The sequence below is a fragment of the Streptomyces sp. bgisy130 genome, assembly GCF_057708345.1.
The window spans coordinates 1-45106 of the sequence record NZ_JBYISA010000049.1 but is presented as its reverse complement, the minus strand read 5'-3'; the positions used below and the strand labels follow the sequence as shown (position 1 = coordinate 45106).

General features: G+C 72.5%; 36 protein-coding genes and 1 pseudogene. 22 read left to right on the top strand and 15 right to left on the bottom strand.

Annotation, left to right across the window (positions count from 1 at the left end; all coding sequences use genetic code 11):
* The 4 genes and pseudogenes from AC3EUV_RS34715 to AC3EUV_RS34700 form a co-directional block, all read left to right on the top strand.
* A pseudogene (locus AC3EUV_RS34715) lies at nt 1-574 on the top strand (glycosyl hydrolase family 28-related protein); the annotation flags it as partial.
* A gap of 202 nt (nt 575-776) precedes the next feature.
* The gene (locus AC3EUV_RS34710; RefSeq protein WP_435604642.1) at nt 777-1838 is read left to right on the top strand and encodes an HpcH/HpaI aldolase/citrate lyase family protein; all 1062 of its coding nucleotides are present in this window, start codon (nt 777-779) and stop codon (nt 1836-1838) included.
* A gap of 5 nt (nt 1839-1843) precedes the next feature.
* The gene (locus AC3EUV_RS34705; protein ID WP_432146264.1) at nt 1844-2716 is read left to right on the top strand and encodes an HpcH/HpaI aldolase/citrate lyase family protein; all 873 of its coding nucleotides are present in this window, start codon (nt 1844-1846) and stop codon (nt 2714-2716) included.
* 200 nt (nt 2717-2916) lie between these two features.
* Nucleotides 2917-3285 carry a hypothetical protein gene (locus AC3EUV_RS34700; RefSeq protein ID WP_432146265.1) on the top strand — a complete coding sequence of 123 codons (369 nt, stop codon included), beginning with the start codon at nt 2917-2919 and terminating at the stop codon, nt 3283-3285.
* A 144-nt stretch (nt 3286-3429) separates the two neighbouring features.
* Here AC3EUV_RS34700 and AC3EUV_RS34695 read toward each other — a convergent pair whose 3' ends face one another.
* Together AC3EUV_RS34695 and AC3EUV_RS34690 are read right to left on the bottom strand one after the other, a co-directional pair.
* Nucleotides 3430-3831 (bottom strand): hypothetical protein, encoded by a 402-nt coding sequence (locus AC3EUV_RS34695; protein ID WP_432146301.1) that lies wholly within the window; start codon nt 3829-3831, stop codon nt 3430-3432.
* A 157-nt stretch (nt 3832-3988) separates the two neighbouring features.
* Entirely contained in the window at nt 3989-5272 is a 1284-nt protein-coding gene (locus AC3EUV_RS34690; protein WP_432146266.1) for a PAS domain-containing protein, read from the bottom strand.
* Between the two features lie 341 nt (nt 5273-5613).
* Here AC3EUV_RS34690 and AC3EUV_RS34685 point away from each other — a divergent pair, with 341 nt between their 5' ends.
* From AC3EUV_RS34685 to AC3EUV_RS34670, 4 genes are read left to right on the top strand one after another with little or no spacing between them, the layout of a single operon-like run.
* On the top strand, nt 5614-6990 hold the full coding sequence (locus AC3EUV_RS34685; protein ID WP_435604641.1) for an ATP-grasp domain-containing protein: 1377 nt from the start codon (nt 5614-5616) through the stop codon (nt 6988-6990).
* The gene (locus tag AC3EUV_RS34680; protein ID WP_435604640.1) at nt 6987-9002 is read left to right on the top strand and encodes a PEP/pyruvate-binding domain-containing protein; all 2016 of its coding nucleotides are present in this window, start codon (nt 6987-6989) and stop codon (nt 9000-9002) included. The genes AC3EUV_RS34685 and AC3EUV_RS34680 overlap by 4 nt, the downstream gene beginning before the upstream one ends.
* Nucleotides 8999-10324 carry an MFS transporter gene (locus AC3EUV_RS34675; protein ID WP_432146269.1) on the top strand — a complete coding sequence of 442 codons (1326 nt, stop codon included), beginning with the start codon at nt 8999-9001 and terminating at the stop codon, nt 10322-10324. Before AC3EUV_RS34680 ends, AC3EUV_RS34675 begins: the two co-directional genes overlap by 4 nt.
* Before the next feature lie 22 nt (nt 10325-10346).
* Nucleotides 10347-11168, top strand: a complete 822-nt coding sequence (locus tag AC3EUV_RS34670) for a class I SAM-dependent methyltransferase (RefSeq protein ID WP_432146270.1) — start codon at nt 10347-10349, stop codon at nt 11166-11168.
* A 74-nt stretch (nt 11169-11242) separates the two neighbouring features.
* Here AC3EUV_RS34670 and AC3EUV_RS34665 read toward each other — a convergent pair whose 3' ends face one another.
* Nucleotides 11243-12412 (bottom strand): agmatine deiminase family protein, encoded by a 1170-nt coding sequence (locus AC3EUV_RS34665; protein ID WP_435604639.1) that lies wholly within the window; start codon nt 12410-12412, stop codon nt 11243-11245.
* Between the two features lie 93 nt (nt 12413-12505).
* Here AC3EUV_RS34665 and AC3EUV_RS34660 point away from each other — a divergent pair, with 93 nt between their 5' ends.
* The 8 genes from AC3EUV_RS34660 (at nt 12506) to AC3EUV_RS34625 (ending at nt 26941) form a co-directional block, all read left to right on the top strand.
* A complete protein-coding gene (locus AC3EUV_RS34660) occupies nt 12506-13081 on the top strand; it encodes a TetR/AcrR family transcriptional regulator (RefSeq protein WP_432146272.1) in 576 nt (191 codons plus the stop codon).
* 385 nt (nt 13082-13466) lie between these two features.
* Complete coding sequence (locus tag AC3EUV_RS34655; RefSeq protein ID WP_432146273.1) at nt 13467-14774, top strand: MFS transporter; 1308 nt, start codon at nt 13467-13469, stop codon at nt 14772-14774.
* A gap of 114 nt (nt 14775-14888) precedes the next feature.
* Nucleotides 14889-16184: a condensation domain-containing protein gene (locus tag AC3EUV_RS34650; RefSeq protein WP_435604638.1), complete on the top strand. Its 1296-nt coding sequence runs from the start codon at nt 14889-14891 to the stop codon at nt 16182-16184.
* 175 nt (nt 16185-16359) lie between these two features.
* Nucleotides 16360-19560 carry a non-ribosomal peptide synthetase gene (locus AC3EUV_RS34645; RefSeq protein ID WP_435604637.1) on the top strand — a complete coding sequence of 1067 codons (3201 nt, stop codon included), beginning with the start codon at nt 16360-16362 and terminating at the stop codon, nt 19558-19560.
* Nucleotides 19557-21479 (top strand): non-ribosomal peptide synthetase, encoded by a 1923-nt coding sequence (locus AC3EUV_RS34640; protein WP_432146276.1) that lies wholly within the window; start codon nt 19557-19559, stop codon nt 21477-21479. The genes AC3EUV_RS34645 and AC3EUV_RS34640 overlap by 4 nt, the downstream gene beginning before the upstream one ends.
* 1 nt (nt 21480) lies before the next feature.
* On the top strand, nt 21481-23394 hold the full coding sequence (locus AC3EUV_RS34635; protein WP_435604636.1) for an amino acid adenylation domain-containing protein: 1914 nt from the start codon (nt 21481-21483) through the stop codon (nt 23392-23394).
* Nucleotides 23384-26236 carry a condensation domain-containing protein gene (locus AC3EUV_RS34630; RefSeq protein ID WP_435604635.1) on the top strand — a complete coding sequence of 951 codons (2853 nt, stop codon included), beginning with the start codon at nt 23384-23386 and terminating at the stop codon, nt 26234-26236. The genes AC3EUV_RS34635 and AC3EUV_RS34630 overlap by 11 nt, the downstream gene beginning before the upstream one ends.
* A gap of 195 nt (nt 26237-26431) precedes the next feature.
* Entirely contained in the window at nt 26432-26941 is a 510-nt protein-coding gene (locus AC3EUV_RS34625) for a mycothiol transferase (RefSeq protein ID WP_432146279.1), read from the top strand.
* Nucleotides 26942-26969: 28 nt separating this feature from the next.
* On the opposite strand, the gene AC3EUV_RS34620 is transcribed toward AC3EUV_RS34625, so the two are convergent.
* On the bottom strand, nt 26970-27473 hold the full coding sequence (locus AC3EUV_RS34620) for a metallophosphoesterase family protein (RefSeq protein ID WP_432146280.1): 504 nt from the start codon (nt 27471-27473) through the stop codon (nt 26970-26972).
* Between the two features lie 42 nt (nt 27474-27515).
* Nucleotides 27516-27896 carry an SDR family NAD(P)-dependent oxidoreductase gene (locus AC3EUV_RS34615; RefSeq protein ID WP_432146281.1) on the bottom strand — a complete coding sequence of 127 codons (381 nt, stop codon included), beginning with the start codon at nt 27894-27896 and terminating at the stop codon, nt 27516-27518.
* Nucleotides 27897-28083: 187 nt separating this feature from the next.
* On the opposite strand from AC3EUV_RS34615, the gene AC3EUV_RS34610 reads away from it, so the two are divergent.
* Together AC3EUV_RS34610 and AC3EUV_RS34605 are read left to right on the top strand one after the other, a co-directional pair.
* A complete protein-coding gene (locus AC3EUV_RS34610) occupies nt 28084-28587 on the top strand; it encodes a C40 family peptidase (RefSeq protein ID WP_432146282.1) in 504 nt (167 codons plus the stop codon).
* Between the two features lie 92 nt (nt 28588-28679).
* Nucleotides 28680-29075 carry a thiol-disulfide oxidoreductase DCC family protein gene (locus AC3EUV_RS34605; protein ID WP_432146283.1) on the top strand — a complete coding sequence of 132 codons (396 nt, stop codon included), beginning with the start codon at nt 28680-28682 and terminating at the stop codon, nt 29073-29075.
* Nucleotides 29076-29085: 10 nt separating this feature from the next.
* On the opposite strand, the gene AC3EUV_RS34600 is transcribed toward AC3EUV_RS34605, so the two are convergent.
* A complete protein-coding gene (locus AC3EUV_RS34600) occupies nt 29086-29817 on the bottom strand; it encodes a L,D-transpeptidase family protein (protein ID WP_432146284.1) in 732 nt (243 codons plus the stop codon).
* Between the two features lie 122 nt (nt 29818-29939).
* The gene (locus AC3EUV_RS34595) at nt 29940-30368 is read right to left on the bottom strand and encodes a hypothetical protein (RefSeq protein ID WP_432146285.1); all 429 of its coding nucleotides are present in this window, start codon (nt 30366-30368) and stop codon (nt 29940-29942) included.
* Between the two features lie 300 nt (nt 30369-30668).
* On the opposite strand from AC3EUV_RS34595, the gene AC3EUV_RS34590 reads away from it, so the two are divergent.
* A complete protein-coding gene (locus AC3EUV_RS34590; protein WP_432146286.1) occupies nt 30669-31148 on the top strand; it encodes an EF-hand domain-containing protein in 480 nt (159 codons plus the stop codon).
* Between the two features lie 55 nt (nt 31149-31203).
* Here the strand turns inward: AC3EUV_RS34590 and AC3EUV_RS34585 are convergent, their stop codons facing one another.
* A complete protein-coding gene (locus AC3EUV_RS34585) occupies nt 31204-32820 on the bottom strand; it encodes an FAD-dependent monooxygenase (protein ID WP_432146287.1) in 1617 nt (538 codons plus the stop codon).
* Nucleotides 32821-33331: 511 nt separating this feature from the next.
* Between AC3EUV_RS34585 and AC3EUV_RS34580 the strand changes: the two genes are divergently transcribed.
* Complete coding sequence (locus tag AC3EUV_RS34580; protein ID WP_432146288.1) at nt 33332-34021, top strand: transglycosylase family protein; 690 nt, start codon at nt 33332-33334, stop codon at nt 34019-34021.
* A 264-nt stretch (nt 34022-34285) separates the two neighbouring features.
* On the opposite strand, the gene AC3EUV_RS34575 is transcribed toward AC3EUV_RS34580, so the two are convergent.
* Nucleotides 34286-34720 carry a CBS domain-containing protein gene (locus AC3EUV_RS34575; protein WP_423664908.1) on the bottom strand — a complete coding sequence of 145 codons (435 nt, stop codon included), beginning with the start codon at nt 34718-34720 and terminating at the stop codon, nt 34286-34288.
* Between the two features lie 168 nt (nt 34721-34888).
* Between AC3EUV_RS34575 and AC3EUV_RS34570 the strand changes: the two genes are divergently transcribed.
* On the top strand, nt 34889-36919 hold the full coding sequence (locus AC3EUV_RS34570; protein WP_435604634.1) for a M3 family metallopeptidase: 2031 nt from the start codon (nt 34889-34891) through the stop codon (nt 36917-36919).
* Between the two features lie 83 nt (nt 36920-37002).
* On the opposite strand, the gene AC3EUV_RS34565 is transcribed toward AC3EUV_RS34570, so the two are convergent.
* From AC3EUV_RS34565 to AC3EUV_RS34550, 4 genes are all read right to left on the bottom strand, one after another.
* Nucleotides 37003-37620, bottom strand: a complete 618-nt coding sequence (locus tag AC3EUV_RS34565; RefSeq protein ID WP_435604633.1) for a maleylpyruvate isomerase family mycothiol-dependent enzyme — start codon at nt 37618-37620, stop codon at nt 37003-37005.
* A 132-nt stretch (nt 37621-37752) separates the two neighbouring features.
* The gene (locus AC3EUV_RS34560) at nt 37753-39213 is read right to left on the bottom strand and encodes an SDR family NAD(P)-dependent oxidoreductase (RefSeq protein WP_435604632.1); all 1461 of its coding nucleotides are present in this window, start codon (nt 39211-39213) and stop codon (nt 37753-37755) included.
* A 206-nt stretch (nt 39214-39419) separates the two neighbouring features.
* Nucleotides 39420-42131 (bottom strand): MFS transporter, encoded by a 2712-nt coding sequence (locus tag AC3EUV_RS34555; protein WP_435604631.1) that lies wholly within the window; start codon nt 42129-42131, stop codon nt 39420-39422.
* A complete protein-coding gene (locus AC3EUV_RS34550) occupies nt 42128-42679 on the bottom strand; it encodes a MarR family winged helix-turn-helix transcriptional regulator (RefSeq protein WP_432146293.1) in 552 nt (183 codons plus the stop codon). The genes AC3EUV_RS34555 and AC3EUV_RS34550 overlap by 4 nt, the downstream gene beginning before the upstream one ends.
* A gap of 244 nt (nt 42680-42923) precedes the next feature.
* On the opposite strand from AC3EUV_RS34550, the gene AC3EUV_RS34545 reads away from it, so the two are divergent.
* Nucleotides 42924-43316 carry a PPOX class F420-dependent oxidoreductase gene (locus tag AC3EUV_RS34545; RefSeq protein ID WP_432146294.1) on the top strand — a complete coding sequence of 131 codons (393 nt, stop codon included), beginning with the start codon at nt 42924-42926 and terminating at the stop codon, nt 43314-43316.
* Between the two features lie 25 nt (nt 43317-43341).
* Here the strand turns inward: AC3EUV_RS34545 and AC3EUV_RS34540 are convergent, their stop codons facing one another.
* On the bottom strand, nt 43342-44025 hold the full coding sequence (locus tag AC3EUV_RS34540) for a TetR/AcrR family transcriptional regulator (RefSeq protein WP_432146295.1): 684 nt from the start codon (nt 44023-44025) through the stop codon (nt 43342-43344).
* Between the two features lie 32 nt (nt 44026-44057).
* Entirely contained in the window at nt 44058-44924 is an 867-nt protein-coding gene (locus AC3EUV_RS34535) for a 3-hydroxybutyryl-CoA dehydrogenase (RefSeq protein WP_432146296.1), read from the bottom strand.
* Nucleotides 44925-45106: the final 182 nt, after the last annotated feature.

Sequence of the window (45106 nt, the reverse complement as noted above, 5' to 3'; positions counted from 1 at the left end):
GGTGAGCCACCGCCAGCAGGACCAGTTCCTCAACTACTGGTTCAACGACATGAAGGTCGAGTACGCCTGGGGCAACTTCCTGGAGTTCCCCTACGGCGGTTCCATCACCTGCCGCGGCGGTTCCTACATCGTCACCGGCCGCCGCCCCGAGGACTCCGGCGACTACGGGCACACCAGCACCTTCTTCCGCTTCCCGCGCGGTCCGCACCACGACTCCGTGCAGCGCTTCCACGCCGAGGACATCCGCTTCGAGGTGCGCGACCCGGACACCGTCGTGATCGACTGCGCCTGGGACAGCGGCACGGTGCACTTCAACGACTGCGACGACACCGCGCAGGCCTTCAAGTCCTTCGCCGAGGAGAGCAGCCCCCATCGCTACCGCATCGGCTCCCAGGGCCCGCTCGTGCGGTACGACTCCTGCCAGCTGTCCGGGCAGCACTCCTACGAGCAGGACGGAGACGGGGCCGGACCCAAGGCCCGCTATGACATGTGCCGGCTGCGCAATCACTCCCCGCAGGACTTCATCAAGGGTGCGGGCGACCGGGTGAAGTTCCTCGACTGTCTGGGGGCCTGAACGGGCCGCGGAGGGCGGGAATCCGGGGGTCCGGAAACGCCGCTGACGCCCTGTGTGCCCGCTGCCACCCCCTCGCCGACGGTGACCAACGGCACACATACTGGTCAGTAATGTTGCCGCTGGTCGGGCCTAGAGTGAGGGCCGCAAGGGCGCCGCCGGGCACCGGCGGCGGCCCGCCCTCCGAGCCGACCAGGGAGACTGCATGCGTTCTCCGAAGGACTTCTTCCGCCCGCTGGCAGTCGGGGCGCCCACACCGGTACGCGAGGTACCGTTCCGGCCGTCCCGGATGATCCACTTCTTCGACCCGGGCAACGAGAAGATGGCCGCCAAGGTGCCGGCCATCGCGCCCACCGTGGACGTACTGCTCGGCAATCTGGAGGACGCGGTCGCCGCCGACCGCAAGGAAGCCGCCCGGTCGGGTCTGGTGAAGATCGCCAAGGCCACGGACTTCGGCGACACCCAGCTGTGGACCCGGGTCAACAGCCTGGACTCGCCGTGGGCGCTGGACGATCTGCTGACGCTGGTCACCGAGATCGGCGACAAGCTGGACGTCATCATGGTGCCCAAGGTCGAGGGCGCCGAGGACATCCACTACGTCGACCGGCTGCTCGCCCAGCTGGAGGCGAAGGCACGGATCCAGCGGCCGATCCTGGTGCACGCCATCCTGGAGACCGCCACCGGCGTCGCCAACGTGGAGGAGATCGCCGGAGCCAGCCCCCGGATGCAGGGCATCTCGCTCGGCCCCGCCGACCTCGCCGCCAGCCGCCGGATGAAGACCACCCGGGTCGGCGGCGGACACCCCGGCTACCTGGTGCGGGAGGATCCGCACGACACGGACGCCGACGCGCCGCGGGCCACCTTCCAGCAGGACCTGTGGCACTACACCCTGGCGCGGATGGTCGACGCCTGTGCGGCGCACGGCATCCTGCCGTACTACGGGCCGTTCGGTGACATCAAGGACGTCACCGCCTGCGAGGACCAGTTCCGCAACGCCTTCCTGCTGGGCTGCGTCGGCGCCTGGAGCCTGCACCCGGTGCAGATCGCCATCGCCAAGAAGGTCTTCTCCCCCGCACCCGCCGATGTCGCCTGGGCCCGCCGGGTCATCGAGGCGATGGGCGACGGCACCGGCGCGGTGATGATCGACGGCAAGATGCAGGACGACGCCACGTACAAGCAGTGCCAGGTGGTCGCCGAACTCGCCGATGCCCTCGCCGCCCGCGACCCCGAGCTGCGCGACGCCTACGCCGCGGCCGAAAAGGAGTAAGACCCGTGTCCGACGCGATCCTGCGACCGCGCCGCTCCGTGCTCTACATGCCCGGTGCCAATGAACGCGCCCTGGAAAAGGCCAAGTCCCTGCCCGCCGACGCGCTGATCCTCGACCTGGAGGACGCCGTCGCCCCCGATGCGAAGGCGGACGCCCGCAAGCGGGTCGCGGCCGCCGCGGCCTCGGGGGAATACGGCTACCGGGAGGTGACGATCCGGGTCAACGGGCCCGGCACCGCCTGGCACGCCGACGACCTCCGGGCCGCCGCCGAGGCCGGTCCGGACGCGGTGGTGGTGCCCAAGGTGGACTCCGCCGACACCGTGCGGGAGGTCGAGCGGGCGCTCGAAGCCGCCGGCGCTCCGGACCGGACGGCCATCTGGGCCATGGTCGAGACCCCGCGCGCGATGCTGAACGCCCGTGCCGTCGCCGCCGCCAGCGAACGCCTCACCGTGCTGGTGATGGGCACCAACGACCTGGCGAAGGAGTTGCACGCCGAGCATGTTCCCGGCCGGGCCCCGCTGCTGACCGGACTGTCCCTGGCGCTGCTGGCCGCGCGTGACACCGGCAAGGCGATCCTGGACGGCGTCTACAACGACGTGAAGAACGCCGAGGGGTTCGAGGCCGAGTGCGTGCAGGGCCGGCAGTTCGGGTTCGACGGAAAGACGCTCATCCATCCCTCGCAGGTCGAACCGTGCAACCGGGCCTTCGCCCCGTCCGCCGACCAGATCGCCCACGCGCGGAAGGTCATTGACGCCTTCGACGAGGCGACCCGCGAGAGGCGCGGTGTGGTCACCGTCGACGGCCGGATGATCGAGAACCTGCATGTCGAGGACGCCCGCCGGATTCTCGCCCTCGCAGAGGCGATCGCCGGACGGTAGGGCGGGTCCGCGAGGTCCTGCCTGGCTCGCGCCCTTCCCGCGCCCGCGGGAAGGGCGGCGCGGTTTTCAGGGCCGTCACGGTGAATCCCATAATCGGACAGGGTGAACAATCGGGACCGGCCGTTGCTCAGGCTTGGTGGTGCGGGGCATCCGGGATAGCAAGATCCCCGGGGTTCCCACCATGAGTGCAGGAGCACAGAGTGAAGAAATCGGCACGCGTCAATGTCGTGATGGCAGGAGCCTGCGGTCTGCTCCTGGCCGCGGGTACGGTCTCGCCCAGCCTGGCGTGGGCCGCGCCGGCCGGCGGCGACGGGGTCTCGAACAGCGACACCGTCGCCCGCTTCGACGCCAGATTCCGCTGCGCGCACCGGGCCAGATTCTGTATCAACGGCCCGGTGCTCAGCGGCAATTTCAGGAGATCGCAGAACGTCCATGTCTCCGGCACCGTCAGCAACAGCGGCAGCCCGACCAACACCAACGCGAACACCAACGACGACACGGGCGGCACGACCGGCACGGCGACCAAGTCCGGCAACAACGAGCAGCATATCCACCACCACCGCGAGTGAGACGGTGGGTGCGCGGTGAGCCGCTCCGGTCCCGGGCGTTCCGGTGCCGGAGCGGCTTCGGGCGAGCACGCTCTCCGGGCGGCGGTGCCGGACGGCCGGGTGCCGGTGCGACGCGGTGCCGGTGGTCTCTCGGCCCGGCGCGGATCAGTGGTGGAAGAGGCCCAGTCCGAGGACGCGCTGGACGTTGTTGCCGCTGCCCGACGAAGCACCCGTGACGGAGTTGGCAGCGTTGGTGGTTCCGTTGGTGTTGGAGAGGTTGCCGCTGTTGTTCGGGTTCCCGTGGTTGATGAAGTTGCCGCTGTTCAGGCTGTTGCCGCTGTGCACCGGCCCGTTCACACAGGCGTGAGGAGACGCCAACACCGGTGACCTGAAGTGGATCTGGCCCAGGCGGTTGTTGCAGACCACCCCGTTGACCGTGCCGTTCAGGGTGCCCACATCGGCGTCCGCCACCGTGGAGAGCAGCGAGTCCGGAAGCGTCACCGCCTGGGCCGCCCCGCCGCCGAACAGCACCAGCCCGCACGCCCCGACGACCGTTCCCGCCTGCACAATTCTTCTCACGACGCTCCTCGCCTCTTCATCCGTCCGATGCCAGACGTATCGTGCTGCCGCGGCCGGCCCGCACCGGCGTTCAACCCGCGGGGAGGAAACCCCTGGCGGCCACAATCAGCCGGGTGGCCCATACTCCCGAGGTGACGGCGGGGCGTCAGGTGACGCTGTGCGGATGGCAGGCCGTCGCCGAGCGGGGCGGCCAGGACTGGGGGGCGAGGATGCCCAGGACATAGGCACGGGCCACGAGGGCGGGTCGGGTCGGGGCGTCCAGGAGGTCGCGCAGCCGGCTGAGGTGGTAGTCCACGGTCTGCCGGGAGAGGTGCAGGGACGTGGCGATCTCCGCGTTGCTGTGGCCGGCGGCCAGCAGGGACAGGATGCGTACCTGACTTGCCGTCAGTGGTGGATGGGGATCGTGTGCGAGCCCCTGGTGGGTGACGATCGCCCAGACACTGGTGGCGCGGTCCGCGCTCCGGCCCACCGTGGTCAGATGCAGCCGGGCGCGGCGCTGCTGACCGCGGGCGTCCGTGAGCACCACGGTCGTCTGGATGCGCCGGCTGCGCCGGGCTATGAGATCGAGCCAGCTGCGGTGCAGCCCCGGTAATTCCGGCGTCGGGCCGAGCACGGTGTGCGCACGGCGGCCGACCAGGTCGGAGAGCCGGGTCCGCAGCAGTTCGGCGGCCGCGGCGCTGGCCTGCTGGATGCGTCCGCCCGCGGAGATCAGGGCGCACGGCAGTCCGCTGTGATCGCGCAGCGCATGCAGGCTCTCCTCGGCCTCCCGGCGCTGGCGCAGGGCGCGGGTGTAGTCGCTGATGTCGATGTAGATGCCCGCCACACACCGCCGGCTGCCTTCCCGGACAGGGAAGCGATGGCCGACCGCCTGGCCGCCGGTGCCGTCGAAGCGGTGGTAGGTGAGGGTGTGCCGGACCGGTTTGCCGCGTTCGAGCACCTCCCGGTCCAGGCTCAGGACCCGGTCGGCGTCGGCCGGGCCGTCGACGTCGGTGACGTCCTTGCCGATGATGTGCTCCGGTGTGGTGCCGTACAGGTGGGCGTAGGCGTGGTTCGCCCAGAGGTAGCGCCCGTTCCCGTCCCGGATGAAGGCCGCGGCGGGGGCGAGGTCCGCGAAGGCGTCGTAGCGGCGGGGGCCGGCCGTTTGGGGGCCGACTTCCACCGCCAGTCCACGGGAGCGGCCCTGCCGGGGGACGCCGAGCGGCCAGTTCACATCGAAGACCCGGCCGTCGAACTGGGCCTGCCAATGGCTGATTTCGGGTGTCTCGGCCGGCCCGGCGAGTTCCTTGCGGACGGTGTCGAGGAACCGCTGGGCGGTCACCGTGTCGTCGAAGGCGCCTCCGCCGCTGTCGATCACGCGTAGCTCACGGTCGGCCTCCCACCAGGACACCGGAAGGTGTTCGAGCAGCGACTTCAGACTGGTCTCGTCCACGACGGGCCCCTTAGTGGTGGTGAGATCAACGGGTTTCGGACGGCGCGCCATCGCCATGCGTATCCCCCGGCGTGGGCAGGCATGCCCGGTTCTCGGCCGATCTGGCGATATCCGCGCGTTCACATCTGCTGCGCTGCGGAGATGCCATACGGCATCACGGAACCTTCACGACGGCATGACGGTATCCACAACTCTGGCATTTGCCTGAGCGGTTGCGGCCCGAAGAGGGGAACGGTGGGCCGCACGGCTGCTTCGCTAGAGGGAACGGCGTTCGGATCCGGGGGGCCGGGCGCTGCCAGCCGTTCCGATGGTTCCCACGTATGAAAAGGAGTCGGATTCCAGTGAGCAAGGTGCTGTTCGTGTATGCCAAGGGTGGTCCGCCCTTGGGGTACGCCCTGTCACGGGTCGCCGCACGGTCGGCAGTGCACCTGCTGGCGCTCAGCGCGCTCCCTCCCACCGTGGCCGCGTCCGCGGACCGGCTGTGTGCTTCGGTGCTGTGCCCCGCCGAGTCCGAACGGCGCGACCTGGTGTCCCTGATCGTCTCCCGGGCCCAGGCGGTGGGCGCGGACGCGGTCGTCACGTTCTCCGAGTACGCCGTCGTCGCGGTCGCGGAGGCCTGCGAGAAGCTGGGCCTGGCCGGCGCGGGCAGCTGCTGTGCCCTGGCCCGCGACAAGCGGATGATGCGGCGCACCTGGCAGGAACAGGGCATCTCCCAGCCCCGGTTCCGGCCGGTCGCCACCGCACAGGATCTGCACGACGCGGCCGCCGCGCTCCGCTTCCCCCTGCTGTTGAAGGCCGCCTGGAGCGCCGGCTCCACCGCCCACCGGACTCTGCGCTCCGCCGAGGACGTACCGGCGGCCTGGGAACGGGCCCGGGAAGTGATGGCCGAATCCGCCCAACTGGGTTACGCCGAGCTGCATGTGGCCGACGCCGGGGCCGACTTCCTCGTCGAGGAGATCGTGCCGGGCACCGCCACCGGGTGGTTCGACCAGGAGGGCTGGGGCGACTACGTCAGTGTCGAAGGCGTCGTCGTGAACGGCGACTTCCGTCCGGTCTGCCTCAGCGGGCGGATGCCGACGGTGGAGCCGTTCACCGAACGTGCCGGGATCACCCCGGCCGCGCTGCCGCACGACGCCCAGCGGCGCATCGTGGCCCTGGCGCGCGAGGCCGTCGATGCGCTGGGGTTGCAGAACTGCGGTACGCACACCGAGATCAAGCTCGGCGCGGACGGGCAGATGTGGGTGATCGAGACCGCCGCCCGGTTCGGCGGGGCGATGACCGTCCCGCAGATCGAGGAGGTCTTCGGCCTGGACCTGATCGGCATGCTCACCGACCATCTGCTGGGGCGGCCGGTCTCCTGGCCCGCCGAGGTGCGCACCCCGCAGGAGGCGCACGGCGCGGCCGGTTCCCTGGTCGTGCTGGCCGTCGACGGCGCCGGTGCGGCCTGGCCGGACCAGCGGGTCTGGGACTTCCCGACGGTGCGGGACGCGGTGCCGCTGAGCGCCGGCAGTCATCTGTCCGTGGTCGCCGAGAACTCGCTCCCGGACGGGGCGCCGGTGCCGGTGTACGACCCGGCCGCGGGCGCCAACACCATGGCGGCGCTGTGCCTGTTGTCCGCCACCGACCCGGAGACCGTGATCCATGACTTCCGGAACCTGGTGGACGCCCTGCCCCAGGTGCTCCCCACGGCCGGCCCCACCACGGAGGTGCACGCATGACCACCACCGCCGTTCTGCCCGCCGGCGCCCCCGGCCCGGTCACCGACCGCACCGTCATCGGTGAGAACCTCTCCCTGCCGCTGTTCCGCACGCTCTCGGGTGTGCTGGCCGGTCACCCGTACCTCAAGGTCGTGGTGGACCGGATCGAGGACACCTGGCATCTGCTCGACACCGCCGTCCACCCCTTCCACGTCAACTACATCGCCACCCGCGTCCTGGGCATGGAACTGACGGAGCTGGACTCCTGCCTGGACGCCTTCAACGCCTCGGTCTACATGGACCCCGAGCGCCGCTTCCTGCTGGGTGTGCTCTCGCTGCACACCGATGAGGACACCGAGGGCCGGGAGCGGCCCTTCCTCGTGCTGGAGACCACCGAGGCCGACACCATGAACGGCCGGCTGCTGGAGGAGTTCTACACCTTCGTCCGGCACCGGGTCGACGGCCGGCTGCCGCTGCTGCTGAAGCCGGCGAACCACGGGCAGGAGCACGAACTCGCCGCGATCAGCGACGTACGGGTGCCGCGGATCCTCGGCCATCAGCTGTTCGGCAACCGCACCCGCACCCCGCTCAACCCGGGGGAGGCCGTCGGCCGGCTCCGCTACTTCCGGACCCTTGAGGAGTACGCGGCCGCGGCCGACGGGCTCGACTGGTCCGACATCGTGGCCATGCCGTGTCTGCCGGACGATGTGCCGCGGGTGGCCGGCTTCCTCAACACCTCGCCGGGCACCCCGCTCTCGCACACCAATGTCCTGGCCTCCGGCTGGGGCATCCCCAACGCGATCGTCCGTGACCTGGAGCGGATGGTCGACGCGGACGTCCTCGACGGTGCCTGGGTCCGCTACCGGGTCCAGGACGACGAGATCACCCTCGTCCCGCTGGCCCACGCCCCGACGCTGGAGGCCCCGGCCTGGCACCAGCAGCGGATCCGGATGGAGCCCCCGCTGCTGGAGGACGTACCGGCGCTGTGGCTGCACCGGCTGCGCCGCGCCGACCGGGACCGGTACGGGACCAAGGCCGCCAACCTCGGCGAGCTCCATCACGTCCTCGACAGCCGTACCGCCGACCTCACCGCCTTCTACGGACAGCCCAGGCCGCCGCGCGCCGACCTCTACGGCCACCTCGCGGCCCGCCTCGGCGCCAAGGACGCGACGCCCGGGGAACTGCGTGCCGCGGCGGCCGACTTCGTGGGCGGGGTCATCGCGGCGCCCCACGGGGTCGCCCTGCCCTTCGCCCTTCAGCACCGCTTCCTGACGTCCTCGCCGGCCGTGCAGCAGGGCCTGGGCAAGCTCAAGATGGCGCTCGAACTCGACGCCGTCGACGTGCTGGACGCGCTCTGTTTGCATTTGCAGCAGCTCATCCGGAACACCCCGCTGCCCGAGGACGTGAGCCGCCAGATCACCCAGGCGCTGCCCGGCGGCCCGGCCACCGGCCGGCGTCTGGTGGTGCGGTCCTCCTCCAACGCCGAGGACCTGCCCGGGTTCTCCGCGGCCGGGGTCTACGAGTCGATCACCACGGTCCACGGCGCGGACGAACTCCTGGACGCGGTACGCCAGGTGTGGGCCTCCCTGCTGTCGCCGCGCAGTGTCCGGCTGCGCCACCAGGCGGGCATCTCCCTCGACGACACGTACATGGGCGTGATCATCCAGGAGTATGTGCCCGCTGACCTCGGCGGTGTGCTGGTCACCTGCAATCCGACCCGGCGCGAGGACTTCCGCAACGTCTACCTCAACTGCTCCCCCGGCTCACCCGAGACGGTCGTCGACGGCACGACGCTGCCGCTCCAGTACCTGTACAACACGGTGGAGGGCGGCGGCCGTACCGTCGCGCTCGGTTCGTCCGGCCAGGATCTGCCCGTGGACACCCGGGACAAGCTGGCGCGGCTGGCGCTGACCGGGCGGCTGCTCCAGTCCCACTTCAGCGACACCGACGTGGACCATCCGCTCGACATCGAGTGGCTGATGACCGATCAGGGGGACTTCCGCCTGGTCCAGATCCGCCCCTACTCGCTGTGATCCGCCGGTTCACCGGCCCGCTGCGCACCCGCCGGTCCCGGCCCGCGGGTGCGCCCCTGCCACCGCGGGCCCGACGGATCATCCGGCTGAACAACGGCTTCCAGCTGCTGTTCAACCTGTTGTGGTGGATGCCGGTCTTCTACGCCTACCAGCGGGAGGCGGGGCTCTCCGACGGGGAGATCTTCGGCATCCAGAGCATCTACTACGTCGCGTTCTGCCTCTTCGAGATCCCGACCGGGATGGTGGCCGACCGTATCGGTGCCCGCAACTGTCTGCGGGCCGGTGCCGTCGTGATGACCGCGGCGAACCTGGCGCCGGTCTTCGCGCCCAGCTACACCGGCTTCCTGGTGCACTTCCTGGCCATCGCCGCGGGCCGCTCGCTGACCTCCGGCGCCGCCAGCGCCTATCTCTACGACGGCCTGGCGGCCGAGGGGGCGGGCGAGCACTATCTGAAGGCCGAGGGCCAGGCGCGGGCGCTGGGGCTGGCGGCGAAGGTGCTGTGCTGGCCGCTGGTCGGTCCGCTGATGGCCGTCGCGCACCCCACGCCGTATGTGCTGAGCGCCGCGAGCGCAGCGGGTTCGCTCGTCTGTGCCGTGGTGCTGCCGCGGCAGGCGACGGCCCGGGACGGCGGCCCCGGCAAGGGGACGTCGCGCGACGGACCGGTGTTCCTGCGCGATGCCGTCTCCGCGCTGCGCTGGGTGTGGGCCACCCCCTGGCTCGCGCTGCTCATGGTGCAGGGCGTCGCGGTCTTCACGCTCTCCCGTATCTGTCAGGTCAACCTCTTCCAGCCGGTGCTGCTGGACCACGGCATCCCGGAGAGTTCGCACGGCGGGGTGCTGGCCGCGATGACCGTCGCGGAGGCGGTGGCCTCGGCCCGTCCGCAGTGGCTCGGCAGACGGCTGTCACCGGTGGCCTGGGTGTCGCTGCTCAGTCTGGCGATGGCGGGCACGCTGGCGGGCAGCACGCTGGGCGGGCCGTGGACCGTGGTGGCCCTGCTGTGCGTGTTCGCCGCGGTCACCGGCTTCGCCTATCCGCTCCAGCGCAAGCTGGTGAACGACGCCATCCCGGCGGGGGCGCCCCGGGCCACCCTGCTGTCCGTCGAGAGCATCGTGGACCGGGGTGTGTGTGCGCTGGCGGCGGTGGCCGCGGGGGCCTATCTCTCGGCGGGCCGGCTGGACGCGCTGCTGTGGCACAGCGCGCTGGCCACCGGTGTGGTGATGGTGGTCCTCCAACTGGTCCTGCGGCGTGCCCCGGGCCGCCGCAAGGTCGCTCCGGTGGCCGAGCCGGAGACGGAGCTGGTCACCACAGCAGGAAACCCCTGAGCGGCACCGTCATACTGGGGACGTGCGGGGTACCGGAGCCGGGCGCTACGGCGAAGGGCTGTTCCGTCCGGAAGAGACCGGCGAGGCCGCCCGTATCGACCTGGGCGCGCTCGCCTATGACGAGGTGAGCACGGCCCGGCTGGCGGCGCTGGGCGCCGGGCCCGGGTGGTCCTGTCTGGACGTGGGCGCGGGTACCGGCACCGTCGCGCGATGGCTGCTGGAGTCGGCGGGTGTCACGGCGGTCCTCGCGGTCGACCGTGACACCCGGTCCCTGGACGCCGACCGGACTCCGGGGCTGTCGGCACTGACCGCCGACATCACCGCGCCGGACTTCGACCCCGGCCGGTTCCAGCTGGTCCACGCACGGTTCGTGCTGATGCATCTGCGCTCCTGGCGCCGCATGATCACCAAGCTGGCCTCGCTGGTCGCGCCCGGTGGTGTGCTGGTGCTCAGCGACGCCGTGGACCTGACGACCGCCGGGGCGCCGGCCACCCCGTACACCACGGTCATGCGGGCGATGTGGCACGGGCTCCGGCAGTCCATCGGCACGGACATCTCCTGGGTGCCCGACTATCCGTACCTGTTGCGGGAGGAGGGCCTCGGCCGGGTGGCCGCCGAGATCCATGTCCCCCCGCTGGTGCCCGGCAGCCCGCTCAGCCGTTTCTGGGCCGACACCTGGGACCGGGCGCGGGACGCCCTGCTGGCGACCGGGCAGGTGGACGCGGCCGGGATCGAGCGGGCCGGACGCGAGCTGTCGTCGGACGACGGCGCCGGCCTCTCCCCCGGGATGCTCACCGCGTGGGGCTGGCGGACCGAGGAGGCCGTCCGGGAGGGGCACCTCTGAGGAGGTCGTCCGCGAGGGGCACTTCTGACGTGCCGCCGGCCGGACGGTCCGGTCCGTCGGCCGGCGGGGCGCGGTCAGCGGTGCTGCGCCGGGTCCGGTGACTGCCCTTCCGCCGTGGGGAGTTGCTGGGTGGAGCAGTGGATTCCGCCCCCGCCCTCGCCGATGTTGTCGACCGGCACCTGAACCACCTTCCGTCCCGGATACTGCTCGCGCAGGACGGCCGCCGCCCGGCTGTCCGCCTTCCGGTCACCGAAGCGGGGCATGACGACCGCGCCGTTGGCCACGTAGTAGTTGACGTAGCAGGCCAGGAAATCCTTCCCGCGCCGCCCGAAGTCCGCCGGCTCGGGCAGTTCGACGACCTCGATCCGCTTCCCGCGGGCGTCGACGGCCCGGTCCAGGACGCCGCGGGCCTGTTCGTAGGCGCCGGTGAAGGGGGTGCGGGGCGCGCCCTTCGCGGGGGTGCTGAGGACCACGACGCCGGGCGCGGAGAACCGTGCCAGCGCGTCGATGTGATAGTCCGTGATGTCCCTGCCCTTGACGCCCTTCACCCAGATCACCTTCGTGGCGCCGAACAGGTCCTTGAGCTTCCGCTCCAGCTCCGCGCGGGTCTTGCCGGGGTTGCGGTTGTCGTTGACGAGGGAGCTCTCGGCCACCATCAGGGTGCCCCGGCCGTCGCCCTCCACGGCCCCTCCCTCACTGACGAGCGGGGCCTTGATCCGCGGGATCCGCCCGTCGGCCAGCACCGCGCGGGCGACCCGGCGGTCATGTCCGTGCTCCTGCTTGCCGCCCCAGCCGTTGAAGTTGAGGTCGACACCGGCGACGCCGTCGGGGCCGAGCACGAAGACCGGTCCGGTGTCCCGCATCCAGAGGTCGTCCACCGGCGTCGGGATGACCTCCACCCCGGACCCGCAAGCCCGCTGCGCGGCCTTCGCGTCCCGGTCCCCGGCCAGCAGCAGCACCGGCTCGAACTCGGCGACGGTCCGGGCGAGTCGGGCGATGTCGGCGCGCACTCCGCCGACGTCCGGCCCCCAGATCCGCCGGCTGGGCCAGGACAGGTAGGTCGCCTCGTGCGGATGCGCCTCGTCGGGCAGCCGCCATCCGCCGCCCGGCCGCGCCGCCGCGGGGACGGCGTCGGTCCCGTGCGGTGCGGCCCCGTCGCGGTCCGGTGTGCCGCAGCCGCTCAGGGCTCCCCCGAGGGCGGTGGCGACCGCCGCTTGCAGTGTCTGACGTCGGGATATTTCCACGGTCAACTCCCTGACTGAAAATTTGGTCAGGACGATGGTAGGGCATGATCGGATCCGAGCCACCTTGATTTCTTCGGACAGCGGGAGCATTCGATGCCGGACAGGCCCACCCAGATCCTCGAAGCCGCCGCCCGGCTGATCGCCCGGCGGGGCGTCCGCGGGCTGCGTGTCGAGGAGGTTTCCGCGGAGGCCGCCGTCTCGACCGCACTGATCTACTACCACTTCAAGGACCGCGCCGGACTGCTGCGCCGCACCCTGGAGTTCATCAGCCGGCGCGCGGTCCGCTACACGGACGCCGCGCTGGAGACCTCCGACGATCCCCGGGTACAGCTCACCGAGATGCTGCTGCTGGAGCTCCAGGACAGCCCCCAGGTCAGGGAGAACAGCGCGGCCTGGGGCGAGTTGCGTGCCACCGCCGTCTTCGACCCGGACCTGCGGGAGCTGCTGGCCGACGCGACCCGGGAGTGGGTGAACGATCTCGCCGGGCTGCTGCGCCGCGCCCAGGAGGCCGGTCCGGACGGGGCCAGGACCGACCCGTATGCGGCGGCCGAGCGGCTCACCGCGCTCGTCGAGGGCCTGAGCGAACGCTGGCTGAGCGGCACCACCTCGCTCCAGCGGGCCCATGAGCTGCTCCGCGGCGCCGTCGAGACGGAACTCCGGCCGGTCTGACCGATCTTGCACCCCGGCTGCCCCCGCCCCACGGCGGGGGCAGCCGTGTGTTTGAACCGGTGAAAGGCCCCGCCACCACACGGTTACGGCGCCGGCGCGGCCGCCATAGCGGATGAACTCAGCGCTTCGGTGAATAAGCGGACATCAACGACTGTTTTCGGTCGGAGTCCGGCACGTGACGCTCTGCGCGTGATCGCCCGTTCTCACACGGTCCCCACCATGGGATCCGTCGCCCGCCAAGGAGCACGACAGGTGGCGGTCCTCCGGTAGTTGGCCGTATCTGACGGAAAATTTTTTGTCTTGGTGGGTAAATAGTGAAGAAAGGCGACCGAAAGTGTGCATCTGTTTTTGACCATCGATCGGCCGCTCAGCGATGGTCCTTCGCATGCCCGTCATACCCCGACCCGCGGCCAGCGGCCCGCTGCGCCTGCGCGACTTCCGTCTTCTGCTCGCCGGTGCCGCGGCCGGCCAACTCGGCGCCCAGGTCACCCTGGTCGCCCTGCCCCTCGTCGCGGTATTGGAGCTCAACGCCCCCGCCTTTCAGGTGGGGTTGCTCACGGCCGCGGAGACCGCCGCGTTCCTGCTGGTCGGACTGCCGGCCGGGGCCTGGGTCGACCGGATGCGCAAGCTGCCGCTGATGATCCGGGCCGATGTCGTACGGGCCGTGGCGATGGCCAGCATCCCGCTGGCCGCCGTCGCCGGGGTGCTGACGATGGCGCAGCTGTATCTCGTCGCCCTCGTCACCGGTGTGGCGACGGTCTTCTTCGACGTGGCGCATCAGAGCTTTGTGCCGCACCTGCTGCCCAAGGATCAGCTGGTTGCGGGCAACGGGGCGCTGGAGACCATCCGTTCCTCGGCGCAGGTGGCCGGTCCCGGGCTCGGCGGCGGTCTCGTCCAGCTGCTCGGGGCCTCCCTCGCCATCGTCGCCGACGCGGTCGGCTATGTGCTCTCGGCGCTGTTCCTGTGGGGGATCAAGCAGCCCGAGAGCCGCCCGGAGCGCGGCGCGGGGACGTCCCTGCGCCAGGACATCGGTGAGGGGCTGCGGTTCGTGTTCGGGCACCGTCTGCTGCGGGTGATCGCGGTGACGACGGGCCTGGCGAACTTCTTCACCGCGACGCTGATGGCCACCCAGTCCGTCTTCCTGGTCCGGGTGCTCGGGCTGGCGCCGGGCGTGGTCGGCCTCGTACTGGCCGCCTCGGCGGTGGGCGGGCTCGCCGGGGCGCTGTGCGCGGGGCGGCTCGCCGCCCGGCTCGGCCAGGCCCGGATCATCTGGCTGTCCGCGCTGGCCACCGGCCCCTTCGCGCTGTTGTGGCCGCTCTCCGGGCGCGGCGCGGGCGCGGCACTGTTCGCGGTCGGCTCCGGTGTGGTCTTCTTCGGCGCGGTCGTCTACAACGTCGCGCAGGTGAGCTTCCGTCAGGCGCTGTGTCCGCCCCGGCTGCTCGGCCGGATGAACGCCACTCTGCGGTTCCTGATGTGGGGCACCCTGCCGCTCGGTGCCCTGGCCGGCGGTGCGCTGGCCGACGCGTTCGGCGCCCGCACGGCGCTGGCGTGGTGCGCGGCCGGATTCCTGCTCGTGCCGCTGCCGCTGCTGCTCTCCCCGCTGCGCCGGATGCGGGACCTGCCGGCCGCCGAGGCGGCCGAGGACTCCCCCGCCGACAGCACGGACCCGGCCGAGCCCGCGTCCGTCGGCTGACCGCCGGCCGCCGTATCCGGCCCGGACCTTCTCTCTCCACTCTCTCTCCGCGCACGGCCTTCCCACCCGCACCGCCCCCTGGCGATGCGCGACCGTCACGACAAAGAGGATCACGTGCTCAGCATCACGAGCCAGTACCTGGCCCGTTTCCGGCGGTTGGACGCCGGTGACGGCACCCCGGTCCTGCTGCCCGTCACGGGCGCCCAGCGTCGCTTCGCGCTGGTGCGTGCCATGGACCCCCATGGGCGGCCGGATCTCGTGCCGATGTTCTTCGCCTTTCCGCGCGGCACGGTCGACCCCGTACGCCTCGCGGCGGCCGCGAACCGTCTCGCCGCCCGGCACCCCGTGCTCCGTGCCCGGCCCACCGTGCTGCGCGGCGCCCCCGTACTCCGCCTGGAGCGGCCGCAGGTCCCTGTGATCCAGGAGACCTGCGCGCCCGGCGAGGACGCGGCCACCGTAGTGCGCCGGGCCCTGGGCCGGTGGGCGCCGGAGGGCGCACCGATGCGGCTGTTCCTGGTGCCGGACGGTCCGGAGGGCGCGGAGGAGGTGCTCGCCGTCGTACTGGACCACAGCGTGTGCGACGGCCAGTCGCTGGCCCGGCTCGTCGGGGAACTCGGCGCCGGCTACGACGAGGACCCGGGCGCCGAGGGCCCCGCTCCCGCCGATGTCGCGGCCGAGCTGGCCGCCTACCGGGACGCCGTGCTGCGGCAGCTCGACGCGGAGGAGCGCGCGGGGGCGCCGGAGGCCATGGCGTACTGGGGCGAGCGCCTGCGCACGGTGTGCGAACAGGCCCCCGTGGCCCGGCCGGAGCCCCTCGCCCCCGGTGCGCCGCCGAGCGGCTCGGCCGTGCTGCGGATGCCCGCGCCCGCCGACGGGGTGCCGTTCCCCGAGCTGCTCGACGCCTGTCGCGCGGCGGCGGCGGTGCTGTACGGGGCGGGCCATGTGGTGCCGCTCGGCTACCCGTGGGGCGGCCGACCGGCCGGTGCCGCGCCGGTGCTCGGCTGTTTCCTCAACACCGTGGTCTTCCCGACCGCCACGGGCGACGCGCCCACCGCCTCGGCCACGGCGGCCGCCTGGTGGGACGACCTGGACCATGCCGCCACCCCCTTCGACGCCGTGGTGCACGCCGCCCGCGCGGCCGGCTCCGGCTGGCGCGGCCGGCTCGACGGCATGCTGACCGTCGACGACACCCGGCGCCAGCCGCCGCTCCGCCTGGGCGGGGTGACCGGCCGGGAGATCCATGTCGACGGCCGGGCGGTCCGCGGCCCCTTCGCGGTCTCCGTCTCCCAGGGCTCCGGGCTGCGGCTGCGCATGGTGTGGGACCGCGCGGTGCTGCCCGATCACGCCGCCGAGAGCGCCTTCTGCGCCCTGGCCGACGCGGTGCGGACACCCGTACCGACGGCCGGCTGACCCGGGGCCCGCCCCCGCGCCCACGACCTGACCCGGGGCAACGCCCCCGCACTCACCAACCGACCCCGCCGGACCTGCCGCGCGATCCGCGGCGCGGTCCGTGCAACCCCCCACAGGCCGGGCCCGACCATGTCCCGGCCGAGCACATCAGACCCGACGACCTCAGGGATCGCCCATGCTTCCGCTCTCCTCCTCGCAGGAGATCGTCTGGCTGCACGAACAGGTGCAACCGGGCAGCCGCGCCTACAACTTCACCGCCGCCCTCGACCTGTGGGGCACGCTCGACACCGACGCGCTGCGCGACGGACTCGCCGCCACCCTCGACCGGCACGCCGGTCTGCGGCTGGAACTCGTCGCCGTCGCCGGGGCGATGCCGGGACAGCGGGTCGCCGCGGCCTGTGCGCCGCGGCTGCGCACGGTGGACCTGAGCGGGGCGGCGGACCCGGAGGCCGCGTTCCAGGACCTGCTGCGCACCGAGGCGGAGACCCCGCTCGACACCTACGAGGCACCGCTGCTGCGCTGGACGCTGGTACGGCTGGCGGACGAGCGGCACCGGCTCATCCACGTCGAACACCATCTGATCCACGACGGCCACTCGTTCGCGATCCTGCTGCGGGACGTGTTCACCGTCTACCGGGGCCGCGTCCTGGGCGAGCCGGTGGAGCTGCCGCCCGCTTCCTCGTACGCCGACCATGTCCGGTCCCGGTCCGGGGACGAGGCGACCGCGGAGCGCCGGGACGGTCTGGAGTTCTGGGCCGAGGCGCTGCGGGAGAAGTCCTACGACCTGCCGCTGCCCGGTCTGGCCCGGCCCGGGGCCCGGCGGCGGCACCACGGCGGCCAGTTACGCCAGTCGATCGGTGCGGATCTGGCGGAGCGGCTGCGGGCCCACGCCCGGGACCGTGGGCTGACCCCGTTCGCCACGCTCCTCGGGCTCTTCGCCGAGCTGCTGCGCCGGCACAGCGGCCGCGCGCAGATGGTGATCGGCACCGCGGTCGGCAACCGTCCGCGCGGTTTCGAGGACGCCGTGGGCATGTTCGTCAACACCATCCCGCTCCCGCTCCGGCTGGACCCGGCCGCGCCGGCCGAGGAGTCCATGGACGAGGTGACCGACACCCTCATCCGTGCGCTGCCGCACCAGGAAGTGCCGATCCAGGAGCTGACCCGCGCACTCGGGCTGCACACCTCGGGGGCGGACAACCCGCTGTTCGACGTCATGTTCAGCGCGCACGACGCCGAGCTGCCCGACATCGAGGTGCCCGGCCTGGACATCACCCTGTTCGAGGGCTTCAACACCGGCACCACCCGGTTCGACCTGGACGTGGTGCTGCTGCCGGACGACCGCCGTGGTGTCGGTCCCCGGCACGGCGCAGCGGGCATGACGCTGGTCTGGGACTACGACGCCGACCTGTTCGGCGAGGACGTGGCGAAGCTGCTGGCGGGGCGGTTCCTCGACCTGCTGCGGGCATATCTCGACGCGCCCGGCACCGCCCTCGCGGACCTGGCGCCGCCGCCGGCGGTGCCGGCCCTGCCGGCCGCCGCTCCGCAGGCACCGGGGCACGACCCGCTCGACCCCGCCACCGCCCACGACCGCTCGCTGCCCGCGCTGCTCGTCGGCGCCCGCCGGCTCACCTACGGCGACCTGGCGGACCGGGTCGCCTCGCTCGCACAGCGGATGCTGGCGGCGGGGGTGACCGCCGGTCAGCCGGTGGCCGCGGTGCTGCCCCGCGGTGCCGACTCGGTCGTGACGCTGCTGGCCTGTCTGCGGACGGGGGCGGTGTACTGCCCGCTCTCGCCGTCCGATCCACCGGCCCGGCTGACGCTGCTGCTGGAGCGGCTGAGCCCGGCGCTGGTGCTGACCTCGGCGGACACTCCCGCCACCGTTCCCGACGGGCTGCCGTCGGCCACCGTCGACACCCCGGTCCTGCCGCCCGCGCGGGCCGCGGAGACCGTGCCCGGTGCCGCGTACCTCATCCACACCTCCGGCTCGACGGGCATCCCCAAACCCGTCGCCGTGGGCCGCGCGGCGCTGGAGAACCATCTGACCGGCGCGGCCGAGCGGTTCGGGCTGGGTGCGGGTGACCGGGTGCTGCTGTTCGCCCAGCCGTCGTTCGACGTGGCGCTCGAAGAGGTGCTGCCGTCGCTGTACGCCGGGGCGTGCCTGGTCGCCCCCGAGCGCGAGGTCCCGACCGGCACCGAGCTGGCCGAACTGCTGGTCGCCGCCCGGGTGACCGTGGCCAATCTGCCCACCAGTTACTTCCTGGCCACCCGTCAGGAGATGCGCCCCGCGCTGCGGGACGGTCACTGGGCGCCGCGGCTGCTGGTGCTCGGCGGGGAACGTCTGCCGGCGGATGCGCTGCGCGCGTTCCTGGCCGACACCGACAGCACCGTGCTCAATGTCTACGGCGTCACCGAGGCCGCGATCAGCTCCACCGTCCAGGAGATCACCCGGGACGGTCTCACCGAGGGGGCGGAGATCCCGCTCGGTACCGAGCTGCCGGGCGAGCGGGTCCATGTCCTGGACGCCCACCTCCGGCCGCTGCCGGACGGCGCGGTCGGTGAACTGGCCATCGCCGGGGCCGGGTTGGCCGAGGGCTATGTGGGCAACCCCGAGGCCACCGATGCCCGGTTCCGCCGCGTCGAGGCGCTCGGCGGTGAGCGGGTCTACCTCACCGGTGACCGCGGCTACCGGGGCCTCGACGGGCTGCTGTACTTCCTGGGACGCCTGGACCACCAGATCAAACTGCGGGGTTACCGCATCGAACTGGAAGAGGTGGAGGCGGCCGCCTCGGCCGCGCTCGGCGGGCGGTCCTGCGCCGTCGTCCTGGACCGCGAGGCCCCGGGCGGGCCGCGGCTGGTCGGCTTCCTGGAGAGCGCGGACGAGGACGGGCCGTGGGACGAGCAGGCATTGCACACGGAGCTGAGCCGACGGCTGCCGAGCGCCCTGGTCCCGGGGCGCTGGGCCCGGCTCGACGTCATGCCGCGGCTGGCCGGCGGCAAGCCGGACCGGACCGCGCTGACCCGCAGCGCCGCCGCGCTGGAACCGGCCGCCCCCGACGGGGAGTTCGGTGACGGGCCGCCGGTGGAGCCGGCCGATCCGATGACGGCGCTGCTCGTCGAGGGCTGGCGCGAGGCCCTGGGTCACGACCGCTTCGAGGTGTCCTCGGACTTCTTCCGGTCCGGTGGCCACTCGCTGCTCGCCGCGCAGCTGGCCTCCTGGCTGGAGCCGCGGCTGGGGCAGCGCCCGCCGCTGCGGCTGCTGTTCCAGAACCCGGTGCTGACCGACCAGGCCGCCGCACTCGCCGCCGTCGGCACCGCTGCCGCCGGCCGCACCCTGCCCGTTCCCGCCGCCTCGACCACCGTGACGGAGTCCCGATGACCCAGCCGATGACCGCCCGGACGGCGGCCCCGACGACCGCCGGCGCGCTCAGCATCGCGCACGGCGCAGGTCCCGCCACCGACGGCGCGACCGAGGTCCTCGCCCGCTTCGAGGAGTGGGTGCGCCGCTCCCCCGACGCGCCCGCGGTGATCGACGGGACGCACAGCTGGACGTACCGGCAGATCGGCGAGGCCGCCGACGAGGCCGCCGCCGCGCTGCGTGCCCGGGTGAGGCCCGGGGACCTGGTCGGCGTCTGCCTGGACCGCTCGGCCGCCCTCGTGGTGACCGCCGTCGCGCTCGCCAGGATCGGCGCCGTCTATCTGCCGCTGGGGCCCCGTCCCGGGGAGCGCCGCACCGAGGCCGTCACCGAGGATCTGAACGTCGGCTGTCTGATCGGCGATCCCGCGCTGCTGCCGCCCCGGCACCGGGCGGGCGACCGGCTGGAGCTGGCACTGCCCGGCGAGGGGGCCAATGCCACCGCCACGGTCGTGGCGGCCTTCGCCGCGCCCGGTGCCACCGCGCACTCCGCGCCCGCCGGGGCGTTCTACGCCGTGCTGACCTCGGGCTCCACCGGCCGCCCCAAGGCGGTGGCCGTCGGTGAGCCCGCGCTCGGCGGGCTGCTGGACTGGTACCGCGCCACGACCGGGCTCGGCCCCGGTGACCGGCATTCGCTGCTGATCGGCGTCGCGTTCGACCCCCATCTGCTGGAGCTGTGGGCCGGGCTGACGTCCGGAGCGGCGCTGGTGCCCGCGCCGGACGAGGTCCGCTGGGACTCCGTGGTGCTCGCCGACTGGTGGCGCAGCGCCGGGTTGTCGGTGGCGATAGCGGCGACCCCGATGGTCGAGCCGCTGCTGGACCGGCCCTGGCCGCAGGACCTGAGGCTGCGTCATCTGATCGTCGGCGGTGACCGGATGCGCCGCCACCCCGGCGCGGAGGTGACCGCCACCGTCCACAACGCCTACGGCCCGGCCGAGGCGACCGTGGTCGCCACCACCTACGCCATGCACGGCACGGACAGCGCGGCGGGCACGGACTCCGCGCCGCCGATCGGTCGCCCCGTACCGGGCGTGACCGTGATCGTCGCTGACCCGGAGGGCCGGCCCGTCGAGCGCGGTACGGAGGGCGAACTCCTCATCGGCGGCAGCGGGCTGGCGCTCGGCTATCTGGACCCCGAGCTGACCGCGCGCCGCTTCACCGCCGTGCCCGAGGGCCTCGATCTGCCGGGGGTGGAGCGGGTGTACCGCACCGGGGACCGGGTGCGGATGCCGGCCGACGGGCGGCTGGAGTTCCTCGGCCGTCTCGACGACCAGGTCAAGATCAGCGGGGTGCGGATCGAACCGGCCGAGGTGGAGGCCGCGTTCGAGCAGGACCCGGCGGTCCTGAGCGCCGTCGTCACCGCGCCGCGCACCGCCGACGGCCGGGCCCGCCTGGTGGCGTACGTACGGGCGGCGGCCGGCGCCGGGCTCACGGCGGACGACCTGCTGCCGGCCCTGCGGACCTGGCTGCCCGAGCAGGCCGTTCCCTCGGACGTCCGGATCGTGGACTCCTTCCCGCTGGATGCCAACGGCAAGGTGGACCGCGCCGAACTGACCCGGCGGGCGGCCGAGTCCAGCACGTTCCGCCCCGGCGCCACCCCGGACGGGAGCGCCCCGGACGGTGCCGGGTCCTCCGGTGCCACCCCCGGTGAGCGGCTCGTGCTGAGCGCCGCCCGTGATCTGCTCGGCCGGCCCGGGATCTCCCTGGCGGACAACTTCACCGCGGCCGGCGGCACCTCCGTGCTCGCCGCCCGGCTGCTGACCGTCATCGAGAAGGACAGCGGGATCCGGCTGCGCGCCCCCGAGCTGCTCCGCCAGCCCGATCTGCGCGCCGTGGCCCGGCTCGTCGATGAGCGTGCCGCCCGGCAGCCGGCAGGTGCCTGACATGACCGCCCGCACCCCCGCGTTCCCGTCCTCCCCCGACACCCGGAAGGAAGGCCCCGTGCCCACCGAAGGCACCCCGTCCCCCGCACCACTCCCGGCCGCTGAGCGCACCGCGGCCGGCCGGCCCGCGCCCTCGGCCGGTCTGCCGGCCCTCGTGGCCTGGCACGCCGCCCGGACCCCGGACGCCCTGGCCGTGGCGGACGGCGACAGCACGCTCACCTATGCGCAGCTGGTCACGGCGGGCCGGGCGCTCGCCGCGCAGCTGCGGGCGCACGGCGTCGGCCCGGGTGACTCCGTCGCCCTGCTGATGCCCCGCTGCGCCCGGACGGTCGTCGCCCAGCTCGCGCTGTGGTGGGCGGGCGCCGTGTGTGTGCCGCTCGATCCGGCCCATCCGCGCGCCCGTTCCGAGGCGCTGGCCGCCGAAGCGGGTGCCACGCTGACCGTCGGCGACAGCAAGCTCCTGGAATCCGCCGCGCTCAGCGGCGCCACCCTCGCGCTGCCCGCTGAGCCGCTGATGGACGGCGACCCCGCCCCGGCGGCCGAACCGGCCCCGGACGCCACCGCGTTCATCATGTTCACCTCGGGCTCCACCGGCCGCCCCAAGGGCGTGGCCGTGCCGCATCGTGCGATCGCCGAGCTGGTCTCCGAACCCGCGTATCTCACCCTCACCCCCCGCGACCGGGTGCTCTTCCACTCGCCGATGACCTTCGACGCCTCGACGTTCGAGGTGTGGGGCGCCCTGGCCAACGGCGCCGCGGTCGTGGTGTGCACCGCCGAGCGGCCGTCGTTTGAGGACCTGGCCCGGCACGTGGAGCGCCACGGCGTGACCGTCGCCTTCTTCACCACCGCGCTCTTCCACCAGCTGGCCGGCCGCCGCTCCCGGATCTTCGCGCCGCTGCGCACGGTGATCGTCGGCGGCGAGGCCCTGTCCGCGCACCATGCCCGCGCGGTCCTGCGGGCCTTCCCCTGGCTGGAGCTGGTCAACGGCTACGGGCCGACAGAGGCGGCGACCTTCACCACCACCCACCGGGTCACCGACGCCGACTGCGACGGCCAGGTGCCCATCGGCCGGCCGATCGCCGGGGCGGCCGTGCACCTCCTCGACGCCGCCGGGCGGCCGGTCCAGGACGGTGCGCAGGGCGAACTGTGGATCGGCGGCAGCCGGCTGGCGCACGGCTACACCGGGCAGCCGGAGCTGACCGCCGAACGCTTCGGCCGGCACCCCGAGTTGGGGCGCCTCTACCGCACCGGCGACCTCGTCTCCCGGCGCCCGGACGGGCTTCTCGACTACCACGGGCGCACCGACGACCAGGTGAAGATCCGCGGCTTCCGGATCGAACCCGCCGAGATCGAACACGCCCTGCGGGAGCGGCCCGAGGTGGCCGACGCGGCCGTGACCGTGCACCGCCCCGCCCCCGACGACGCCCGGCTGGCCGCGTTCGTCGTGGCCGCGTCCGGACCGGTGCCCCGCCCCGAGACGCTGCGCGACCGGCTCGCCGCCGTGCTGCCCGCCCATCTGGTGCCCGACGAGGTACGGCTGGTCGACGCGCTGCCGCTCACGCCCTCCGGCAAGGTCGACCGCCGCGCCCTGACGGACCTCGTCACGACGGACGCGCCCGGCGCCCCGGCCGGTCCGCTCGGCCCGCTGGAACAGGCGGTCGCCGAGATCTGGAGCCGGTCGCTGGGCCGTGAAGTCACCGGTGCGGATGCCGACTTCCTCGCGCTGGGCGGCCACTCGCTGCTGGCCCTCGCCGTCACCGACGACCTGCGCGAGGAGCTCGGTGTCGAGCTGACCCTCGCCGACTTCTTCGCCGCCCCCACGGTGGCGGGACACGCCGCGCTGGTCGAGCGGGCGCTGCTCGCCGCGCACAGCGATCTGCGCCCCGGCGCCCCGGAGGACACCGATGAGCACTGACATCCCCACCGGGGCGGCGCTCCAGGAGGAACTGCTGCGCCGGGCGCGCTCCCGCGCCGCCCGCCCCGCTCCCGCCCCCGAGGCCGTCCACCACGGACCCGCGCCGCTCTCCCACGCCCAGCGCCGGATGTGGCTGATGGACCGGCTGGGCCAGGGCGGCGCCTCGTACAGCGTGCCGTTCGCCACCCGGCTGTGCGGTCCGCTCGACCTGGACGCGCTGGCAGCCGCGCTGACAACCCTGGTGCGCCGCCACGAGATTCTGCGCACCCGGTACGGGCACCAGGACGGCGAGCCCTACCAGGAGGTGCTGCCCGCGCCCGAGGCGTTGACGCTGCGCGTCGTGGAGACGGCCGCCGACGGCGCCGGCGCGCTGCTGGCCGAGGAGGCGCACCGCCCGTTCGACCTCGCCGCCGGTCCCGTGCCGCGCGCCCTGGTCCTGCGGCACGGTCCGCAGGACCACACCGTTCTTCTGACGTTCCATCACATCGCCCTGGACGGCGCCTCGTTGGAAACCGTCGCCGGGGAACTGGCCGAGCTCTACGCGGCCGCCGCCGGGGGCACCGCCGCCGAGCGGCCGGCTCCCCCGCAGTACGCGGACTTCGCCCGGCGGGAGCAGGCCGCCGCCGACCGCCTGGAGCAGGGTCTGCGCCACTGGGAGGCCCGCCTCGACGGCCTCTCCCCGCTGCGGCTGCCCCGCCCCGCGCACCCGCCCGCCGACGGTGGCACCCGGTCCGCCGGAACGCACACCGCCCCGCTCGACCCACGGGTGCCGGCGGCCCTGCGCGAGCTGGGCCGACAGCACCGGGCCACCCTGTTCACCGTGGCCCTGGCCGCGGGCTTCGCCGCCCTGCACCGCTTCACCGGGCAGGACGACCTGGTGATCGGGGTCGCCGGCAGCCACCGGCAGGGCCCGGAGATGCGCGGACTGGTCGGCCTGTGCGTCAACACCCTCCCGGTCCGCGTGAACACGGGCGGCGACCCGTCCTTCACCGTGCTCGTCGAGCGCGTACGGGAGGCGCTGCTCGACGCCCAGCAGAGCCGCGAGGTGCCCTTCGATCTCATCCTGGAGCGGCTCGGGGCGGCCGCCCGCGACACGGACGGGACGGCCCTGATCCGGGTCAGCGCGGACGTCCTGGGCGAGCCCACCACCCTGCGGCTGCCGGGCACGGTGAGCGAGTATGTCGAGGTCGGCGCCGGTGAGGCCAAGTTCGACCTCTCCTTCGCGCTGGTGGACACCGAGGCCCCCGCCGGCCTCGTCCAGTACGGCCGGACCGCGCTGGACGAGGAAGCGGCGGCTGCTCTCGGTACGCACTACGGCGCACTGCTCACCGCCGTCGCCGACGACCCGGACCTGCGGCTCTCCCGGCTGCCGGGTGCGGTACCGGCGCCGCGGGACGGGACCGACACCCACCCGGCCGAGACGCTGCTGCGCTCGCACCCCGGGGTGGCCGAGGCCGCGGTGCTCACACCGGCCGGCGGCCCCCTGCTGGCTTACGCCGTACTGCGCGGGATCGGCGGCCCCACACCGGCCGAACTCCGCTCCCGTCTGCGGGCGGAGCTGGCGCCGGAACTGGTGCCCGCCGCGGTGACCCTGCTGGACGCGCTGCCGCGGACGGCAGACTGTGCACCCGACCCGGCCCGGCTGCCCGGCATACCCGCCGCACCCGCACCGGGGGGCGCCCACGCCGAGGCCGTGACCGAAGGCTTCACCGAGCTGCTGGGCCGTCAGCCCCGGCCGGATGACGACTTCTTCCTCCTCGGCGGTCACTCGCTGGTCGCCGTGCAGCTCGCCGAGCGGCTGCGCCTGGCACTGAAACTGCCGCTGACCGGCCTGGACATCATGCAGGCCCGCACCCCGCGCGCGGTCACCGCGCTGCTGGACGCCCGCGCGGAGGAACGGGCCGCCGCGCCCACGGTCACCGCGGCCCGTCCGCGGCGCTCGCGCGAGGGCACCGTCCTGGTCACCGGCGGCACCGGCGGGGTCGGCGCCTTCGTGCTGCGCGAACTGGCCGCACAGGGCCGCCCGGTGCTGGCCCTGGCCCGCCCCGAATCGGCGCACCTGGTCGCCGGTGACGGGGTGGAGGTCATCGAGGGCGACCTCACCGATGTGGCCGGGCTGCGCAAGGCCGTCGAGAGTGCTGATGCGGTCATCCACGCGGCCTGTACGTTCACCCGCCCCGAGGTCGATGTGACGGCGATGGCGGCGATGGTCGGCGCCTGGTCGCGCGGCCCGTTCGTCTTCGTCAGCAGTGTGGACGCCTATGGGCACCCCGCCGGCGAGTGGGTGGCGGAGGAGTCCGCCCCGGGGCAGCCGCTGAGCCCGTACGGACAGGCGAAGCTCGACTGTGAAGCGCTGCTGCTGCGGGCCGCCGGTTCGCAGGGCCGGGGCGGGGCGAGCGCCGTCCGCTCCCCCCTCGTCTGGGGCCCGCACCAGAGGCTGCGGGACCAGTTGCGCTGGGGCGCGACGGGTCTGCTCTACCAAGCCGCACGGGAGGGCCGGCCGCTCGTGCTGCCCCGTCCGGGTACCGGTGGCCATGCCTGGTACGGCGCGGCCTGGGTGCACGCCGCGGCCCTGGCCCGGTCCGTGGTCTGCTGCCTGGACGCTCCCGTGCACGGCGTCGCCAACGCCGTCAGCGGCCATGTCACCTGGCGGGATCTCGCCGCCACACTGACCGAACTGCTCGGCAGTGACAGCGAGATCCACGAGGCGGACGAGGTCCATCCGGACCTCGACCACCGGTGGCACTACCACGCCGACCGGCTGGCCCCGTCCCTGCGCCTCCAGCCGGGCGAGGACGTGCGTTCCGTGCTGGCGGCGATGGCCGGCCCGGCCGAGCGGTGACCCGGTCGGGGTGACGACGCTGCGCCCGGTGGCCCAATCGGCCCCCGGGCGCTGCTGTCGTCACGCCTTGCGGGGACAGCGTGCTCCGGGAAATCACCGCTTCCCCGGCCTGCCCCTCGCCGTTTCCCGCACTCGGCTTGCGACCATGGGCGGGCTGCCGGGCTGACGCCCTCCGTCGCCGCAAAGGAGCCCCCCATGAACGCCAGCACGGACCTGCTCGTCGATGCCTTCGGGCGTATCCGGGAGAGCGTCGAGGACGCGGTCACCGGGCTCGACCCCGATGAGCTCGGTACCCGCCCCGAGGACGGCGGCAACTCGATCGGCTGGCTGGTCTGGCATCTCACCCGGATCCAGGACGACCACCTCGCCGGGGTGGCCGGCACCGAGCAGATCTGGACGTCGGACGGCTGGTACGACCGCTTCGGCCTCCCCTTCTCCCCCGACGACACCGGCTACGGTCACTCCCCCAAGGACGTGATGGCCGTACGGGACCTGACCGACGAGCTGCTGATGGGCTATCACGGCGCGGTCCACGACAACACCGTGCAGTACCTCGCCGGGGTCGACGACAAGGACATGAAGCGCGTCGTCGACCGCGCCTGGACGCCGCCCGTCACCCTGGGCGTCCGGCTCGTCAGCGTCGTCGCCGACGATCTCCAGCACGCCGGGCAGGCGGCCTATGTGCGGGGCCTGCTCGGCCGTTGAGCACCGGGCCGGGCGGGCCGCCGCGGGCTCACTTCCGGCGGGGCAGGCGGTGCAGTTCCACAGCGGTGAGCCGGCCGGCCGTGATCTCCGCCGTCATGTAGGTGCAGTACGGCTGCCGGCGGCGGTCGGTCGGCGAACCCGGGTTGAGCAGGCGCAGCCGGTCGCCGGCCGTGGAGTCCCAGGGGATGTGACTGTGTCCGAACACCAGCACATCGAGCTCGGGGAACCGTTCGGCACACCGGCGCTCCCGGCCCTGCGCGGGGCCGGTCTCGTGCACCACGCCGAGCCGTACCCCCGCCAGTTCCGCGTACGCCACCTCGGGCAGCCGCGCCCGTAGTTCCGGGCCGTCGTTGTTGCCGTACACCCCGATCAGCCGCCGGGCGCGGTCCGCCAGCAGGTCCAGGGTGGCGGTGTCGACCCAGTCACCGGCGTGCACGACGACATCGGCGCCGGGCACCTCGTCGAGCAGCTGGGGCGGCAGCGCCTTGGCGCGCTTGGGCAGATGGGTGTCGGACAGGAGCAGGAGTCGCACGGGAACTCTCCTCTGGCGTGCTCACGGACGCGGGCCGGGCGGTCAGCGTTCCTGGGCGGTGGGCCGCACGGTCTGACCGACCGTTCGAAGTGCCTCGGGGGCGGCGGCGAGGTCGGCGGTCACCGCGAGGGACGCGCCGCCCTGTGCGCCGATCGCCTCCGCCAGCTCCTCCAGCCGTCCGGTGCGGCGGGCCACCAGCGCGAGGGCGCAGCCCTGCCGGGCGAGCGCCAGGGCGGTGGCGGCACCGATGCCGCTGGAGGCGCCGGTCACCAGCGCCACACTGCCCGTCAGCGGCTTCCGGCCGTCGCCACTGCCCGCCCCGGCGGCGTTCTGGCGTGCCCCGGCGGTGTGCTCGCTCTCTCCGGTGCCCATCCCGTCCCGCTCCTCCCGCTCGGATTCCTCGGCCGGGGTGGCCGCATACACGGTCCGGAAATCCGTACCCCGCCGGGCCGCAGAATTCTCTTCCCCCTCCGGTATCCGTATTCCTCATCTGCCCCACGGGGAAAGCCGGATGGCCGGGAAATGCGGGCCGGCATTTCCCCGGACGCGGTGCGTACGGCCGGACACCGGGTATGACACAGAGAACCCCTTGTGCCCCCGGGAGCTGCTCATGAGGCATACGCATCCCCTGCCCGGCGACATCGGACTCACCCGAATATCCGGCATCACCGGCCGGTTGATCCGCTTCGGACAATGGATCAACGGAGACGGTTTCGCCGACTATCAACACGCCTTTCTCGTCCTGCCCGACGGCCGGCTGCTGGAAGCCGAGCCGGGCGGGGCCGACATCAAACCGCTCTCCGTCTACGACGGCACCGCGGTGTGCTACGTCTGCCCGGAAGGGCTCACCGAAAAGCAGCGCACCGCGATCTGCGCGGCGGCCACCGCCTACGTCGGGGTGCCCTACAGCTTCCTCGACTATCTGGCGATCGCCGCGCACCGCTTCCATCTGCCGCTCCCGGGGCTGCGCCGCTATGTGGCGAGCACCGGGCACATGATCTGCTCCCAACTCGTCGACCAGAGCTATCAGGACGCCGGGGTCCAGCTGTTCGCCGACGGCCGCTGGCCGGGCTATGTGACACCGATGGCCCTGCACAACCTGCTGGCCGACTGACCCCCGCGCGTACATAGCCGACAGCACCCGGAATTCCTCCCGGTAGCGTGGCGGATATCATTGAGGCCACCGGTGCGAGAGGTGACGGGACCATGCGGCAGCAACCCGTTCTTGTCTATGACGGCGACTGCGCCTTCTGTACGTCCTCGGTGCGGTTCGCGGAACGGCGGCTGCGTCCGCGCTGTGCGGCCACGCCCTGGCAGTTCACCGATCTGACGAAGCTCGGCATCAGCCGGCGTCGCGCCGAGCACGAAGTGCTGTGGGTGACGCCGGCCGGTGCGGTGCACGGTGGCGCGCAGGCGGTCGCCAAGCTGCTGCTGAGCGCGCCCCGCGGGTGGCCGGTCGTGGGCGCGTTGCTCACCCTCCCACCCATCCGCTGGGTCGCCCATGGGGTGTACCGGCTGATCGCACGCAACCGGCACCGGATGCCGGGCGGGACGGCGGCCTGTGCGCTGCCGTCCTCCCCCGCCGCCCGGAAGCAGCTGTAGCGGGACGCCGTCAGGTGCCGGGCTTGCGGCCGTAGACGTGGACGTCGTCACCGTTCTTGAGCAGTGACCAGTACTTCTTGGCGTCGTTGCTGCGCATGTTGACGCAGCCGTGCGAGCCGGGTGCCGACCAGACACTGCCGCTGATGGAGTGGAACGCCTGCCCGCCGTCGAAGAACTGGCTGTACGGCATGGGCACGTCGTAGAGGGTCGACACATGGTGCAGATGGCGCCAGTAGATCTTCTTGGCGCCGGTGCGGGTCTCGTAACCGTCGCGGCCCGTACGGACCGGGACCGGCCCGAACACCAGCTTCCCGCCGTCCTGGATCCAGCTGAGCTGGCGGGTCAGGTCGACGCAGGCTATCCGCCCCTTGTTGGTGGGGCAGTGACCCGCCTTGTTGGGGTTGTTCGCGGCCGCGTTCTGCTGTGCCACGACCCGCATCACGCCCCAGGTGACGGGTCCGGCGTAGCCGATGTTCGGGGTGATGCCGTGGCTGGTCTGGAAGGCCCGGATCGCCCGGCAGTCGGCGGCCGACTGCCGGCCGTCGACCCGCAGTCCGAGGAATTTCTCGGCCTGCTTCTGGTAGGGGCCGCGGCTCGCGGTGCACGAAGAGGCGGTGGCGGCCTGAGCCGTGGAGCCGAAGGCCACCGTCAGCGGAACGGTCAGAGCCGTGAGGGCGAGCGCCGCGCCCGCCCGACGACCGGCGCCGGACCGCGGGACACGCAGGTTCAGTCGTCTTTTCATGCCCCGTAGGACTGTTTGCCCGGCCCGCCGGTTGCAGGCGTGACCGACCCGAAATATCTGATACGCGAGAACGCGCCCCCGGTGGGCGGAACGGTGCCCCGCCCACCGGGGAAGCGGGACCGCTACAGCACCACGACCTTCTTCTGGTGGGCGTAGCTGAAGCCGTCGTCGTCGAAGTAGAAGACGGTGACCTTGAGCTTGTCGCCCTTGGCGAAGTGCGAGACGGCGGCCGGGCGCAGGTTCACCAGCGCCGTGTGGTCGCGGTAGTCACAGACCAGCTTGTCGATCTTGACGGTGCCGGCGGCGTTCGTGGTGTCGTGGCCGGTCCCGTTGAGCTTGACCGCCCTGGCCACCAGCTGGTGGTTGATGTCGACGTCACAGGAGTAGGTGACCTTCACTTGCAGGCCGGGCTCGTGCAGCGAGACGCTGTCGATGGCCAGGATGTTGGCCTTGGCGACCGCCGCCGGCGCGGCGGCCAGCACTCCGGCGCCGGCCAGGACCGCTGCGGCCGCGCCGCCGGCGAGACGACGCCGCACACGGGATGACTTCATTGCTGGCTTCCTTCCCCCCGCGCAGCCGCCCCGGTCGAAGACGGCGGAGAAATATCCGCCTGTGCGGGCGACTGCGACAGATGTTCAATTTGACGGCGATCATATGTGATCTCCCCGTACGGCGCCGCGGCTTTTCCGCCATGACGGGGCGACGGGCCGAGGCGGCGAACACGCCCCTCCCGATAACCTTCCGCTGTCGCATCGCCACTTAATGTGCTCATGGCGGACGCTCGCGGCGCCCGCGGACGGCCGCCTTCCCGGGCTCCCCCAGGAGTCACCCCCGACCGGAAGGGACGACGCATGATCACCGATGCAGTGCGTGCGGAGTACGAGAACCGCTTCACCATGTACGACACCGACGGCGACGGCTATCTGACCGCCCAGGACTTCACCGACCGGGCCCGGCTGCTGACGGACGCGGTGGGCGAGCCGGCGGACTCACCCAAGGCGCGGGCGCTGGGTGCCGGGATGCGCCACACCTTCGAGCAGCTCGCCGCGCTGGCGCAGATCGACGCCACGGGACGGCTGAACCGGGAGCAGTTCGTCGGAGCGTTCGCGCGCGCGAGTGCGTCGGGAGCCCTCGCCCGGATCGTGGGCCCGTCGATCGCCGCGACCGTCGCCCTCGCCGACGCCGACGGGGACGGTGTGGTCAGCCGGGAGGACTTCGCGGCGGTGCACCGTGCGGCGGGGTACTCGGCCGCACAGGCGGCGGATGCCTTCGCGGCGCTGGACCGGGACGGCGACGGGCGGCTGCTGGTCGAGTCCTGGCCGGCCGAGTAGGCGAGCGCGGCGGGCGGGGGCACCCAGGGCCCGGCCGCGAGGTCCCGTCCGTCTCTCAGCTGCGGAAGGTCAGTGCGAGGTGCGCCGTCAGCCCCGGGGCGCTCACCGGGGCTTCGCGCAGCCCCAGGTAGCCGTCGGGGCGGATGAGGAACCCTTCGCCGCCCCGCGCCCCGTACATCCGCCGGAACGCATCGAGGCCGTCATGGACGACGGGCAGTGCCAGGCCATCCGTCCGGAGGTGCGGGGCCGCGACCACCCAGGCGCTCAGCTGCCCCTGCGCCCCGCGCCGCGCCGACGCCACCACCTCGTCGTACGGCGCCAGTTGGGCCTCGTCGTCCGCATAGAGCAGCAGTGTGTGGTCCGGGCCGCGCAGCAGGTCGAAGAGGCGGGAGGGGAAGGTGGTGAGGTCGTGGCGGAGGCCGTCGCAGTCCGGTGCCCGGTCACCGGCGGCGGGGCCCCCGGGCGGCTGCCGGTCCGTCCCGACGATCGGGCTGCCGCGGTAGCCGACGAGCAGTTGGGCCTCGCGCCGGATCACCGTCGACGGGTCGTCGGGGTCCGCCTGGACGCCGCTGCCGGCGTGCCGGACCGTCCGCCGCACCACTTCCTCGCCCACCGGACGGCGCTCCGTGTCATAGCTGCCCAGCAGCCCGTCGCTCGCGGCCGACCGCACCGCCAGGGCCACCTTCCAGGCCAGGTTGTAGGCGTCCTGGATACCGGTGTTCATGCCCTGGGCGCCGGTGGGCGGATGAATATGGGCGGCGTCTCCCGCGACGAACACCCGGCCCGCTCCGTAGCAGTCCACCAGGCGGTGGCTGATGCGGAAGACCGAGGACCAGCGGAGCGAGGAGGCCCGGGTGGGCTGCGGTGCGAGCCGGTCGAGGACCGCCTGGATGTGCGGGAGGCCGGGGGCGGGCCCGGCCTCCAGACCGTGCGCCACCTCTTCCTCGTGCGGCGGTTGCGGCAGGGCGAGTTCGGGCGGAACGAGCATGGACATCCGGTAGCGGTTACGGCCCGGCAGCGGGATGCAGACCAGCAGGTCGTCGGTGCGGCCGTCGCTCTGGTGCAGGGCCCGGACCGCGTAGCCGTGGGGCAGCTCCCAGTCCACCTCCACATCCCCCAGCATGTACTCCTCGGGGAAGGAACCGCCCTCGAAGCTCAGCCCGAGACCCTTGCGGACGGCGCTGTGGGCGCCGTCGCATCCGAGGAGGAAGCGGGTGCGGATCCACTCCTGAGCGCCGGACGGCAGCGCAAGGCAGGCCCGCACCTCGTCGGCGTCCTGCGCGAAGCTCACCAGCTCCGTGCCGCGTTCGACGTGGGTTCCCTCGCGCGCGAGCCGTTCGGCAAGGATGCGTTCGGTGGCGTACTGCGGCAGTGCGGCGAAGCGATAGGGCACGTCCGGCGGCAGGGTCAGCTCGATCCGCGCCTGCTCCGCGCCATTGACGTAGATCAGTTGCCCCCGGAGCGGGGCCGCGGCCTCCAGGACCTGCCGCGCCACCCCCATCAGGTCCCAGATCTCCAGCGTCCTGGGCTGGATGCCCACCGCCTTGGCGAACGGCTGCGGGGCGGGCAGCCGGTCGACGATGCGGCAGCGTACGCCGCGCCGCCGCAGTTCGCAGGACGCCGTCAATCCGACCGGGCCCGCACCGACGACCAGGACATCCACATCGGCCATGGCTGCCTCCCGGGGCGGATTCACCCTCCTTTCCAAGGGAACACAGCGCGGTGGGGCTGTCCATTTCCGATGGCCGGGCTGCCCGCCCTCCCCCGACGGAGGGGCCGTTACACCGCTCAGGACCCGTGCGCGGTGCATGCGTACCTCCGCAGCGCGTGTATCGAGTGCGCCGGTTGCGCTCGGCGGACACCCCCCGGCCGAGCAGGTGATCGCCGGCCTTCTGAAGGTCATGCGCCCACGGCCGGAGGGGTGCGCCCCCGCCCGTCTGAACAGGTGCGCCGTGCGCAGGCACGGCCGCGCGCCGACGGCAAGGGGGCAGGCCCGTCCGCGGCGGCGCTACCGCGCGCTCTGCCGATAGCAACTCGGGGCGTGGTTGTCTCTTCCCCGTCGAATTCATGGCGCCGCGCGGAAATCGCGGTTCGAGCACCATTCGAACGCGATACGCCGCACCGGCGCCAGGTTTCCTGAATGACTGCCAGGCAACTGCGCGGCGAGCGACGGGAGTAAAGGCATGCAATTTCCTCAGGTATCGGAATCGACGACCCGGAGTGAATTCCGGGGCTACGGGGCCCGAGGCATCACGGCAGCAGCCGTCCTGCTGGCGGCCGGTGCGCTGAACCTGGTCACCGAGCAGCCCGCCGCGGCCCGGGGCGGGACCTGGGACCGCCTGGCCGGCTGCGAGAGCGGCGGTAACTGGCGTATCGACACCGGGAACGGATTCTCCGGAGGGCTTCAACTCGCCCACTCCACCTGGCACTCGTTCGGCGGCGGCGCCTATGCCTCACGGGCCGCGCGGGCGACCCGGGCCCAGCAGATCCAGGTGGCGCAGCGGGTCCTGGCCCGTCAGGGCTGGGGCGCGTGGCCGGCCTGCTCGGCCTCGCTGGGGCTCAACCCGTCCACCGCACACCGCACTCCACGGAGCACCACGGCCCGTCCCGCACCGCAGCGGCACACCGCTCCGTCGTCCCGCGACCGGGTCCGGCATCCGCAGTCCCATGAGAAGCGCTACAAAGTGGGGCGCCATAGGAGTACCGGCGGCTCGGTCGTCGTCAACGCCGGGGACACCGTGAGCGGAATCGCCTACGCACACGGCTGTGGCTGGCAGGAATTCTACCGGCTGAACCGCCGGGTGATCGGGGCGAATCCGCATCTGATTTTCCCCGGCACACGACTGGCCCTGCCGCACTCCGGCACCCGCTGAGCACCTTCCGGAATTCCCGGCACATCATGACGCAGGCCCCGGGGAATTCCGCCGAAACTCCTTACCCACACCGCGAGATGGCCCGCCGGAGGGGACGGGCCGGCGCGGATAGGGGAGGCGACGGGGTGGGGTGATCCGCTGCCGGAAGTGAGCGGAGGGTCCGTCCGCGACACCGCGGACGGGCCTTCCGCATGACGGACGCGGGGAAGACAGGCCGGCCCTGGGGGCGAACAGGCCACACTCGCCGGGGATGTGGCCGCAGCGCTACGCGGTCGCGTACACCTTGTTGGCGAACTCCGCGATCTCCGCGTCGCTGAGGTTCTTGGCGAGGTTGGCCTCGGTGATCATTCCCACCAGACGGTGGCCGCCCTTGACGTCGATCACCGGCAGCCGCTTGATGTGGTGCTGCTCCATGGTCTGGAGAACCTCACTGGCGCCCGCGTCCGCGTCGATCCAGTGCAGCGTCCCGCCCATGGAACCGGCCTGCACCGTCGCCGGATCGATCCCTTCGGCACAACACGCGATGACGATGTCACGATCGGTGATGAGGCCCGTGAGTCTGTTGTTGTCACCGCAGATGGGCAGGCAGCCGACGTCCAGATCCCGCATCATCTTCGCCGCGTCGTGCAAGGACTCGTGTGCACCCACACAGTGCGCTCCGCCGGACATGATGTCTCGGGCTCGCAACTTGGTGGCCATGATTCCTCCTGTCTCAGGAGCGTGCTTGCATGCCTCGCCTTCGATCACATCACGGATGCCCCCGAGATGCTCACCGGGACGGGCCGGAAAGTCCGGCCGCGGCGGGGCGGGGCCGCCTCCTGGGACGACTGCCGGACCCGGCGCCGTCTCCGGGCGTAGTGTCGGTCCGTGACGACGTCGAATCCTTTCTTCGAGCCGAGTGATCTGCCGTACGAACTGCCGCCCTTCGCGCGGATCCGGAACGATCACTTCCTGCCCGCGTTCACCCGTGGCATGACCGAGCAGCGGGACGAGGTGGCGGCGATCGGCGCCGCTGCAGAGCCGGCGACCTTCGAGAACACCGTGGAGGCGCTGGAGCGCAGCGGTGCGGTGCTGGACCGGGTACGCCGGGTGTTCTTCAACAAGGTGGCGGCGGACACCGACGAGGAGATCCAGGCACTCGAGGTCGAGATCGCGCCCCGGCTGGCCGCCCATGGCGACCTGCTGCTGCTCGACCCCGCGCTGTTCGGCCGGCTGGACGCGCTGTACGAGCAGCGCGGGACACTCGGGCTGGACGAGGAGCAACTGCGGCTGCTGGAACGCCACCACACCCACCGGGTACGGGCCGGGGCCCGGCTCGCCCCCGAGCAGCAGCGGCGGCTGCGCGAGCTGAATGCCGAAATCGCCGCGCTGAGCACCGAGTTCGTGCAGAACCTGCGGGTGGCCACCGCGGCCGCCGCGCTGGTGCTGGACCGGGCCGAGGAGCTCGCCGGTCTGCCCGCGGACCGGATCGCGGCCGCCGCCGAGCAGGCGCAGGCGCTCGGGCACCCCGGCAAGTTCGCGCTCACCCTGAAGAACTTCTCCTGCCAGACCGAACTCGCCGCCCTGGAGGATCCCGCGCTGCGCGAGCGGCTGCTCGCCGCCTCCCTCGGGCGCGGTATCGACAGCAACGGGCCGATCGCCGTCGCCCTGGCCAGGCTGCGCGCCGAGCGCGCCGCACTGCTCGGCTACCCCCATCACGCCGCCTGGGAGGTCGCGGACCGGACCGCCGGCACCACGGAGGCCGTCGAGGAGCTGTTCGGCCGGCTGGTCGCCCCGGCCGTCGCCAACGCCGAGCGGGAGGGCGCGGCGCTGGCCGAGGCGGCGGGGGTGGCGGAGATCGGCGCGGCGGACTGGCAGTACTACTCGGAACGGGTGCGCAAGGAGCGGTTCGACCTCGACGCGGCGGCGCTGCGGCCCTACCTGGAGCTGGACACCGTGCTGCACGACGGCGTCTTCCACGCCGCCGAGCTGGTCCACGGCATCACCTTCACCCGGCGCCCCGATCTGGTCTCGTACCACCCGGACGCCCATGTCTACGAGGTGCACGACGCCGACGGCAGCCCGCTCGGCCTGTACATCGGCGACTTCCACGCCCGCGAGTCCAAGCGGGGCGGCGCCTGGATGGACTCGCTGGTGGCGCAGTCACAGCTGCTGGGACACCGGCCGGTGGTGGTCAACAACCTGAACGTCGCCAAGCCCCCGGCGGGCGAGCCGGTGCTGCTGAGCTGGAGCGAGGTCAACACGCTGTTCCACGAGTTCGGGCATGCCCTGCACGGCCTGTTCTCCGATGTCCGCTATCCGCTGCTGTCCGGCACCCAAGTCCCCCGCGATTTCGTCGAGTTCCCCTCGCAGGTGAACGAAATGTGGGCGGACTGGCCCGAGGTGCTGGCGCATTACGCCCGGCACCACGTGACCGGTGAGCCGATGCCGGCCGAACTCCCCGCCCGGCTGCGCGAAGCGGAGAACTTCGGCGCGGGTTTCCGGATGGTGGAGCACCAGGCCGCCGCGGTGCTGGACTGGGCCTGGCACACCCTGTCCACGGACGGCGACGTGCCGGGCGAGGACGCGGTGGAGGCTTTCGAGACGGCCGCACTGGAGCGTTACGGGCTGGCGATGGCCGCGATCCCGCCGCGCTACCGCACCGGCTACTTCGCCCATATCTTCAGCGACGGTTACGCGGCGGGGTACTACGGCTACCGCTGGGCCGAGGTGCTGGACGCCGACACCGTGCGCTGGTTCCGGGAGAACGGTCGGACGATCCGGGAGAGCGGTGAGATCTTCCGCCGGGAACTCCTCGGCAGGGGCGGCAGCGTCGACCCGCTCGCAGCGTTTCGTGCGGTGGTCGGCCGCGACCCGGAGATCGGGCCGCTGCTGGACCGGCACGGGCTGACGGGCTGACCAGCTGAACCCCCGGGGGTTCAGCTGGTCATGGACCACGGCCGCTCCGTACCGGCGGAGCGGCCGTCGTACCGCCGCGCCGCTCAGCCGGCGACGAAGCGCGGGTGCGGCTCCCCGTGGAGGCGGCCGGGCGGGAGCTTGCGGCCGTAGGCGACCAGCAGCAGATCCTGGGCGGCGCCGTACAGCGGTGTGCCGGTGCCGAAGCACCAGTCGAGGTCGTCGGCGCGGAGCTGGATGCCGCGGAGGTCGACGCCGAAGAACCTGGCCGTCCCCAGGCTGATCTTCTCCAGGAGGAGGCGCACCCGGTCTTCGGGGACCCGCCGGTCAAGTCCCAGGGCGACCGTGATGTCCAGGCCGTGCACCACGTCGTGCCCCAGGGCCCCCGTGATGCCGACGACCGGCGGCTTCCAGGGATGGTGCGCATGCTCCCGGAGGTAGCCGGCGAGTTCGCTCGTCGACGCGGCGGCCGCGTCCCTGCGGGCGCACCGGTCGGTCATCCGGTGGAGATTGCCTCCCGCGCGGACGAGTTCGGCGAGCGTCTTGGGGAGCGAATAGCGGAACCCCATCGACATATGCGCCACGACCTCCCGCACCCGCCACCCCGCGCACAGCGTCGGTGCGTCCCACTGCCCGGCCGGCAAACCGTCCAGCATGGCTGCCAGTTCCCGGCGTTCGGCCGCGATCGCCGCCTTGATCACCATCGGAGTTCTCCTCTCGAACTGCCCCTGGTGTCAAGGATCTTGGCAGCGTCGCCATAAGTCCAAGAGTTGCTGGTTCTGCTCTCCAGAATCACCGGTTATGGATGCCCGAACGGCGGCCGGCGCCGCGCCCGGTCACCAGGCCGTGGGCGCGTAGTCCTTCAGGAAGCAGCCGAACAGATCCTCACCGAGCTCGCCGCGGACGATCGGGTCGTACACCCGGGCCGCTCCGTCGACCAGGTCGAGCGGGGCGTGGAAGCCCTCGTCGGCCAGCCGCATCTTGTCGGGGTGCGGACGTTCGTCGGTGATCCAGCCGGTGTCCACGGCCGTCATGAGGATGCCGTCGGTCTCCAGCATCTCCCGCGCGCTGGTGCGGGTGAGCATGTTCAGCGCCGCCTTGGCCATATTGGTGTGCGGGTGTCCGGCGCCCTTGTAGCCGCGGCTGAACTGGCCCTCCATGGCGGAGACGTTCACCACGTACTTGCGGCGCGCCGATGCCGCCGCCATGGCCGGGCGCAGCTTGCTCACCAGCAGGAACGGGGCGGTCATATTGCACAGCTGAACTTCCAGCAGCTCGACCGGGTCGACCTCGTCCACCTTCTGGATCCAGCTGTTGGTGGCGTGCAGATCCGGTACCAGCCCACCGGCGTCGATCGCGGTGCCCGCCTCGATACGGGCGGGTGTGGCGGAGCCGGTGGTCAGGGCGAGAGCGGTGAGGTCGGCCGCGGTCAGCGCGCCGGAGGTGCCCGCGGCGGCGGGCAGGGCCGCGGGGGCGCCGCTGCCGAAGTGCCCGAGGACGACGGAGGCGGGCAGCTCCCCGGCGGGCAGCGGGGCGGACTCGGCGGCGATCAGCTGACGGTACGCCTCGGGTGACCGGCGGACGGTCTGCGCGGCGTTGTTGATCAGAATGTCCAGCGGGCCTTCGGCGCTCACCGTGTCGGCGAGCGCGATGACCTGGGCCGGGTCCCGCAGGTCGATCCCGACGATCTTCAACCGGTGCAGCCAGTCCGCGCTGTCCGGCATCGCCTTGAAGCGGCGGATGGCGTCGCTCGGGAAGCGGGTGGTGATGGTGGTGTGGGCGCCGTCGCGCAGCAGCCGGAGCGCGATATACATGCCGATCTTGGCCCGGCCGCCGGTGAGCAGGGCGCGGCGGCCGGCGAGGTCGGTGCGAGCATCGCGGCGGGCCCGGTTCTCCTTCGCGCACGGCGGGCAGAGCTGGTGGTAGAAGGCATCGACCTCGACGTAGCGGGTCTTGCAGGTGTAGCAGGACCGGGGCCGCTCCAGGATGCCGGCCAGCTCCGTGCTCACCGAACTGGCGAGGGCCAGGCCCTCGGTCTCGTCGTCGATCCGGTCGGGCGCACCGGTGGCCGTGGCCGCGGTCACCGCCCGGTCGTTGGCGGACTTGGCCGCCCGGCGCTCCTGCCGGCGGCGCTGCTTCACCTTGCGGTAGATGCCGGCGGTGGCGCGCCGTATGGTGATCGCGTCCGGGTGGTCGACGGGCAGCGCGTCGAGCTCCTCCAGCACGCTCAGGCAGACCGCCATCCGCTCCGAGTCGATACCCGTGCCATCGGCCCGGCCTGTTTCGGTCACCGTCATCGCCGCTGCCGCTTTCCTGGGATCGTGTGTTCTATTCAAGCTTCGGCGGAACTGTACTGAGCCGCGGCTGTTGCGCCAAACCCGGTGGGCGGCGCTCGCGCTGGTGAGCGTGGCGCGGGGCGGTGGAGCGGCGCCCGGCCGGTCATGGCCAGGGGCCCGGCGCTCCGCCTGCGCCGGGCCCTCGTCCTGCCCTATCCCGCCGTCCGTCACCGCACCGGGTCGTGCCCCAGCTCGATGTCGAACTCACCGTCTCCGGCGGCCGCCACATGCAGCGGGGTGGCCACCGGCGGGTAGCCGCTGGCGATCAGGGTGTACTCACCGCTGTCGAGGTCGGTGAAGACATACTCCCCGTCCTGCCCGCTGGTGGCGGTGCCCACCACCTGGCCCGCCGGATCCAGCAGGGTCACCCGGGCGTCGTCCACCGGGCTGCCGTGCACCGTGCGTACGGTGCCGCGGATCTGGGCGCCGGGCGTCAGCCGGACCTCGTACCAGTTGCGGTCGCCGGTGGTGACCTCCACCGGGAGCGCGGACGGGCGGTGGCGGGCGGCGCTGACGGCCAGGGTGTAGCTGCCGGGGGCCAGTTCACCGAACGCGAAGCTCCCGTCCTGGCCGGCCACGCCGGATGCCACGACCTCGCCGGTGACATCGGTGGCCACGACGAGCGCGCCGGGCACCGGGTCGTCGCCCTTCTCGTCGCGGACCTCGCCCTCAAGACCGGCCGCGCCGCCGAGGGTCAGGTCGTACGACACCGGCTCGCCGCCCACCACGACGGTCACGGCCTGCGGCTGCCGGGCCCCCGCGGAGCCGATCAGCACATAGCTGCCGGCGCCCGTGGTGGGCAGGGCGTAGCCGCCGTCGGCGGCGGTCGAGGTACGGCCGAGCTGCCGGCCGTCGACGCTGATCAGGGTGACCGCGGCCCGGTCCACCGGCCGGCCGTCACCGTCCCGTACGGTTCCCCGGATCTCCGGCCCGGTGGTGCCGATGCCGCGGTCCGCGGGAGGTGCGGAGGCCGCGGCCCCGGCCGGTACGGCGTCGGCGCCCGGGGCACCGACGGGCCCGGACGGCCCGGACGGCCCGGACGGCCCGGACGGCCCGGACGGCCCGGACGGCCCGGACGGCTCGGACGGCTCGGACGGCTCGGACGGCTGCGAGGTGACCACCGCGTCCTCGGCACCGTTCGCCGCCCCGTCGACGGCGTCCGCCGCCCCACCGGCGGCCTCCGCCGCGGCATCGGCTTCGGCGTCGGCCTCCGCACGGGCCTGGAGCCCGGAGATCTGCCGCAGCGGGACCTCCTTGATGAACCAGATCAGCACGAAGGCCAGGGCGACGACGATCGCCCCCATGAGGAAGACCGTGTGCATCGAGTCCGCGAAGCCGCGCTTGAACGGCTCGGCCAGCCGCGGGTCGAGGTGCTGAATGAACGACGAATCGCTGAGCACGCCGGAGGAGTCCCCGTTGCCGGGGTTCTTGAGCATGTCCAGCACGGGCTTGTTGGCGGGGTCGTGCAGCACCGCGGGGTCATGCAGCGCGGCCTGGAACCGCTCGGTGGGCACCGCGTCCTTGAACGCCGCGGAGATCTTGTCACCGACCGTGCTGAACAGCACCGACAGGAAGATCGCGGTACCGGCGGTGGCGCCCATCTGACGGAAGAACGTGGACGAGGCGGTCGCCACCCCCATGTCCCGCGGCGGCACCGCGTTCTGCACCGCCAGCACCAGCGTCTGCATACAGCCGCCCAGGCCGAGGCCGAAGACCAGCATGTAGATCATGGTCTCCCACAGCGGGGTGTCCCACTGGACCCGGGAGTGGAAGAGCAGCATCGCCGCGATCATCAGCGCGGTCCCGATGATCGGGAAGATCTTGTAGCGGCCGGTCTTGGCGGTGATCTGGCCGGACGCGATCGAGGCGATGAACATGCCCGCCATCAGCGGCAGCATTTCCAGACCCGAGCTGGTGGGGCTGGCGCCCTTCACGATCTGGAGGTACTGCGGGATCATCAGCATCCCGCCGAACATGCCCATACCGATCAGCACGGACAGCACACTGGTCTTGCTGAAGGTGCCGTTGCGGAACAGCCGCATCGGGATCAGCGCGTCGTCGCCGATCCACCGCTCGACGAAGATCCAGGCGATGATGCCGACGCCACCGATCGCATAGCAGGCGATCGACCGGGAGGAGTCCCAGCCCCACTCCCGGCCCTGCTCAGCGACGAGCAGCAGCGGCACCACACCGATGGAGAGGGTGAGCGCCCCCCACCAGTCGATGCGGTGATCGCGCCGGGTGTGCGGAATGTTGAGGACCTTGGCGACCACGAACAGCGCGATGATCCCGATCGGGACGTTGACCAGGAACACCCAGCGCCAGCCGGTGATGCCCAGCAGCTGGTCCTGCCCGGCGAGCGCCCCGCCGATCAGCGGCCCGGCCACACTGGAGGTGGCGAAGGTGCCCAGCATGTAGCCCTGGTAGCGGGCGCGTTCGCGGGGCGGGACGATGTCCCCGATGATCGCCAGCGCCAGCGACATCAGGCCGCCGGCGCCCAGGCCCTGCACCGCCCGGAACGCGGCGAGTTCGGTCATCGAGGTGGAGAAGGTGCACAGCACCGAACCCACCACGAAGATGGTGATCGCGGCCAGGTAGTACGGCTTGCGGCCGTACAGGTCGGACAGCTTGCCGTAGAGCGGCGTGGCGATCGTCGAGGTGATCAGATACGCGGTGGTCGCCCAGGCCTGCTGGCTGAGGCCGTGCAGATCGTCGGCGATGGTCCGGATCGAGGTGCTGACGATGGTCTGGTCGAGCGCGGCGAGGAACATCCCCAGCATCAAACCGCTGAGGATCGTGAGTATCTGACGGTGACTCAGGACTCCTGGTCCGGGTATCTCCCCGGCTCCCGCCCCGGGCGGGGAGGTGGCGGTGCTCATGTACGTAGGTCTCCCTGCTCCACGGTGGCGCCCTGGTCTCCCCCGGGACCCAGCCGTGTGTGTTGTCGTTCTGCCATGTCCTCGTTGAGACGGCCGAGGAGCCGGATCAGGTCGGCCCGGTCCTGGGGTGACCACGGTTCGAGGAGCGCGGCCAGCTCCGCGTCGCGCTGACTGCGGTAGTGCGCGAACGCGGCACGCCCCGCCTCGGTCGCGGCCAGCAGCGACCCGCGGCGGTCCTCCGGGTCCGGGCGACGGGTCACCAGGCCCCGCTCCACCAGCGAGCGCACCTGCCGGCTGACGGTCGACAGGTCGAGGAACGCATCGGCGGCCAGATCGGTCGCCCGCTGGTCCCCGCCGACCACCAGCCGCGCCAGCAGCACCCGGTCGGCGGCACCGCCGTCGCCCTTGGCCCGCTGCTTCCAGGCCGCGATCAGCCGCGAGAAGCGGACGATCTCCGTTCCCAGTCCCGCGGCCGCCTCCGCCAGCCCCGATGAGGCGGTGACCTCCGGGGCAGCCCGGTCGCAGTCATGGACCGTGCCCTTACTCATCGTCGTGATCCTTCGCGGTGCTGTCGTCGACCCGAGTACCTTGCTTGTATCCAGCAAGCATAGCGGCCGGAATCACCCGCTCCGCACCGCCCAACCCCGGGGTACGGGCGCGGGGATGGGGGTGCGGAGGCACTGGTCCGGCCCGTATATGCTCCGCCACGCCCCCTGTACGGGCGGCGCGCGTACACCCGGCGGCGTACGGAAACCGGACAGACCGCCGCCATCCGACCGGCCGGAGACCGTTGTGCACCTTCCCCCTGAACTTCTCGCGCTGCTGCGCCGGCCGAGCGTCTGCTTTCTGGCCACCTCGATGCCCGACGGGTCCCCTCAGCTGACCCAGACCTGGGTCGACACCGACGGCACCCATGTGCTGATCAACAGCGTCCGCAGCCATGTGAAGACCCGGAACATCCAGCGCGACCCCCGGGTGGCCGTCGCGGTCTCCGACCCGGACGACCCCGCGCGCTACTTCCAGGTGCGCGGCCGGGTGGTCGAGACCACGACCGAGGGCGCGGTCGAGCACATCGAGCAGCTCGCGCAGAAGTACCTCGGCAAGGCGTACCCCTGGTACGGGGGCCGCGACGAGGAACGCGTGCTCTTCGTCATCGAGCCGCAGAGCATCAGCGGTACGGGGTGAGGCGCGGCTCCTGAGCGGAGATGGCTCAGATCTCGGGGAAGGCGTCGGGAACGCCGAGCGTCCCCGCCACGGCGCGCCAGATGGCCGCTTGCACGGTGGGGAGGTCGATCCGTGGGTCGCCCAGCATCAGCCGGATGCCGAACCCGTCGCTCAGGGCGAGCAGCAGTGTGCTGGTCGCCTCCACATCGCAGTCGGTGAACTCGCCCGAATCGATGCCCCGCCGGATGGCCGTGCCGATCCAGGTGTGCAGCTGGTCGTACAGGTCGACGGCGAGATGCTGGGCGGTCTCGTCGCGCAGGGCCCGCACCCACAGTTCCTGCCACAGCCGCCAGTCCTGCCGCAGCTCGGGGTCCGTGGGGAGCATGTTGTGCAGGATGCGGGCCAGGACGACGGAGGCGGGCACCGTGTCGGCGTCGCGTTCGAGTTCCGTGCCGGTCTGGGCGAAGGAGTGGGTCATCGCCTCGGTGAAGAGCCGCTCCCGGTTCTCGAAGTGGTAGTGGAGCAGGGCGGTGGACACCCCGGCGTGTTCCGCGACCATCCGCATCCGGATCTTCTCGAAACCGACCTCGGCGATCACTTCGCACGCGGCGGACAGGATCCGCTCCCGCGTTTCGAGAGTGCGTTCGGCCTTGGCCACGTGAGTGCTCCCCGGGTCGGTGTCGGTGTCCTCGGCGGGCCCGGCGGGCCCGTCCGGTCCATCTTCCCGCATCACCGCCTCCGGCTGTCCGTCGCATGGTGCGCTCACCGGTAGTCGTGGAAGCCCCGGCCCGACTTGCGGCCCAGCAGGCCCGCGTCCACCATCCGGGCCAGCAGCGGCGGGGGCGCGTAGCGCGGTTCACGGAACTCCTCGTAGAGCGACTCGGCGATCGCCCGTGTGGTGTCCAGGCCGATCAGGTCGGCCAGCGCGAGCGGGCCCAGCGGGTGGGCGCAGCCCAGCCGCATGCCCCGGTCGACATCGTCCGCCGAGGCCGCACCGGACTCCACCATCCGCACCGCGTCCAGCACGTAGGGGACGAGCAGCGCGTTGACGATGAACCCGGCGCGGTCCGCGGCGCGCACGACCTCCTTGCCCAGGACGTCGGCGGCGAAGGCGCGGGCCCTGCGGGTGGTGTCGTCGCCGGTCAGCAGGGAGGTGACCAGCTCGACGAGCGGCAGCACCGGCACGGGGTTGAAGAAGTGCAGGCCGATGACCCGCTCCGGGCGTGTGGTGGCGGCGGCGAGGCGGATGACGGGAAGCGAGGAGGTGTTGGTCGCCAGGATCGCGTCCGGGCGCCGGACCACCTCGTCGAGCCGGGTGAAGACGGCCAGCTTCGCGGCCTCGTCCTCGGCGACGGCCTCGATGACCAGATCGCGGTCGGCCAGCGTGGCCAGGTCGGTGGTGACGGTGATCCTGGCGAGCGCGGAGTCCCGGTCCCGGGCGGAGAGTTTGCCGGCCGCCGTGGCACGTTCCAGGGAGCCGGTGATCCGGCGGAGTCCGGCGTCCGCGGCGGCCTGGCCGGACTCGACGACGCGTACCTCCCGGCCCGCGCGGGCACATACCTCGGCGATACCGGAGCCCATCAGGCCGCAGCCCACGACCCCGACTCTTTCGACTGCGCTCTCGGACAACGCTCCTCCTCGGCCGGTGTTCCGGGACGTTTCGCGGGTCCCGCCCGGCGGGTGGGTGGCGCCGGGCGGGGTGGGGCGGGGGCCGGTCCGGGTACCCCGGCGTGGTGGGCGGCGTACCCGGCCGGGTTTCAGGAGGCGGTGGGCATCTGCAAGACGCCGGTGCCCCGCTTGACCAGTTCGCC

What these genes read in the sequence shown, in the direction of transcription:
- AC3EUV_RS34610 (WP_432146282.1), top strand. Translation starts at nt 28,084, where the DNA reads ATGAGGCATACGCATCCCCTGCCCGGCGACATCGGACTCACCCGAATA.
- AC3EUV_RS34630 (WP_435604635.1), top strand. Translation starts at nt 23,384, where the DNA reads ATGAGCACTGACATCCCCACCGGGGCGGCGCTCCAGGAGGAACTGCTG.
- AC3EUV_RS34655 (WP_432146273.1), top strand. Translation starts at nt 13,467, where the DNA reads ATGCCCGTCATACCCCGACCCGCGGCCAGCGGCCCGCTGCGCCTGCGC.
- AC3EUV_RS34595 (WP_432146285.1), bottom strand. Translation starts at nt 30,368, where the DNA reads ATGAAGTCATCCCGTGTGCGGCGTCGTCTCGCCGGCGGCGCGGCCGCA.
- AC3EUV_RS34605 (WP_432146283.1), top strand. Translation starts at nt 28,680, where the DNA reads ATGCGGCAGCAACCCGTTCTTGTCTATGACGGCGACTGCGCCTTCTGT.
- AC3EUV_RS34710 (WP_435604642.1), top strand. Translation starts at nt 777, where the DNA reads ATGCGTTCTCCGAAGGACTTCTTCCGCCCGCTGGCAGTCGGGGCGCCC.
- AC3EUV_RS34590 (WP_432146286.1), top strand. Translation starts at nt 30,669, where the DNA reads ATGATCACCGATGCAGTGCGTGCGGAGTACGAGAACCGCTTCACCATG.
- AC3EUV_RS34645 (WP_435604637.1), top strand. Translation starts at nt 16,360, where the DNA reads ATGCTTCCGCTCTCCTCCTCGCAGGAGATCGTCTGGCTGCACGAACAG.
- AC3EUV_RS34555 (WP_435604631.1), bottom strand. Translation starts at nt 42,131, where the DNA reads ATGAGCACCGCCACCTCCCCGCCCGGGGCGGGAGCCGGGGAGATACCC.
- AC3EUV_RS34625 (WP_432146279.1), top strand. Translation starts at nt 26,432, where the DNA reads ATGAACGCCAGCACGGACCTGCTCGTCGATGCCTTCGGGCGTATCCGG.
- AC3EUV_RS34565 (WP_435604633.1), bottom strand. Translation starts at nt 37,620, where the DNA reads ATGGTGATCAAGGCGGCGATCGCGGCCGAACGCCGGGAACTGGCAGCC.
- AC3EUV_RS34635 (WP_435604636.1), top strand. Translation starts at nt 21,481, where the DNA reads ATGACCGCCCGCACCCCCGCGTTCCCGTCCTCCCCCGACACCCGGAAG.
- AC3EUV_RS34560 (WP_435604632.1), bottom strand. Translation starts at nt 39,213, where the DNA reads ATGACGGTGACCGAAACAGGCCGGGCCGATGGCACGGGTATCGACTCG.
- AC3EUV_RS34585 (WP_432146287.1), bottom strand. Translation starts at nt 32,820, where the DNA reads ATGGCCGATGTGGATGTCCTGGTCGTCGGTGCGGGCCCGGTCGGATTG.
- AC3EUV_RS34640 (WP_432146276.1), top strand. Translation starts at nt 19,557, where the DNA reads ATGACCCAGCCGATGACCGCCCGGACGGCGGCCCCGACGACCGCCGGC.
- AC3EUV_RS34660 (WP_432146272.1), top strand. Translation starts at nt 12,506, where the DNA reads ATGCCGGACAGGCCCACCCAGATCCTCGAAGCCGCCGCCCGGCTGATC.
- AC3EUV_RS34575 (WP_423664908.1), bottom strand. Translation starts at nt 34,720, where the DNA reads ATGGCCACCAAGTTGCGAGCCCGAGACATCATGTCCGGCGGAGCGCAC.
- AC3EUV_RS34580 (WP_432146288.1), top strand. Translation starts at nt 33,332, where the DNA reads ATGCAATTTCCTCAGGTATCGGAATCGACGACCCGGAGTGAATTCCGG.
- AC3EUV_RS34550 (WP_432146293.1), bottom strand. Translation starts at nt 42,679, where the DNA reads ATGAGTAAGGGCACGGTCCATGACTGCGACCGGGCTGCCCCGGAGGTC.
- AC3EUV_RS34600 (WP_432146284.1), bottom strand. Translation starts at nt 29,817, where the DNA reads ATGAAAAGACGACTGAACCTGCGTGTCCCGCGGTCCGGCGCCGGTCGT.
- AC3EUV_RS34540 (WP_432146295.1), bottom strand. Translation starts at nt 44,025, where the DNA reads ATGCGGGAAGATGGACCGGACGGGCCCGCCGGGCCCGCCGAGGACACC.
- AC3EUV_RS34680 (WP_435604640.1), top strand. Translation starts at nt 6,987, where the DNA reads ATGACCACCACCGCCGTTCTGCCCGCCGGCGCCCCCGGCCCGGTCACC.